Annotated in this window: 48 protein-coding genes (1 of these 48 only partly in view); 24 read left to right on the top strand and 24 right to left on the bottom strand. The window is 68.8% G+C overall.

All coding sequences use genetic code 11. The features are described from left to right. From ACHAA4_RS13100 to ACHAA4_RS13090, 3 genes are all read right to left on the bottom strand, one after another. On the bottom strand, positions 1 to 1,887 hold the 5' portion of the coding sequence (locus ACHAA4_RS13100) for a DUF4040 family protein (RefSeq protein WP_435774623.1). Its footprint begins 1,098 nt before the window's first position; only the first 1,887 of its 2,985 coding nucleotides appear in the window; the start codon lies at positions 1,885 to 1,887; its stop codon lies off the left edge, out of view. Between the two features lie 285 nt (positions 1,888 to 2,172). Continuing rightward, positions 2,173 to 3,054, bottom strand: coding sequence for a superoxide dismutase family protein (locus tag ACHAA4_RS13095; RefSeq protein WP_435774622.1), 882 nt, complete (start codon positions 3,052 to 3,054; stop codon positions 2,173 to 2,175). A 113-nt stretch (positions 3,055 to 3,167) separates the two neighbouring features. Next, on the bottom strand, positions 3,168 to 4,118 hold the full coding sequence (locus ACHAA4_RS13090) for a cation diffusion facilitator family transporter (RefSeq protein ID WP_435774621.1): 951 nt from the start codon (positions 4,116 to 4,118) through the stop codon (positions 3,168 to 3,170). 94 nt (positions 4,119 to 4,212) lie between these two features. On the opposite strand from ACHAA4_RS13090, the gene ACHAA4_RS13085 reads away from it, so the two are divergent. Next, positions 4,213 to 5,382: an amidohydrolase gene (locus ACHAA4_RS13085; RefSeq protein WP_435774620.1), complete on the top strand. Its 1,170-nt coding sequence runs from the start codon at positions 4,213 to 4,215 to the stop codon at positions 5,380 to 5,382. Positions 5,383 to 5,495: 113 nt separating this feature from the next. Next, positions 5,496 to 5,837 (top strand): acylphosphatase, encoded by a 342-nt coding sequence (locus ACHAA4_RS13080; RefSeq protein WP_435774619.1) that lies wholly within the window; start codon positions 5,496 to 5,498, stop codon positions 5,835 to 5,837. A 362-nt stretch (positions 5,838 to 6,199) separates the two neighbouring features. Here the strand turns inward: ACHAA4_RS13080 and ACHAA4_RS13075 are convergent, their stop codons facing one another. Beyond that, on the bottom strand, positions 6,200 to 8,329 hold the full coding sequence (locus ACHAA4_RS13075; RefSeq protein ID WP_435774618.1) for a S9 family peptidase: 2,130 nt from the start codon (positions 8,327 to 8,329) through the stop codon (positions 6,200 to 6,202). 92 nt (positions 8,330 to 8,421) lie between these two features. Between ACHAA4_RS13075 and ACHAA4_RS13070 the strand changes: the two genes are divergently transcribed. Beyond that, positions 8,422 to 9,030, top strand: a complete 609-nt coding sequence (locus tag ACHAA4_RS13070; RefSeq protein ID WP_435774693.1) for a DNA-3-methyladenine glycosylase I — start codon at positions 8,422 to 8,424, stop codon at positions 9,028 to 9,030. Between the two features lie 49 nt (positions 9,031 to 9,079). Here ACHAA4_RS13070 and ACHAA4_RS13065 read toward each other — a convergent pair whose 3' ends face one another. From ACHAA4_RS13065 to infC, 5 genes are all read right to left on the bottom strand, one after another. Further along, positions 9,080 to 9,385, bottom strand: a complete 306-nt coding sequence (locus tag ACHAA4_RS13065) for an RNHCP domain-containing protein (protein ID WP_435774617.1) — start codon at positions 9,383 to 9,385, stop codon at positions 9,080 to 9,082. Next, positions 9,382 to 10,356: a TrmH family RNA methyltransferase gene (locus ACHAA4_RS13060; protein ID WP_435774616.1), complete on the bottom strand. Its 975-nt coding sequence runs from the start codon at positions 10,354 to 10,356 to the stop codon at positions 9,382 to 9,384. Before ACHAA4_RS13060 ends, ACHAA4_RS13065 begins: the two co-directional genes overlap by 4 nt. 155 nt (positions 10,357 to 10,511) lie before the next feature. Further along, a complete protein-coding gene (gene rplT, locus ACHAA4_RS13055; protein WP_036474094.1) occupies positions 10,512 to 10,892 on the bottom strand; it encodes a 50S ribosomal protein L20 in 381 nt (126 codons plus the stop codon). A 49-nt stretch (positions 10,893 to 10,941) separates the two neighbouring features. Continuing rightward, the gene (rpmI, locus tag ACHAA4_RS13050; RefSeq protein ID WP_106123427.1) at positions 10,942 to 11,136 is read right to left on the bottom strand and encodes a 50S ribosomal protein L35; all 195 of its coding nucleotides are present in this window, start codon (positions 11,134 to 11,136) and stop codon (positions 10,942 to 10,944) included. A 258-nt stretch (positions 11,137 to 11,394) separates the two neighbouring features. Next, positions 11,395 to 12,174, bottom strand: a complete 780-nt coding sequence (gene infC, locus ACHAA4_RS13045; protein ID WP_435774615.1) for a translation initiation factor IF-3 — start codon at positions 12,172 to 12,174, stop codon at positions 11,395 to 11,397. 66 nt (positions 12,175 to 12,240) lie between these two features. On the opposite strand from infC, the gene ACHAA4_RS13040 reads away from it, so the two are divergent. The 7 genes from ACHAA4_RS13040 to ACHAA4_RS13010 all read left to right on the top strand — a co-directional run bounded on the left by ACHAA4_RS13040 (position 12,241) and on the right by ACHAA4_RS13010 (position 20,960). Then, positions 12,241 to 12,621, top strand: a complete 381-nt coding sequence (locus ACHAA4_RS13040; RefSeq protein ID WP_435774614.1) for a DUF1844 domain-containing protein — start codon at positions 12,241 to 12,243, stop codon at positions 12,619 to 12,621. A gap of 122 nt (positions 12,622 to 12,743) precedes the next feature. Further along, the gene (locus ACHAA4_RS13035; protein ID WP_435774613.1) at positions 12,744 to 14,102 is read left to right on the top strand and encodes a glycosyltransferase family protein; all 1,359 of its coding nucleotides are present in this window, start codon (positions 12,744 to 12,746) and stop codon (positions 14,100 to 14,102) included. Beyond that, a complete protein-coding gene (locus ACHAA4_RS13030) occupies positions 14,092 to 15,534 on the top strand; it encodes a glycosyltransferase (protein ID WP_435774612.1) in 1,443 nt (480 codons plus the stop codon). The genes ACHAA4_RS13035 and ACHAA4_RS13030 overlap by 11 nt, the downstream gene beginning before the upstream one ends. Next, positions 15,531 to 16,814, top strand: coding sequence for a glycosyltransferase family 4 protein (locus ACHAA4_RS13025; RefSeq protein ID WP_435774611.1), 1,284 nt, complete (start codon positions 15,531 to 15,533; stop codon positions 16,812 to 16,814). The genes ACHAA4_RS13030 and ACHAA4_RS13025 overlap by 4 nt, the downstream gene beginning before the upstream one ends. Next, positions 16,811 to 18,706: an ABC transporter ATP-binding protein gene (locus ACHAA4_RS13020; protein ID WP_435774610.1), complete on the top strand. Its 1,896-nt coding sequence runs from the start codon at positions 16,811 to 16,813 to the stop codon at positions 18,704 to 18,706. Before ACHAA4_RS13025 ends, ACHAA4_RS13020 begins: the two co-directional genes overlap by 4 nt. Continuing rightward, on the top strand, positions 18,703 to 19,896 hold the full coding sequence (locus tag ACHAA4_RS13015) for a phosphotransferase family protein (RefSeq protein ID WP_435774609.1): 1,194 nt from the start codon (positions 18,703 to 18,705) through the stop codon (positions 19,894 to 19,896). The genes ACHAA4_RS13020 and ACHAA4_RS13015 overlap by 4 nt, the downstream gene beginning before the upstream one ends. After that, complete coding sequence (locus ACHAA4_RS13010; RefSeq protein ID WP_435774608.1) at positions 19,893 to 20,960, top strand: phosphotransferase family protein; 1,068 nt, start codon at positions 19,893 to 19,895, stop codon at positions 20,958 to 20,960. The genes ACHAA4_RS13015 and ACHAA4_RS13010 overlap by 4 nt, the downstream gene beginning before the upstream one ends. Before the next feature lie 248 nt (positions 20,961 to 21,208). Here ACHAA4_RS13010 and ACHAA4_RS13005 read toward each other — a convergent pair whose 3' ends face one another. The 3 genes from ACHAA4_RS13005 to ACHAA4_RS12995 all read right to left on the bottom strand — a co-directional run bounded on the left by ACHAA4_RS13005 (position 21,209) and on the right by ACHAA4_RS12995 (position 23,993). Then, the gene (locus ACHAA4_RS13005) at positions 21,209 to 21,607 is read right to left on the bottom strand and encodes a hypothetical protein (RefSeq protein ID WP_435774607.1); all 399 of its coding nucleotides are present in this window, start codon (positions 21,605 to 21,607) and stop codon (positions 21,209 to 21,211) included. 77 nt (positions 21,608 to 21,684) lie between these two features. Beyond that, a complete protein-coding gene (locus ACHAA4_RS13000; RefSeq protein WP_435774606.1) occupies positions 21,685 to 22,344 on the bottom strand; it encodes a response regulator transcription factor in 660 nt (219 codons plus the stop codon). Further along, complete coding sequence (locus ACHAA4_RS12995; protein ID WP_435774605.1) at positions 22,341 to 23,993, bottom strand: sensor histidine kinase; 1,653 nt, start codon at positions 23,991 to 23,993, stop codon at positions 22,341 to 22,343. Before ACHAA4_RS12995 ends, ACHAA4_RS13000 begins: the two co-directional genes overlap by 4 nt. An 84-nt stretch (positions 23,994 to 24,077) precedes the next feature. On the opposite strand from ACHAA4_RS12995, the gene ACHAA4_RS12990 reads away from it, so the two are divergent. Then, positions 24,078 to 25,373 carry a phosphotransferase gene (locus ACHAA4_RS12990; RefSeq protein WP_435774604.1) on the top strand — a complete coding sequence of 432 codons (1,296 nt, stop codon included), beginning with the start codon at positions 24,078 to 24,080 and terminating at the stop codon, positions 25,371 to 25,373. A gap of 3 nt (positions 25,374 to 25,376) precedes the next feature. Here the strand turns inward: ACHAA4_RS12990 and ACHAA4_RS12985 are convergent, their stop codons facing one another. Next, positions 25,377 to 25,829, bottom strand: coding sequence for a hypothetical protein (locus ACHAA4_RS12985; protein ID WP_435774603.1), 453 nt, complete (start codon positions 25,827 to 25,829; stop codon positions 25,377 to 25,379). Between the two features lie 421 nt (positions 25,830 to 26,250). Here ACHAA4_RS12985 and ACHAA4_RS12980 point away from each other — a divergent pair, with 421 nt between their 5' ends. Next, a complete protein-coding gene (locus tag ACHAA4_RS12980) occupies positions 26,251 to 26,499 on the top strand; it encodes a WhiB family transcriptional regulator (RefSeq protein WP_036474112.1) in 249 nt (82 codons plus the stop codon). A 4-nt stretch (positions 26,500 to 26,503) separates the two neighbouring features. Here the strand turns inward: ACHAA4_RS12980 and ACHAA4_RS12975 are convergent, their stop codons facing one another. From ACHAA4_RS12975 to ACHAA4_RS12960, 4 genes are all read right to left on the bottom strand, one after another. Then, the gene (locus tag ACHAA4_RS12975) at positions 26,504 to 28,108 is read right to left on the bottom strand and encodes a sensor histidine kinase (protein WP_435774602.1); all 1,605 of its coding nucleotides are present in this window, start codon (positions 28,106 to 28,108) and stop codon (positions 26,504 to 26,506) included. 54 nt (positions 28,109 to 28,162) lie between these two features. Continuing rightward, a complete protein-coding gene (locus tag ACHAA4_RS12970) occupies positions 28,163 to 32,995 on the bottom strand; it encodes an NAD-glutamate dehydrogenase (RefSeq protein ID WP_435774601.1) in 4,833 nt (1,610 codons plus the stop codon). Between the two features lie 88 nt (positions 32,996 to 33,083). Continuing rightward, a complete protein-coding gene (locus ACHAA4_RS12965; RefSeq protein WP_435774600.1) occupies positions 33,084 to 34,538 on the bottom strand; it encodes a CpaE/TadZ family protein in 1,455 nt (484 codons plus the stop codon). Then, entirely contained in the window at positions 34,539 to 35,318 is a 780-nt protein-coding gene (locus ACHAA4_RS12960) for a hypothetical protein (protein ID WP_435774599.1), read from the bottom strand. A gap of 199 nt (positions 35,319 to 35,517) precedes the next feature. Between ACHAA4_RS12960 and ACHAA4_RS12955 the strand changes: the two genes are divergently transcribed. Continuing rightward, on the top strand, positions 35,518 to 35,772 hold the full coding sequence (locus ACHAA4_RS12955; RefSeq protein WP_435774598.1) for a helix-turn-helix domain-containing protein: 255 nt from the start codon (positions 35,518 to 35,520) through the stop codon (positions 35,770 to 35,772). 13 nt (positions 35,773 to 35,785) lie between these two features. On the opposite strand, the gene ACHAA4_RS12950 is transcribed toward ACHAA4_RS12955, so the two are convergent. Then, on the bottom strand, positions 35,786 to 36,352 hold the full coding sequence (locus tag ACHAA4_RS12950; protein ID WP_435774597.1) for a hypothetical protein: 567 nt from the start codon (positions 36,350 to 36,352) through the stop codon (positions 35,786 to 35,788). A 143-nt stretch (positions 36,353 to 36,495) separates the two neighbouring features. Here ACHAA4_RS12950 and ACHAA4_RS12945 point away from each other — a divergent pair, with 143 nt between their 5' ends. Next, positions 36,496 to 37,365, top strand: a complete 870-nt coding sequence (locus ACHAA4_RS12945) for a LysM peptidoglycan-binding domain-containing protein (RefSeq protein ID WP_435774596.1) — start codon at positions 36,496 to 36,498, stop codon at positions 37,363 to 37,365. 48 nt (positions 37,366 to 37,413) lie between these two features. Next, a complete protein-coding gene (locus ACHAA4_RS12940) occupies positions 37,414 to 38,124 on the top strand; it encodes an Rv3235 family protein (RefSeq protein ID WP_435774595.1) in 711 nt (236 codons plus the stop codon). Between the two features lie 2 nt (positions 38,125 to 38,126). On the opposite strand, the gene secA is transcribed toward ACHAA4_RS12940, so the two are convergent. The 6 genes from secA to mtrA form a co-directional block, all read right to left on the bottom strand. Beyond that, the gene (gene secA, locus ACHAA4_RS12935) at positions 38,127 to 40,739 is read right to left on the bottom strand and encodes a preprotein translocase subunit SecA (protein ID WP_435774594.1); all 2,613 of its coding nucleotides are present in this window, start codon (positions 40,737 to 40,739) and stop codon (positions 38,127 to 38,129) included. Positions 40,740 to 40,987: 248 nt separating this feature from the next. Next, the gene (gene hpf / locus ACHAA4_RS12930) at positions 40,988 to 41,677 is read right to left on the bottom strand and encodes a ribosome hibernation-promoting factor, HPF/YfiA family (protein ID WP_435774593.1); all 690 of its coding nucleotides are present in this window, start codon (positions 41,675 to 41,677) and stop codon (positions 40,988 to 40,990) included. 127 nt (positions 41,678 to 41,804) lie between these two features. Then, on the bottom strand, positions 41,805 to 42,710 hold the full coding sequence (locus tag ACHAA4_RS12925) for a ComF family protein (RefSeq protein WP_435774592.1): 906 nt from the start codon (positions 42,708 to 42,710) through the stop codon (positions 41,805 to 41,807). Positions 42,711 to 42,864: 154 nt separating this feature from the next. Further along, a complete protein-coding gene (locus ACHAA4_RS12920) occupies positions 42,865 to 44,595 on the bottom strand; it encodes an LpqB family beta-propeller domain-containing protein (protein WP_435774591.1) in 1,731 nt (576 codons plus the stop codon). Then, complete coding sequence (gene mtrB, locus ACHAA4_RS12915; protein WP_435774590.1) at positions 44,592 to 46,343, bottom strand: MtrAB system histidine kinase MtrB; 1,752 nt, start codon at positions 46,341 to 46,343, stop codon at positions 44,592 to 44,594. Before mtrB ends, ACHAA4_RS12920 begins: the two co-directional genes overlap by 4 nt. A gap of 77 nt (positions 46,344 to 46,420) precedes the next feature. Continuing rightward, positions 46,421 to 47,110 (bottom strand): MtrAB system response regulator MtrA, encoded by a 690-nt coding sequence (mtrA, locus tag ACHAA4_RS12910; protein WP_435774589.1) that lies wholly within the window; start codon positions 47,108 to 47,110, stop codon positions 46,421 to 46,423. A 148-nt stretch (positions 47,111 to 47,258) separates the two neighbouring features. On the opposite strand from mtrA, the gene ACHAA4_RS12905 reads away from it, so the two are divergent. From ACHAA4_RS12905 to ACHAA4_RS12865, 9 genes are all read left to right on the top strand, one after another. Beyond that, positions 47,259 to 48,455, top strand: a complete 1,197-nt coding sequence (locus ACHAA4_RS12905; RefSeq protein WP_435774588.1) for a DUF7847 domain-containing protein — start codon at positions 47,259 to 47,261, stop codon at positions 48,453 to 48,455. Further along, a complete protein-coding gene (locus tag ACHAA4_RS12900) occupies positions 48,436 to 49,131 on the top strand; it encodes a DUF4129 domain-containing protein (protein WP_435774587.1) in 696 nt (231 codons plus the stop codon). The genes ACHAA4_RS12905 and ACHAA4_RS12900 overlap by 20 nt, the downstream gene beginning before the upstream one ends. Further along, positions 49,128 to 50,387: a DUF4350 domain-containing protein gene (locus ACHAA4_RS12895; protein WP_435774586.1), complete on the top strand. Its 1,260-nt coding sequence runs from the start codon at positions 49,128 to 49,130 to the stop codon at positions 50,385 to 50,387. The genes ACHAA4_RS12900 and ACHAA4_RS12895 overlap by 4 nt, the downstream gene beginning before the upstream one ends. Next, complete coding sequence (locus ACHAA4_RS12890; protein ID WP_435774585.1) at positions 50,380 to 51,420, top strand: AAA family ATPase; 1,041 nt, start codon at positions 50,380 to 50,382, stop codon at positions 51,418 to 51,420. Before ACHAA4_RS12895 ends, ACHAA4_RS12890 begins: the two co-directional genes overlap by 8 nt. A gap of 10 nt (positions 51,421 to 51,430) precedes the next feature. After that, positions 51,431 to 52,801 (top strand): DUF58 domain-containing protein, encoded by a 1,371-nt coding sequence (locus ACHAA4_RS12885; RefSeq protein ID WP_435774584.1) that lies wholly within the window; start codon positions 51,431 to 51,433, stop codon positions 52,799 to 52,801. Between the two features lie 133 nt (positions 52,802 to 52,934). Beyond that, positions 52,935 to 54,089 (top strand): tRNA 2-thiouridine(34) synthase MnmA, encoded by a 1,155-nt coding sequence (mnmA, locus tag ACHAA4_RS12880; protein ID WP_435774583.1) that lies wholly within the window; start codon positions 52,935 to 52,937, stop codon positions 54,087 to 54,089. Positions 54,090 to 54,098: 9 nt separating this feature from the next. Next, on the top strand, positions 54,099 to 54,500 hold the full coding sequence (locus ACHAA4_RS12875; RefSeq protein ID WP_435774582.1) for a chorismate mutase: 402 nt from the start codon (positions 54,099 to 54,101) through the stop codon (positions 54,498 to 54,500). After that, positions 54,500 to 55,639: a uroporphyrinogen decarboxylase/cobalamine-independent methonine synthase family protein gene (locus ACHAA4_RS12870; protein ID WP_435774581.1), complete on the top strand. Its 1,140-nt coding sequence runs from the start codon at positions 54,500 to 54,502 to the stop codon at positions 55,637 to 55,639. The genes ACHAA4_RS12875 and ACHAA4_RS12870 overlap by 1 nt, the downstream gene beginning before the upstream one ends. 285 nt (positions 55,640 to 55,924) lie before the next feature. Further along, complete coding sequence (locus ACHAA4_RS12865) at positions 55,925 to 56,338, top strand: VOC family protein (RefSeq protein WP_435774580.1); 414 nt, start codon at positions 55,925 to 55,927, stop codon at positions 56,336 to 56,338. Positions 56,339 to 56,466 lie beyond the last annotated feature (128 nt).

Here is a 56,466-nt window from a genome sequence, read left to right as displayed (position 1 = left end):
CGCTCGGTTCTCGGCGATCACGGTGCCGGCGAGGAAACAGACCAGCAGCGCGATCAGCACCCAGTCGGTCATCCGGGTGTGGCCCGGATCGAACTCGCCGACCTCCGGCGCGACGACCATCCCGGCGATGAACACGCCGGCCAGCAGGATACCCGGGGCAGCCAGGTGCACTCCGTGCATGTCTGTGCGGGTGATGTCGCCGACCCGGCGGCCGAAGTTGATCGCGCCCAGGCGCATCGACTCGACGACTTGGACACCGGTGAAGGGCAGGATCGTGCGCGGAATCAGGCTGTCCAGCCGGGCGCGCATCACGACGGCGAGCAGCCCTCCGCCGACGATCACCGCTGAGAGCATCAGCTCGGTGTTCAAGCCGTGCCAGAGCGCGAACTCTGCCGCGTAGGTCCCGGTCTGGGCGGCCTCACCGGCCCGGGTGACCAGTCCGTCGAAGACGAACGGGATGAAGCCGAGCACCAGTCCCGCGGCGGCGGGCAGCAGCGCGGGAAGGTAGAAGCTGGCCGGGGCCTCATGCGGCGTGGCAGGGTCGATGGGCTCGTGGAACTCGTCCTTGGATCCGGCGCCGGTGTAGCTGGTGAACGCGCCGAGCACGATGCGCCCGCAGTAGGCGAAGGTGCCGATCGCGGCGAGCACGGCCATCAGCGTCAGCGTCCAGGTCAGTGCGGCGGGCATGTCTGCGGAGAGGAACCCGGCGAGCAGGTGTTCCTTGGAGACGAAGCCCAGCAGCGGCGGGACCCCGGCCATCGAGAGCGAGGAGACCAAGGTGATCACCAGCGAGACGCGCATGGTCTTGCTCAGCCCGTTGAGCCGGCGGATGTCTCGCGAGTGGGCTTCGTGCTCGATGATGCCGACCATCATGAACAGCGCGGATTTGAACAATGCGTGGGCGATGACGTGGATCGTGGCGGCCACCAGCGCGGTGGGGGTGCCGATGCCGATGACGGCGACCAGGAAGCCCAGCTGAGAGACCGTGGAGTAGGCCATGATCTCTTTGATGTCGTGGCGCTGCAGGGCGAAGAGCGCACCCATCAGGGCGGTGGTCAGACCACAGCTGATCAACAGCACCTGCCAGAGCGTGGACTCCTCGAAGACCGGGGAGAAGCGCAGCAGCAGGTAGATGCCTGCCTTGACCATGGCGGCGGCGTGCAGATAGGCGGAGACCGGAGCGGGGGCGACCATCGCATCGGGCAGCCACAGGTGGAAGGGGAACTGCGCGGACTTGGTGAACGCGGCGAAGGCGATGAGCACCGCGACCACGGAGGTGAAGGTGGTGTTGTCCTGCCAGGCGGTGTGTGTCAGCGCCTCGGACATCCGGGTGGTGCCGGTCTCCACGATGATCAGCAGCACCGCGGTGAGCAGGCCCAGCCCGCCGGCGGCGGTGATCAGCAGCGTGCGCTGGGCCGGGGCCGCAGCCTTGTCCCCGGAGCGGTTGATCAGGAAGAAGGAGCACAGCGTGGTGAACTCCCAGAACACGAAGAGCAGAATCAGGTCGTCGGCGATGACCATGCCGCTCATCGCGAAGACGAACATCAGCATCCACAGGTAATAGTCGCCAGTCTTCTTCTTGGCCGAGAAGTACCGCGCGGAGTAGGCCATGACCAGCGCGCCAATGAAGATGATCAGCAGCAGGAAGACCATCCCGAGCCCGTCCAGGCGCAGGCTGAGCCCGACGTCGATGGTCGGGATCCAGGGCAGGTGCTCCTCGAGCACTCCCCCGTCGAGCAGGGTGCTCAGCCACGGCAGCGTGGCCACGCCGATCCCGGTCAGCGCCACGGCGGCGAAGAAGCCGGTGTCGCGGCCGAGGGCACGATGGACCAGGACGCCTATCGGGACCAGGGCGAAGGTCAGCAGCAGGAGCACCATGAGCGTCATGGGCGGACCACCGCCGGTGCCCCGGAGCGCATGGAAGGTCTTTGCAGGTGCATGGTGCCTCCAGTCGGTGCGGGGTGAAACGGCGCGGTGAAGCTCATCGCCGACCAGTCTTCCCGGCACACCAGTGATCGACTATATCCATCGGGCTGATCTCTCAGCAATTGAGTCCTGATCATGGAGGGCGGACCATGCTCCGTTGTGATCCGTGCTACAGGGAGGGTGCATCACCACTGATCAACCTCCGCGCCGGGGCTCGACGCGGCGTCTGCCTCACCCCCGGGAGCGTCACTGCTCCTCGACGACGCCGCAGGCCACGCGGCTGCCGGAGTCTCCATTGGTCAGGGTCTCCGCGTCGGGGCCGAAGTAGCGCTCGGGGACGTTGCCATGGTTGTCCGCCTGGGCGTGGACGATGACGGAGCTGCCTTCGCCGCTGAGCAGGTCGTCTGGGACCAGCCGATCGCTGATCAGGCTCAGCCAGCCGGTACGGTCCTGGTTGACCAGCAGATTGGGCAGGTCGCCGGCATGGTCAGGGTGGGTGACGGCGTCGGGCTCTGTGGGTGGGGCCGCTTCGGAGAGGTCATCGAGGTTGGTCTCGGCCGCCTCCTCCTGGGGAGCCTCCTCCCCCTCCACGATGCCCATGTCTTCCTCGGTGGTCCCGACGAGGTGCCCGCCGGAGGACTCGAAGTCGCCGAAGACCCCGGCCTCAGAGCTGGACTGGGGTTCGCACACTCCGCGCTCGTGTATGGTGATGCCGCGGAAGCCCGCCTCCAGGTCGTGGACCTCAGCCTCGATGAGCACCCCGTTCTCCACCTCGGTGAAGCTCACGGTGCCGATGCCGTTGGAGGCCATATCGGTGATCTCCGCAGTCGCGAAGGGATTCTCGGAGCTGCTCGGTCCGGCCTGCGGATCCTGCTCGCCGTCCTCGTCGCCTTCGGTGTCTGAGTCGTCCCCAGTGTCTGAGTCGTCTGCGGTGTCCGCGCCGTCTGCCGTGTCCGCGCCGTCTCCCGTGTCCGAGTCGACCTGCGCCGCGTCGTCGTCGGTGCCGGCGGCGCCGTCCTGATCCCCGTCGCCGCAGCCCGCCAGCGAGAGCGCGGCGAGCAGCGCGATCCCGGTCAGCGGGAGGCCGCGGAACCTGCGCCCGGAGGTTCTGAGAGGTGGAGTGCTCATGAGCGCACAGCCTACCGGCCGCCCTGTCTGGTCACGACTTTCCGCTCGGATCGTGGAACTCCTCGCACCCGTGTCGTCCAGCTCCGCAGCCGCGGGGATTCGGGCCGTCGCACTCAGGCGTGGGTGTGGGTCTCTCCGGCGGCGATGCTGGGCGGCTCGAGCTGAAAGGTGGAGTGCTCCACTGCCACGTCGAAGTGCTCGGCCACGCAGGTCTTGAGCCGGCTGAGGGTCTCCGGGACGCAGCCTTCGCGGAAGCAGGCGTCGTCGAGCACCACGTGGGCCGAGATCACGGGCAGTCCGGTGGCGACGGTGGAGGCGTGCAGATCGTGGACGTCTTGGACATGGTCCTGGGTCAACATGTGTTCCCGGACCTTCTCCAGGTCCAGCCCGCGCGGGGCGAACTCCAGGAGCACCCGGGCGGTCTCGCGGAGCAGCAGCAGCGCGCGCGGGATGATCAGTGCCGCGATGGCCAGCGCGGCGACGGCGTCGGCCTGCTGCCAGCCGGTGGTCCAGATGACGACGGCGGCGATCATCACCGACAGTGACCCCAGCGCGTCGGCGCTGACCTCGAGGAACGCGGCTCGCATGTTCAGACTGGCCTTCCGGCCCGAGGCGAGGACCAGCAGCGAGATGACGTTGCCGGCCAGGCCGGCCGCGCCGAAGAGCAGCAGCTCCAGGTGCATGATGACCGGCGGGGCGCCGAGTCGGCTGATGCCTTCGACCGCGGCATAGATGCCCACGCCCAGCAGCAGCGTCGCCTGGAGCAGGCCGGCCAGGATCTCCACCCGGCGGAACCCCCAGGTGCGCTGGGCCGTGGCCGCGCGGTACATCAGGCCCGCAGCCACCAGCGCGACGCCCAGCCCGATGCTGTCGGTGAGTGAATGCACCGCATCGGTGAGCAGCGCGAGTGACCCGGTGACCCAGGCACCGACCGCCTGGGCCAGGACGATTCCCACGGTGATGGCGCAGGCGATGGCCAGCCGACGGCGGTGGGAGCGCGCCTGTGCGGGAGTCCCGGCGGGGTTCTCGGCGCCGGCGTGGGCGCCATGATCGTGGTGGTGCATCGTAGGACCATTCTCCCCAGTGCAGCTGGGATCTCCTAAGCTGCGAGCCGGACGCAGAAGCGTTCTCAGCAAGAGGGTGCGTTAGAGTCACCACATGGTTGCTCAAAGAAACTATGTCATCAGCAATGCCCATATCCTCCCCATCAGCGGCGAGCCGTTCGACGGCTCCCTGGTGATCACCGAGGGCAAGATCGCGGCCCTCGGGGCGGACATGGATCACCCCGCCGGGCACGAGGTCATCGATGCTGGCCGAGGCTGGGTGCTGCCCGGACTGATCGATGCCCACGTGCACCTGGGTGTCCACGAGGAGGGTGAGGGTTGGGCCGGGGCCGATGTCAACGAGACCACCGATCCGGTGACCGCGGCGGTGCGCGCGCTGGACGCGATCAACCCGGCGGAGATCGGCTTCGCCGACGCCCGGGCCGCCGGCATCACCACGGTCAACGTGAATCCCGGGTCGGCGAATCCCATCGGCGGACTCGCCGTGGCGCTGAAGACCCAGGGCCGGATCGTCGACGAGATGGTGCTGCGCTCCCCCTCGGGCCTGAAGTCGGCCCTGGGTGAGAACCCCAAGCGGGTCTATGGGGAGCGCAAGCAGACTCCGAACACCCGGCTGGGAGTGGCGATGACCATCCGCAAGGCCTTCACCGAGGCCAAGAACTGGCAGGCCAAGGATCCTGCAGACCGACCGGGCGATCTGGTCTCCGAGGCGCTGGCAATGGTGCTCGACCGCAAGATCCCGTGGAGGCAGCACTGCCACCGCGCCGATGACATCGCCACCGCGCTGCGCCTGGCCGACGAGTTCGGCTACGAGCTGGTCCTGGACCATGGCACCGAGGCCCATAAGCTCGCCGACGTCATCGCCGAACGCGGCGTCCCGGTGCTCTACGGGCCGATGAACGTCTCGCGCTCCAAGGTGGAGGTCCGCGACCGCAGCCCCAAGGCCCCTGGCATCCTTTCCCGCGCCGGAGTGAAGGTCTCGATCATCACCGATCACCCGGTGGTGCCCATCGAGTTCCTGATCCACCAGGCGGCCCTCGCGGTGCGCGAAGGCATGGACCCGGTGGAGGCGCTTCGCGCGATCACGATCAATCCGGCCGAGGTGCTCGGGGTGGCGGATCGCGTGGGGACCCTGGAGCCCGGCAAAGACGCCGATCTGGCGATCTGGTCCGGTGATCCCTTGGACACCAGGAACCGGGTCCAGCGCACCTGGATCGACGGGGAGCTGGTCTTCTCCCACGAGCCGGCCGACGCCGCAGCCTGATCCCGCCCGCATCTGCGCCGGGCGCGGAATCGGCGAGTCACCAGGCCCCGGTCCCCTCAACCCGAGGGGGCCGGGGCCTGGTGGCTGACCCGTGAGGATGTTTGACTGGGCGCATGACTGAGCCCCTCTCCTCGCCCGATTCCGACCAGCCCCTTGCTCCCTCGGGCTGCACGACCGGAACCCACGCGCAGATCACCGGTCGGGTGCAGGGGGTGGCGTATCGCGCGGCGGCGAAGGCCGAGGCCGACGACCTTGGACTCATCGGCTGGGTGAGGAACACCTCCGACGGCGCGGTGGAGCTGCTCGTCGGTGGGGACGGGCCCGCAGTGGATGCGCTGCTGCGCTGGGCCGGAAAGGGCCCCGAAGCCGCGGACGTGGCCGACGTCGAGCAGCGCGAAGCCACCGAACAGGATCTGGCCTCACTGCCCCAGGCGGGCTTCGAGATCCGCCGCTGATACTGGTCTGACGCGATACGACACCAGACATGTGGTCGGGAGGATCCGGTGGTCCAGGGTTCAGCTCAGGACGGCCCCCTGGATGCCGCAGAGCTGGGAGCCTTCAAGGTCAAGGGGTAACTGAGCATCGAGCACCTCATCAGCGCCGTCGGAGCCACCCCGGATGGCGACCACGAGAAGTCGCTGGTGATGCCGGGGGGGGGGGGGGCGGGCGTCCCCGACACCGACACCCTGACGGAGTTCGCCGACCGCTTCGGCATCGACGTGCTCGAGGGACCGGCCGTCAGCTGACCCGGCCGAAGCACACCTGAAAATCACGAAGCACGGCCCTGGTCATCGGACCGGGGCCGTGCTTCGTGCCGCTACCCTGCGGCGGGGACGGTGAGCCCCAGCTCGGCGGGCGGCACGGGCTCATCTCCGAGCAGGTGCTCGGCGAGGAAGCCAGAGACCACCTGGTACCAGATCTTCGCGTGCGCCGGGCTGAGCACCCAGTGGTTCTCGTCGGGGAAGTAGAGGAACCGGTGGGCGGTCTGCCCGTCCTCGTCTGCGGGCAGCCCGGACTTCGCGAGCAGCTCGTACCAGAGCCGCAGGCCCTCCCCGATCGGCACCCGGTAGTCCTTGTCCCCGTGGATGACCAGCATCGGCGTCACGATCTTCTCCACATGCAGGTGCGGCGAGTGCTCGGCCGCCATCTTCGCGTCGAGCTCGTTGCGCCAGTAGGAGGCCATGTCCGTGGTGGGGCCGAACTGGTCCAGCGCCCACAGCGATGCGTGGGTGACGATCGCGGAGAACCTGTCGGTCTGCCCGGCGATCCAGTTCGCCATGTACCCGCCGAAGGAGCCGCCCATCGCCGCGGTGCGGGTGGCGTCGATGTCCTCCCGCGCCTCGGTGACATCGGTGATCGCCATCAGGTCGGTGAAGGGGTGTCCGCCCCAGGAGTTCCAGCCGCGCTGGACGAAGTCCTGCCCATACCCGGTGGACAGCGCCGGATCCGGCAGCAGCACCGCATAGCCCTGCGCCACCATCAGCCACGGGTTCCAGCGCCAGGTCCAGGCGTTCCAGGAGTTCAACGGTCCACCGTGGATCCACAGCAACAGCGGTGCCGGCTGACCCGCGGAGGCTTTTGTGGGAAGCGCGAGCCAGGCGCGCACCGGCGCCCCGTCGGTCCCGGTCGCGGTGACCTCGGTCAGGCTGCCGGGCAGTTCCGGACGCACCTGCGGATTCTGCAGCCGGGTGGTCTCCCCGGTGGTCAGGTCGATGGAGACGACTTCTTCCGGGTGAGCGTAGCTCGAGCGCACCCCGTAGGCGGTGCCGCCGTCCGGGTGCACGACGACGGCGGAGTAGGTCGCGTCCTCGGTGGTCACCTGCTGCACCGCTCCGGTCGAGGCATCCACGCGGAAGACCGGACCACGTCCGTCCTGATCGGCCAGCGCAAGCAGGCCGGAGCCGTCGGGCAGCCAGGCCGCGGGGCTCAGCCACAGGTCAGCCTGCTCAGCGAGCCGGGTCAGCGCGCCGGTATGCAGCTCCAGCAGATGCAGCTGGGGCTGCGGGGCCCGCTGTGGAGTCGGCTGGGCGGAACGCACGACGGCGGCGGTCCGACCATCGGGGCTGATCACGCCCGCGCTGAAGGTAAAGCCGGGTTCGTCGGCAATGATCCGGTGTTCACCGGTCGCGACGTCGACGACTGCCAGGGCGGTGCGTTGACCGGCCCGCGCCTCGGGCACGGTGACGCCGATCAGCGCAACGCTGCCATCAGGGCTGAGCTGGACCTCATCGCCGAACCGCGCGCCGAGCCCCTCAGTGAGGTGACGCAGGATCGTCTGCTCAGAATCTCCCGAGACGGGCGCGCCGTCGTCGTCGGATGCCGATGACTCGGACTCAGACTCTGGCGACGCAGACTCCGCGCCCTCCGCGGCGGGCGCGTGCTCCAGGGCGAAAAGGCTCGGTCGTGCCGGGCCCAGATCGCGGTCCCAGAAGCGCACCGGGTACCCGGTGTGCAGGATCGCTTTGACGGAGGCCTCGTCGCGCTGGGTGTGCAGCTGCTTGTGCTCATCCTCGGTGCGGGCACCCGGGAGCAGCGGTGCACTGAGCAGGACCACCTCGGCCTGCTGGGCGCAGTGGGGCTGGCTCACGCCTCCAGGTCGGCGATGGATCAGCACTGATTCGCCGCCCTCGGCGGGAAGCTTGTAGAGCGCGGAGCCCTTCTTCTCGGCGCTCTCCCCCGAGCGGGCCGAGGTGAAATAGAGATCGCCTGAGGCGGAGAAGGCCGGAGCTGACTCGCCGTTGGCGCTGCGGGTGAGGCGCCGAGCGGAGCGGCTGCCGCTGGGGTCGACCTCCCAGAGCGCCCCGCTGTAGCCGTCCCCGGCCGCATTGACCGTGGAGACCGTGGTGACCAGCCGTGACCCGTCGGGACTGAGCGTCAGGCCGCTGAGGCGGGGATGGGCGACGTAATGGTCCAGATCAGAGAAGATGCGCGAACTGTACTGTGTCATGACCTTGTTCTACCAGCCTCCATCACTGCATGGTTGCATTGTGCAACTACCGGCGTGGTGGACAGCGATACCCTGGTCGGGTGACCTCTGAGATGACGACCGGGCCCGTGACCGGCGACGACGGCCTGCCCCGCACGCCCTGGGCGCTGGGCAGCGAGATGATGCGCCGCTACTACGACACCGAATGGGGCATGCCGATCCGCGACGAGCGCGGGCTCTTCGAGCGGCTCAGCCTCGAGGGCTTCCAGGCCGGGCTCTCATGGTCCACGATCCTGACCAAGCGGGAGAATTTTCGGGCGGCCTTCGCAGGATTCGATCCTGAGCTGGTCGCGGACTTCACCGCGGCCGATATCCAGAGGCTGCTCGAGGACGCCGGGATCATCCGTCATCGCGGCAAGATCAGCGCAACCATCGGCAACGCGCGGGCGACTCTGGCGCTGCGGGACCGAGGCGGCCTCTCGGCGCTGATCTGGTCGTTCAAGCCCGAGCAGACTCCTGCGCCGAAGACGATGGAACAGGTGCCCACCAGATCGGCAGAGTCCGAGGCGCTCGCGAAGCGGCTGAAGGCCGAGGGCTTCCGGTTCGTCGGGCCCACGACGGCCTTCGCGCTGATGGAGGCCATCGGGATGGTGGACACGCACCTTCTCGGCTCCCACCGCCGGGGGACGTCCGGGGTGTCCTTCACCAACCAGCCCGGCTGAGCCGAGCTCCGTTGGTGACCCACGCTTCTGGTGACCCGGGCCCGCGGACTCAGTGCGGGCGCTGGAGCTCGATGACGCGGTCCATATCGTCGTCCGGGGCGAGCCGGTTCCGGTCCACCTGCCCGCACCGCGTGCAGCGGTGCAGCAGCAGGAAGCCCTTCTTGCCGGTGTGGTCCACGCCCACCGGTTCCATCGCGGCCCCGCAGTCGGCGGCGCGATCTCCGGGGGTGATGTCGACGTGCCGAGAGTACAGGCAGCGTGGGCAGTGGTTCCGATAGCTGCCACCGAGCTGCCTGGGGATCGGCTGCCCGCAGTGGATGCAGTCGAAGCCGGTGTTCTCGGCCTCCCTGCTCATGCCGTGGGCGCGCTCGGTCCGGCGTCGGTCGCCGGAGCCTCGGAGGGGCGCGCGTGCTGAGCCATCGCGGTGGAGTACATGCACACCGTGGCGGCGGTGGCCACGTTCAAGGACTCGGCGGCCCCGAAGAGCGGGATCGCCACGCGCTGATCGGCGAGCTCACGCTCGGCGTGGGTCAGTCCGTGCGCCTCATGGCCGAACAGCCAGAGCGTGGGAGCCGCGGACGTGGCCAGCTCGGCGAGCTGGGTCTCGCCCCGTCCATCGGCGGCGAGCACCTGGAAGCCCTTGGCGCGGGCCGCCTCGGTCAGATCTGCGGGGTCGATGCCGGTGAAGATCGGCACGTGGAAATGTGAGCCGGCGGCGGACCGGACGACTTTGGGGCTCCACGGGTCGACGGTTCCGGCGGAGAGCACCACGGCACCGGCGCCCGCCGCATCTGCGGTGCGGATGATCGTGCCGGCGTTGCCGGGGTCCTGCAGCCGCAGCATCGCCGCGACCTGCCCGGTGCCTGCCGCGACCTTCTCGAGCTGTGCATCCAGCGCTTCGCGCGCGGTGCTGACCGACGGGATCCGGCAGACGGCGAGCATGCCCTGGGAGGTCTCGGCGTCGCCCATGGCGCGCAGCGCCTCCGGGGTGGCTTCGCGCAGGAATGGCCGCGCGTTCGAGGGCAGCTGGGTCTCAGGGTTGAAGAGCACCCCGCGCATCCGGTCCAGCAGCGCGAGCACATCGGGGTGACGCTCCAGCGCGGCGGGGTCGAAGAAGAGCGCGTCCAGCCCGGGGAAGGGCTGCGGGCCCAGCTCCTGCTCCCACTGGCGCAGCCAGATGGTGAGTGCTTCGCGGACCGGCTGGGGCCCCTCGGCCAGGAAGAGTCCCTGCTTCTGCCGCGCGGACCGGCCGGCCAGAGCCGCCACGCGACGGACGCGGTCAGACTTCGGGTTGTCGACGAGCTCGGGGTCGATCTGCTGGGACATGATTCTCTCTTCTCCTGCTGTGGGAACTGCTCATACTTCCGGAGGTGGTGCCGGGGGTGGTCAGGCCGTGAGGTGCCGCGGTCGCGACGTGGTGCTGGCATGCAGAAGGCGCCGCCCCCGGTGAGGAGACGGCGCCTTCGGCCACACGGATCGAGTCAGACTCGAGCGGCGTTGACGTCCTGCGGGAGCGCCTTGCGGGCGGTCTCGACCAGGACGCCGAATGAGTTGGCGTCGTAGACGGCCAGCTCGGCCAGCATGCGACGATCAACCTCGACGCCAGCGGCCTTCAGGCCCTGGATGAAGCGGTTGTAGGTCATGCCGTGCGAGCGGGAGGCAGCGTTGATGCGCTGGATCCACAGGCGACGGAAATCGCCCTTGCGCTTCTTGCGGTGCTGGTAGTTATAGACGTACGAGTGCAGCAGCTGCTCTTTTGCCTTGCGGTAAAGGCGTGAGCGCTGTCCGCGGTAGCCGGAGGCCCTGTCTAGGACCTTGCGGCGCTTCTTGTGGCCATTGACGGCCCTCTTCACACGTGCCACGTGATATCTCCTTGAGTCTTAAAGTCTTCGGTGATGAAAGTGCTGAGGCTCAGATGCCCAGCATCCGCTTGATGCGCTTCTCGTCAGCCTTGGTGACGAGCTGGTCACTGGCCAGGCGGCGCTTCAGGCGTGAAGACTTGTGCTCCAGGTAGTGGCGACGGTTGGCCTGCTGGCGCTTGAGCTTGCCAGAGCCGGTCAGCTTGAACCGCTTCTTGGCCCCGCTGTGGGTCTTCATCTTCGGCATGGTGCCGTTCTCCTTATGTCGTTCGGACCTGCAACGCCTGTGCTCTCCAGCGGCGAGCCGAAGCCCATCCAGCTGACGCGGCGGCGCAGAGGTGGGTCGTCTGAGCGTGGCCGAGGCTGCTTGCACAGCGACACGGGTCCACGCTTCGGACCCCTTTTGGGTGGTGGTGACAGCGCCTTGCGGAGCTGACACACAAACCAGCGCACCAGTCTACGTCATGAGAATGGTGCGCGGGTTCACCGGGAGGAAAGAAGGCCTCTAGAGGTTCTTCAGCTCATCCGGCAGATAATCGGCCATGGAGTTCGAGAGCGGCGTCGCGTCCTTCTTCTCCGTGGGCAGGCGCTCCGCGTTCTTCCGCGAGCGGCGCTCGTTCTTCACCTTGGGAGCCTCGGCCGCGGCATCAGCCTCGGCCGGCTCCTCCTTCTTGGCCTGGTTCTTCGCCGCCGCCTTGGCCTCAGCCTTGGTCTTGAGCGGGCCGACGACCATCACCATGTGGCGGCCGTCCTGGCGCGGGGAGGATTCCACGGCGCCGAGATCGGCGACGTCCTGAGAGAAGCGCTGCAGGAGGCGAACACCCATCTCGGGTCGCTGCTGCTCGCGACCGCGGAACTGGATCATGGCCTTGACCTTGTCACCGGCTTCCAGGAAGCGGCGGGCATGCCCGACCTTGGTGTTGTAGTCGTGGTCATCGATCTTGAGTCGGAAGCGGACCTCCTTGAGCACCGTGGTGCTCTGGTTCTTCCGCGACTCACGAGCCTTGACCGCTGCTTCGTACTTGTACTTGCCGAAATCCATCAGCTTGCAGACGGGAGGTTTGGCCTGGGGCGCGACCTCAACCAGATCCAGATCGGACTCCGTGGCGAGACGCAGAGCGTCTTCGATCCGCACGACGCCCACCTGCTCCCCCTGGGGGCCGACAAGGCGGACTTCTGGTACGCGGATGCGTTCGTTGATGCGTGGTTCGCTGATCTGTCTAGCTCCTGTTGTGAGGAATTCGGTGAATGGGGAGTCATCGGTCAGTCCGCGCTCTGTGCGCAACTGGGCGGATATCGCCGTGTTGAGCGCGTTTAGCGCGGCCGATGAGACTGTGACAAGCTTACCAGCATGCAGAGTGAGCAGAATAACCACGCCGAAAATTCCGATGTCGCCCAGGCCGTCAACCAGCGCTCCCGCGACATCTCCGAGGTCCCCGCGGTGGAGCTGATCAACACCGTGGCGGTGCACCTGATGAGTGCCGCCGCCGTGAAGACCGGTCTCGCCGATGACCCCAAGGCGGAGGAGCTCAAGGACCTCGACGAGGCCCGCAAGCTCATCACTGCACTTGCCGGTCTGATCACCGCAGCCGCGCCCGAGGTCGGCTCGACCCACGCTGCGCCGCTGCGTGACGGGCTGCGTTCGCTGCAGCTCGCCTTCCGCGAAGAGTCCACCGTCCCGGACGCTCCCGGCAAGGGTCCCGGCGAGAAGTGGACCGGCCCGGTCAACTGATCTCCTCCATGAGGCTCTGAGGCCTTTATGAGAACCAGATGAGAGCAGGATGAGAGAACTCGGAAGAGACTCTCATCCTGCTCTCATCACTGCTTCACCTGCGATGACCAATATGGTCTTCCATGAGCATCACCGCAGTCCTCTACTCGCACGACTCGGTCGGCCTGGGCCACGCCCGCCGCAACCGAGCTCTGGCCCACGCTCTCGCCGCAGACCTGCCGAGACTCACAGGCCAGCCGGTGCGCGGCCTGCTGATCGCCGGGCACCCCGATGCCACGGCCGACTCGTTGCCCGCGGGCTGGGACTGGCTGGTCCTCCCCGGATTCACCCGCACCGCTGAGGGCTACGCCTCCCGCAGCCTCGACGTGAGCAACGAGCGGCTCTCCTCGCTTCGCCGCTCCACCGCCGCTGCAGCTATCAAGGCGATGTCGCCAGATCTCTTCATCGCCGACCGTCACCCCTTCGGCGTCGATGGGGAGCTGCTGGACTCCCTCGAGTGGCTGCGCTCCCAGGGCACTCGTTGCGTGCTCGGCATGCGCGAGGTGCTGGACTCCCCCGCTGCAGCACAGGCCGAGTGGGAGAAGATCGGCGGGGCCTCGGCGGCAGCCCGGTTCTACCACGCGGTCTGGGTGTACGGGGACCCATCGGTCTACAACCCGATCAGCAGCGGCGAAATCCCTCAGCCGCTGGCTACCCGGACCCGGTTCACCGGCTACCTCAGCCGCGGACGCCCCACCGACGAGCTCTCCGACTCCAGCGTCCGCGCGCCGCAGCCCTATGTGCTCTCGATGGTCGGTGGAGGGTCCGACGGCGGCCGGCTGGCACTCGCCGCCGCGCAGGCTCGGGTGCCGGCCGGGCACCGGCACATCATCCTCACCGGACCCCAGATGCCCTCGACGGACCATGACAGCGTGGAGCTGGCCGTGGCGGCCTCTCCCGACGCAGCCCAGATCCAGGTCACCCGGCTGGCCCCGCATGTCCCCCAGCTGGTGCGTGAGGCGGCCGCCGTCGTCTCGATGGCGGGGTACAACTCCACCGCCGAGATCATGGCCACCCGCACCCCGGCGCTGCTGGTCCCACGCGCCGCCCGCCGGGCCGAGCAGCCACGTCGAGCGCACGCACTGGCCGCCGTGGGCGCCGTCGACACCCTGGCGCTGGAGGACCTCAACGCGGAGGCGCTGAGCCGGTGGCTCGCCGAAGCGGTGGTCCGGCGCTGTGATCGTGGCGCTGTGGACCTGGACGGTCTCACCAGGATCGGCGCACTGGCCGCCGCTGAGCTCGCCCTGGGTCCACCCTCGCGGAGACACTCGACTGCCCGGCCGGGTCTCGGGATGCTCCGTCCCCAACCGCGGCCTGCGACAGCTGCCGTGCCATCAGCCGCACCCTCTGGCCCGGCCCGCCCGGCACATGCAGCGGCTCCCACCACCACCCCCCTGTCTGCCCCAGCTGCCGAAGCGAGGTTCGATTTCCATGCCCGTTGAAAACACCGATGAGGGTCGTCTCGAGACCGTTCCCGGCCCGACAGGAGCTGTCGCCCGATCCGCGCGCGTCCCGGTGATCGGCTACGTGCTGAAGATGTATCCGCGCTTCTCGGAGACCTTCGTGGTCTCCGAGATCCTGGCCCGTGAGGCCGCCGGGGAGCAGATCGTGATCTTCTCACTGCGCCCGACCACGGATGCCCGCTTCCATCCGGAGCTGGCCCGGGTGAAGGCTCCGGTGATCCACGTCCCGCGCCACTCCTCCCCCACGCGCCTCTGGACGGAGCTGGGCCTCGCCGCCGAGTTCCCGACGCTGCTCGCGGGGATGCAGCGCTGCCTCCCGGATCTTCTCGAGGCTGCACACGACGACGCCGCACAGGCCATCACACTTGCCCGCGCCGCACGGGACGCCGGGGTCACGCATCTGCATGCGCACTTCGCCTCGATCGCGACCACCGTGGCGCGGCTGGCCGGGCGAATCAGCGGCCTGCCGTATTCGTTCACGGCGCATGCGAAGGACATCTTCCACGAAGACGTCGATGAGAACGAGCTCGAAGCGAAGCTCGCGGACGCCCATCACGTGGTCACGATCTCCGGCTACAACCTCGAGGATCTGCGCACTCGTTTCCCCGCCGCGACCACCCGGCTGCACCTGGTGCGCAACGGCCTGGAACTCTCCCGCTTCCCGTTCGCCCCGCGGCTCGACGGCGCACCGGCGTCCATCGGCGCACCCCCGGCCGCGGGCTCGCAGGGTCCCGCACGGCTGCTGGGCGTCGGACGCCTGGTGGAAAAGAAGGGATTCCACTTGCTCATCGCGGCAGTGGCCCGGCTGCGGGAGTCCGGCCTGGACGTGCAGGCCGACATCGCCGGGGACGGACCGCTCAGGGATCAGCTGCAGCGCCAGATCGACGACGCCGGCCTCAGCTCCCGTGTGCGACTGCTGGGACCCTGTACCCAGCAGGAGGTCGGCGAGCTGTTGGGCTCACACGATGTCTTCGTGGCCCCGTTCGTCGTTGGCGCCGACGGCAACGCCGATGGCCTGCCCACCGTGCTGCTCGAGGCCATGGCGCGCGGCATCCGCTGTGTGGCCGCCGAGGTGACCGCGGTGGGTGAGGTGGTGCGCACGGGTCAGACCGGATGGCTGGTGCCCTCCGGGGACGTCGAGGCTCTCACCGCCGCGGTGACCGAGGCAGTCTCCGACGACCCGGATCACCTGCACATGCTCGACGCGGCACGCACCATGATCGAGCGGAGCTTCGACTCCGCAGGCCAGGCCGGACGACTGCATGCCCTGGTCGCAGACCCCGAGTCCCCGGCCTCGCAGGACCTCCTCCCGGCAGGACAGGCCCGCTCTGTCGCACCCCCGCACGAGCCGGCCCCGATCCAGCCCGTCGCAGCCCAGAACCAGCCCACCGCAGTGCAGGAGTCAGTATGAGAATCGGATATCTGCTCCCCGATCCCGGCATCGGGATCTTCGGGTCCAAGGGGGCAAGCGTGCATGCCCAGGAGATGATCCGCGCCTTCCGCGCCCTGGGGCACGAGGTGACGGTGTTCTGCACCAAACGCGGGGACAGGCATGGTGACCCCAGCACCGTCTCGGTGCCTGCGGACCTCACTGACCTGCCGGTGTTCGTGCTCCCGGTCTCCGGAGTCAAGGGCGCCGCCGCGCGGGAGGCCGCCGTCGTCGGCGTCGCCGTCAGGATGGCCGAGCTGGCCGTGGAGGGCGATTTCGATCTGCTCTACGAGCGGTATTCGCTGTTCTCCACCGCCGGCGCGGACGCCCGGCGACGCGGCGGTGCCCCGCTGGTGCTCGAGGTCAATGCCCCGCTGCTGAGCGAACAGAAGGTGCACCGCAGCCTCCATGACGAGTCCGCCGCGGAGCGCGCCACCCGCGAGAGCTTTGCCCAGGCCGACCTGCTCTCCTGTGTGTCTGCGCCGGTGGCCGGATGGGCGCGACAGGTGCTCGCCGACGATGCCGGCACCGATGACCGGACCCCACGGGTGCGGGTGACCCCCAACGGTGTGGATCCCGCGCGGTTCACCTCTCCGCGTCCGGACCGGCAGCACCCGAGTGGCGCTGCGCCGTCGCAGCCCGCAGTGACCATCGGCTTCCTCGGCACCCTGAAGCCCTGGCACGGCACGGATCTGCTGCTACGGGCCTTCGCCCTGATCCTCGGGGAGGAGCCAGAACCGAGGCTGCGGATCATCGGCGGGGGGCCTGAGCGTCTGCGGCTGGAGTCCCTGTCCGCCGAGCTGGGCATCGGCGAGCGCGTGGAGTTCACCGGCCCGGTGTCACCGGCGCAGGTGCCGCAGCTGCTGGCAGACCTCGACATCGCAACCGCCCCCTACCCGGCTCCCAGCAATGAGGCCGAACACTACTTCTCTCCACTGAAGGTCTATGAATACCTCGCCGCAGGGCTCCCCGTGATCGCGTCGGCGCTCGGCGAGCTGCCGCAGCTGCTCGACGGCAGAGGTGAGGCGGTCGGCACACCCGAGGACGGCGATCCAGCCGCGGCCATGTCTGCCGGAATCACAGTGCCGCCCGGTGACCCCGAGGCTCTGGCGGAAGCGATGAGGGACCTGATCGGTGATTCCTCGCGGCGGGCGGAGATGGGCGCCGCCGGGCGCAGGCTCGTCGAGCGCGAGCACAGCTGGGTCATGCGCGCGCAGAGCGTGCTTGCGCAGGTCCCGACCCAGAAGGTGGCACAGCGATGAGTCGACGAGCCGAGGCCAAGTCCTCACGCACGCTGCACCGACAAGGGCTTCGACGCACCCTGCGCATGGTGCTGCCCCACCTGGGTGAGCACAAGCTGCTGATCATCCTTGGGCTGGTGGCCCTGTTGGGCGACGTCGCGTTCCGCGTGCTCGAGCCCTGGCCGGTGAAATTCGCAGTCGACGCGGTCACCGAGGCGCTCGGCGCCCAGATCAACGAGACCATCGACTCCAGCCACAACGTCGAGGGCATGCTCGTCTTCTGGGCCTTCGCGCTGGCGCTGATCGTCGGAGGACGCGCCTTCTGCAGCTATGCCTCCACCATCGCCTTCGCAAAGACCGGGGTGAAGGTGGCCACCAGGCTGCGGACCAGGGTCTTCGACCACATCCAGGCGCTCTCGCTGCGCTATCACTCCACCGCCTCGATCGGAGACACCTCTCAGCGCCTGGTCGGGGATATGGGTCGGCTCCAGGAGGTCGCCGTCACCGCCGGCCTCCCGATGGTCGGCAACCTGTTGACGCTGATCACGCTGCTGATCGTGGTGTTGATCCTCAACCCGCTGCTCGCGATCATCGTGCTGCTCACCGGGGCCGGGTATCTGCTGTTCAGTCGGGTCCTGAGCCCCAAGATCACCTCCGCCTCCCGCTCCACCCGCAAGGGCGAAGGTCGACTTGTCGGAGATGCCGCTGAGGCGCTCGGTGCGATCCGGGTTGTGCAGTCCTATGGCCTGGAGGAGACCGTAGCCACGGGATTCGCCGCAGGAAACGCCAAGGCGCTCACGGCCGGGATCAAGGCCCGCAGGCTCGCCGCCCAGCTGGAGCGCTCCACCGATCTGCTGGTGGGGATCTCCACCGCCGTCGTCCTGGGCCTCGGCGGGTGGCAGGTCCTCCAGGGATCCATGACCCCGGGAGACATGGTGCTTTTCTTGATGTACCTGAAGATCGCGATGAAGCCGCTGCGCGATATGGCAAAGTACACCGGCCGGATCGCGCGCGCCACCGCCTCCGGGGAACGCATCGCCGACCTGCTGGATGAAGAGATCGAGATCCAGGACCCGGCTCGACCCTTCCCCCTGGGACGCGCCACCGGCGAACTGACCTTCTGGAATCTCAGTGCCAGGGACCACCGCGGCACTCCGCTGTTCGAGAAGCTGAATCTGACCATCCCCGCCGGGCAGCGTGTGGGACTGTTGGGTCCCTCCGGCGCTGGCAAGTCCACCTTGGCCGGGTATCTGCTGCGACTCGCGGACCCGGACTCGGGTTCGGTGCTGGTGGACGGGTACTCAGCACGCAACGTCACCCGGGCAGACCTGCGGAACAACATCGCGGTCCTGCTCCAGGAGTCGGTGCTGTTCAGCACCTCGGTCCGGGAGAACATCCGGTATGGCCGGCAGGACGCCTCCGACATCGAGGTCGAGGAGGCGGCCCGGCGGGCCGGTGCACACGACTTCATCATGTCGCTGCCCGAGGGTTACGAGACCGAGCTGGGCAACCGCGGCGACACGCTATCGGGCGGTCAGCGCCAACGTGTGGCGATCGCCCGCGCCCTGGTCCGCGATGCTCCCATCGTCCTGCTGGATGAGCCGACCACGGGCCTGGATCCCGCCTCCCGCGGAGTCGTGGAGACCTCGATCCGCGAACTGACCCGCGGTCGCACCACTGTGGCGATCACCCACGACCTCAGCATGATCCAGGGCCTGGATCGGGTCCTGTGGCTCGAGGACGGACGCATCCATGAGGATGGCACTCCCACCCAGTTGCTCGCTGATCCTGGCTCGCAGCTGGCCCAGTGGGCGGCGAGCCAGCGTGGGGCCGCGGATTCCGGGGCTGGAAAACCCCCTGCCGCAGAGACAGAACCCGTGGCGGCAGACCGGATCGAGAAGGTGAGTCGATGAGCCAGCCGCACCCAGAATGGACCGACGCCGACGAATTGGCGGCCCAGTCCGTGGAGCTGCCCGGGGCGCGCACCCTGCTGGACTCCTCGGAGCTCTCCACCCTGCTGGGTCAACAGGTCGGGATCTCTCGGGTACGGATCAAACCCGGGCATTCGGTGGTGGCCGCGTTCACCACCGCCGACGGCGAACACGGTTGGGCGATGCTGACCCGAGATGAGGACAAGCTCACCAAGGCTCGACACCGCGCTGCGGACAGCGCCGTCGAGGGTGAGATCCCCTTCCTCCAGCACGCTGAAGACCAGCTCTTCCTCTTCAGCGGAAGCATCTGGGCGGATCCGGTTCTGGCCAAGGATCTCCGCGAGGCTCGCCTGGCGATCGACCGGAGAGCCGGAACGGACCAGTCCTGGGAGATCCTGCGGCACAATCCGCGCCGGCGAGTGGTGGCTGCAGTGCCCCCCATGGCGGGGGGCCACGGTGCGAAGATCGTCCGTATCGCCTCCCGGAGCACCACCCGCATCAGTCTGGAGACGGCACAGCGGTGGCGGGACCTGGGGCTGCCACTCGTGCGCAGCCGTCCGCTCGGGGACCGCGGCACTGCCGTGGGTGCGCCGCTCTGGGGGTGGGCAGATCTGAGCAGCCACCCGCACGGCCCCGCGGCAGCGACCGCCGGAGCAGCACTGGGCACGCTGCACCAGATCACCCTGGGCGCAGACCGGAATCCTCTCCCGGTCCGAGCAGGATCAGGCGCCGCGGCGATCGCGTTGGTCGCGCCGTGGCTCGGGCACCGTGCACGTCGCCTCGCCCAGCGGATCGACGAACGGTTCTCGCCACTGGGCCCCGGTGTCACCGCGGAGGTCCACGGGGACCTGTCCCCCGACCAGGTGGTCCTCGCGACACCGGGCAGCCACAAGATCCGGCTCATCGATTTCGATCGGGCGGGCACCGGCGACCCGATGCGTGATCTGGGCAGCTGGGCTGCCGCCTGTCGACGGCTGAAGCTGGATTCTCTGATCGACGACTTTCAGACCGGCTACATGAGCCGAAGCACCGCGGACCTGGCGCGGGCGTCGATCTGGGAGGCCTATGCCCAGCTGAGCACCGCTCCGGACGCCTTCCGGCTCCGCAAACCAGGCTGGCCCGAACTCATGCAGCGAACCCTGACCCTCGGTGAGGAGGCACTCGACCGATGACGACCCTGCATCTGCCACCAGAGGCCCTTGCTCACTCGGGCCGCACGCTTCGGGTCACCCGCGCATGGCCGGTGCCCGATGAATCCCGGCTGGCGATCGAGTGTGAGGACGCCGGTCAGCGGCGCGCGGGATTCTGGTACCAGGACGGGGCCCAGCTGCAGCCCGCCGGCACAGACCCCCGACTTCCAGCCCTGGAGCGTCTCGCCGGGTCAGGCACTGTGGTCTCGCACCGGCCCGGAAAGCGCGCCGTGGTCCGTCGTGGAGCTGAGTTCATCAAGGTGGTGCGCCGTGGCCGGGCCTCGGGGATTCTCGAGGGGGTCAGTCGAGCTGCAGCATTCGCGAACTCCTTCCGCACCCCGGAGGTGCTGGCACGGGACGATTCCTCGGTGACCTTCGCTGAACTTCACGGCGTGAGCCTGCACGACCCCGCACTGCTGTCTTCGCCCCACTGGGACCTCGCCTGGACCGAGGTGCTCAACGCCTGGACCCAGGCGGCACTCACCGCGGACTCCGGCTCCGATGGTTCAGATCAGCAGTGCCGAGCACTCGAAGCTGACCCATCGATGCCACGACACACTGCCGAAGCGGAGGCGCAGGTGCTGCGCCGCTGGGCGCGCCTGATCGCGCCCTATCTCGACCCGACCGAACCGCTCGGGACCCTGGTGGACGAGGTGGGGGCCCTCCTGCGGCAGCTGCCCGACGCGCCCCTGCGGCCCGCCCATCGGGACCTCCACGACAAACAGCTGCTGTGGAACCCACAGTCAGGCCCCGGCCTGCTCGACGTTGACACCGCCTGCCTCGCGGATCCCGCGCTGGATCTGGGCAATCTGCGGGCGCATGGCAGACTCCGTCGGCTGCAGGGACTATGGGGGTCACAGGAGGCCCGCACCGTGATCCACACGGTGGATGCGGCCGCTGATCGGCTTGGCGTGCCGGCCCGGACTCTCGCGGTCTACGAACGAGCAGCAGTGCTGCGGCTGGGCTGTGTCTACGCGGTGCGACCGGGATATCGCCACGTGGCGGCGCTGCTGCGAGCGCAGGCCGCCAGCTCCGAAGAAGGATGAGAATCTTCTCATCCTGGTCTCACCGGGGGCTCACCCGCAGGGCCGAGGATGGAGTCAGGATCTAGAATCGGGGATCCTGGAATCAGTGATCCCAGACCCAGTGATCCTAGACTCACTGATCACAGCACAGAAGCGGAAGGACGCGGAGACATGTCCAGGCAGTCAGGATGGATCATCACGGGTGCGCTGAGCATCGTCGCGCTGGGCGGCACGGTGGCCGTCGCGGAACTGGCGGGTCCTGACCAGGTTCAAGACCTGGGTCCGGCCATGGAAGTGGCCTCACCCAGCGAGACCCCACCCACCAGCACACCGTCTCCCTCACCTTCTCCGAGCGCCACGAAAGCCTCGAGCGACGACAGTGCCAGTCCAAGCCCAAGCGCGAGTGCCAGCGCGACCCCCACGGCATCACCGTCCCAGGCCGCCGCCCCGCCGGCACCAAGCGCTCCATCTCCCGAGGAGTACATCCCACCGGCACCAAGCGCTCCATCTCCCGAGGAGTACATCCCGCCGGCGACCCCAGCTCCCACCACGGTCGCCCCGGCACCGCCGCAGCAGTACCAGCAGGCATCTCTGGCGTCCCCGGAGTCCTGGTCGACTCCCGTCTCGGCCCAGAGCTGGTCCGCCCCGTCCGCGGCGAGCTGAGCCACAGCGCGCCGAGCCCTAGGATCTGGGCGAGACCCCGCCGACCGGGTTCACACTCCGCGGGTCGTGCTCGAGCCGGGGATCAGAGCTCGAGCCGGTACCCGACGCCGCGCACGGTGCGGATCGCCTCGGCACCGATCTTTGCCCGGAGATACCTGACGTAGACGTCGACCAGGTTCGACCCCGGGTCAAAGCTGTAGCCCCAGACGCGCTCCAGGAGCTGCTCCCGGGAGAGCACCTGGCCGGGGTGCCGCATGAACGTCTCGATCAGGGCGAACTCCCGCGAGGAAAGATCGTGCTGCCTCTGCCCCACCTCGACCCGGCGCGCATGCAGGTCCAAGGTGAGACCGCCGGCGCTCAGCGTCGTCGGCTCCTCCGCTGACCCACCGCGCAGTCGCAGCCGGATCCGGGCGAGCAGCTCGTCGATGCTGAACGGTTTCGACATGTAGTCATCGGCACCGGATTCGAGTCCCGCGACCGTGTCGGCCGGGGTGCTGCGCGCGGTCAGGATGATCACCGGCGCGCCGAAGCCCTGGCCGCGCAGGCGTCCCAGCAGGCTCAGCCCATCCTCATCGGGGAGCCCGAGATCCAGGACTGCAAGGTCCACCGTGTTGTTCATCGCGTACTCGAAGCCCTCCGACGCCGTGGCGCCGCGCAGCACGGCATAGCCGGCCGCGCGCAGGCCCTTCTCCACGAAGGACGCGATCCGGTCTTCGTCCTCGATGAGCAGAATCCGGGTCATCCGTGGCTCCTTGTGTCGATCGGGTGGGGCAGCGGCGCGGTGGCGTCGTCGTCGGGGGCATGGTCGGGACTCTGGTCCGGAGGCTCGAGGGCGACGGCGGTGTGGTCGAGCGGGATGACCACCGTGAAGCGCGCCCCGACGCCCGGCGCCGATTCCAGGTCCACCCGCCCGCCGTGGGCCTGCGCGATCGCTGCCACGATCGGGAGCCCTAGCCCGGAGCCGGGCTTGGAGGTATCGGTGCGTCCGAAGCGCAGGAAGATCCGTTCCTGGTCCGCCGCGGCGATCCCCTGGCCCTGATCGCGGACGAAGATGCGCACCTCCTCGGCGGTGAGCTCCGACCCCAGGGCAATGACCGAGCCTGGGGCGGAGAACTTCACCGCGTTCGCCGCCAGCTGCAGCCAGGCCTGGGTGAGCCGCTCCCGATCCACCCGGGCCGTGCCCTCGGCGCGGGATTCTACGATCCAGCGATGTCGACCCAGGGCTAGCGCCTTGTCATAGACCTCATCGGTGAGGGTGCCGATGTCGGTGGGGCCGCACTGGACGAAGTCCGGACGTCCGGCCTGGGCCAGCGTGGTGAGGTCGTCGATCACGCGGTTCATCCGGGTGAGCTCGTCAAGGGTCAGCGCGCGGGTGGAGGTGACGTCGTCACGGTCGCCCACGTCGAGCACCTCGAGATGTCCGCGCACGATGGTCAGCGGGGTGCGCAGCTCGTGGCTGACGTCGTGGATGAGCTGATCCTGCGCCTGGAACGAGTCCTCGAGCCGGTCGAGCATCTCGTTGACAGCTTTGGTCATCTCGGCCAGGTCGTCCTTGCCGGTCACCGGGATCCGCTCGGAGAGGTCCTCACGACCGATATGCCGGGCCGAGGAGGCGAGCACCGCAACCGGGTGCAGCAGACGCCCTGCAACCACCCCGCCGACGGTGGCCACCACGCCGAGAGACAGCAGCGCCACGGCGATGTAGATCAGGAACCCCTCGGAGAAGACCCGTTTCTCGGCCGTGATGTCATAGGCCATCACCAGCGCACCGACCTGAGGATCCCCCGGTGTCGCGGCGGCGTCATCAGCCTGGGAGTCCTCAGCTGCGGCGTCCGGGGCATCCTCCCCGACGCTGCCCTGCACCGGCACGATGGCCGCCCGGTAGCTGGTGACCTCCGTGTCGATGGTCACGACCGTGGCCCGCTCGCCGAGCGCATGGGGCTCCAGGGCGCGCAGCAGCTGCTGATCCTCTTCCAGCTGCACCGGGGTGACCGGAGAGGTGTAGGCCACCTGCCCGTCGACCAATCCGACGATCCCTTCATTGCGCGTCGGGATGATCCGCTCCATGGCGGTGCGCACCAGCTCGGCCGGCGAGCTGAACGGCTCACCGGTTCCAGGATCCACGCCGACCTCATGCAGGACCCGGAACTGTTCCGCGTCGGCCGCGAGCTCGGCGTCGATCCGTCCCTCGACCTGAGCCTGCTGGATGGCGAAGGCTGTGTAGCCCGCGACCGCGAGCGCCAGCGCGGCGAGCCCGACGACGGCGATCAGGATCCGCGCACGCACGTTCAGTCCACGAGGTCGCCAGCCGCGGGGCGACCGCCGCCGAGAGGCCGTGGCATCGACGGCGGGGCGCGCCGCTGCGTCGTCGGGCTGACGTGAATGGTTCATGAGCTTCAGTTTCTCACTGAGAACCTGCCCAGGAGGCGCTCCTGCGATGAGAGTTCTTTCATCTGTATGCGAGAGGATGACGGCATGGATGTGGATCAGACGCGTGGGGATCTGCTCAGCGCACTGCGCGGACCCGAGGCCGGGTCCCTGCTGCGGCAGTCCCTGGACGCCTCCGGTGTGTCGCTGCGCCACTGGGAGCTCGAGCAGATCTACGCCCGGCCAGGCGCCGAGATTTCGGCACGGTACCGCGTACAGTGCGTCGCACCCGGGGCGCCGGCCCTGGCGACCGGGTCAACTGAACTCGAGGAGCTGACTGAGCTGACCATGGTGGCCAGCACCGTCGGGCTGACGCCGCAGCAGCGCGAGAGCATGGGTGCGGTCCGAGCGGACTCCTCGCTAGGCACGGTGCACCTGTGGGTATATCCGGTGGACCCGGAGCTGCCGGGACTGCTCGTGGTGGAGCGCGCCGCCGACTCCCCGGCACGACCAGCGCTTCCGGGCACCACCGAGCTGGAGTCGCGGCTGAGCCGACTTCTCGGGCAGCCGTGCCGGGTGAAGAGCCTGCAGATGCTGGTGCTGCGACCGCTCCGGCGGGCCGTCTACCGGGCGACGCTCTCCTCAGCCCTCGGGCAGCGGGTCCTCTATCTGAAGGTGGTCCGACCCGCCAGGGCAGCGCAGCTGTTGCAGCGCCACCGCTGTTCCCCGCTGATCCCGGCCACCGCCGACGCCGGGGACGGCATCCTGGTGCTGGACCAGGCTCCTGGCCTGGCACTGACCCACCACCTCCACCGCGCCACCGCCCCGGCCGACGTCGGACCCCTCGACCCGTCGGTGCTGCCGGCGGCGCTGCAGACCCTGGGCCCTGAGGCACAGCGGATGCCGCCGCGGGTGCCCCCGGCCCAGCGACTCGACGGTCTCGCCGAGTCCGCGATCGCAGCCGGGGCTGACCCGCTGCGGGTGCAGCGACTCCGCGATCGCATCAGTCTGGGCCTGCATGAGGCACCGGGCCCGCTGGTGCCCACACATGGGGACTTCCACCCGGCAAACCTGTTCCTGGACCCGACGGCGCAGCAGCCGACGGGCCTGATCGACGCGGACACGGTGGGACCGGGATTCCGGGTCGATGACCTCGCCACGATGCTCGGGCACCTGCTGGCGCTGCCGAGCTTCGACGCCGCGGGATACGCCGCGGTCCCCGAGTTCACGCGACGCTTCCACACCCACTGCCTCGAGGAGGCCGAGCCGAGGGATCTCGGCGCGCGCACCGCGGCGGTGCTGCTGTCCCTGCTGCCGGGGGCACAGAGCGCCGACCAGCGCGAGCATCACCTCCGCTGCGCCGAGACGCTGGCGCAGCGGCTCAGTCCAGCTGATCTGGACTGACGATCAGTCCCGGGGGTCTGCCTCGCTGAGCCAGACCTGGGTGGGGCGGATGAAGAGCAGCACCAGCGAGACGGCGGCAGGGAGCATGAAGGCCAGGCCGAGGGGCACCGCGCCGCCGGAGAGGAAGCTGAAGGACAGCACCACGATCAGCAGCTGGAGCACCATGGCTGGGGTGCGGGCGCCCTGGGCACCGAGGAAGATCCGGAAGCCGAGCAGCACCAGGACCAGCCCGAAGAGCACGTAGAGCACCACCAGAGCGATCTGGCCAGCGGTGTCGAGGACCTGGGGCGGAGAGGTCACCGCCCCGGCAATCGTGCTGAAGACCACCGCGAGCCCCTGGACGAAGTGGACCAGGAAGAGCACCCACACTCCCAGCGGTCGGGGCCGCGCCTGGACGAAGCGCCGCGGCGGACGCGGGGCGTTGAAATCCGGCTGCACGGAGTCATCTGAGGCCATATCACCATTGAACCACTGACCGGCCCGTCTTCCGGGCCGCCGCCCTCCCCGGGACGCCCCGGCTGCCACCCCTGTCTGACAAGGGCCTTTTCCTCAACCTGAGAATTCTGTGACAAAGTACACACTGTTTCGCAGTCATTTCAGTGGTGCGAACTCTTGTTTGCCAGGCGTTAACATGCCAGCCTTGATTGCGTACTTATTCGGGATGGCAGAACACCTCACCCGAGGTCTGGAGATGTACAGCCATCCAGGCACTGCGGATCATTCGGACCGTGGAACATTCTGTCGCCTGGAAGCGGATGTGACTCCCTAGAGACCCCCGCACGAGCACCTCACCATGAGGCTCGGTCGAGGAATCGCCGCTGAATGCCCAATGACCCGAACATCGGCGCCCACGAGGCGCCCTAGGAGTAGTGATCCCATGGATTGGCGCAGCCGAGCAGCCTGCCTGGACAAGGACCCCGAGCTTTTCTTCCCCGTCGGCAACACCGGACCAGCCCTGCTTCAGATCGAAGAGGCCAAGAGCGTCTGCCGTCGGTGTCCCGTGATGGACACCTGCCTGCAGTGGGCGCTGGAGACCGGACAGGACTCAGGAGTCTGGGGCGGCATGAGCGAGGACGAGCGCCGGGCGCTCAAGCGCCGGGCAGCGCGCGCCCGCCGCGCCTCCTGAGATCTCACCCCCCACTCTTCAACGACGCGGCGAGGATCGGCGCACGGAGCTTCACCCGTGTACCCGTCCTCGCCGTTTCTGTGCCCGCCGCAGCCTCGGTGCCCGCGGCAGCCTCGAGCGCCGAGGGGATCCCCGCGCTCTCCCATTCGATCGAGCCTGAGAGCTCCCCGCGCACCAGGGTGCGCACGATCCGCAGCCCCAGCCCAGGTTCCCATTCCTGCTCGGGCAGCCCCACGCCGTCGTCGGTGAGCTCAAGCTCCAGACGCTGACGTCCCGCAGCGTCGGCATGGCGCTGCACGCTCATGGTCACGTGCAGCTCGCGGTGCGCCGGATCCGGGCCGAAGCCGTGCTCCACCGCGTTGGCGACGATCTCGGTGATCACCAGCGCCAGCGGGGTGACCATGTCCGGAGGGAGCTGGCCGAAGCTGCCGTGCAGCGCGGTGATCACCTGCCGATCGGACTGGGCCATCTCGGCGGCGAGGTACAGCTGACGACGCATCATGTCGTCGACGTCGACCGTCTCCTCCAAGCCCTTGGAGAGCGAATCGTGGACCATCGCGATGGTCTCCACCCGTCGCATCGCCCGACCCAGTCCCTCCCGGCCCTCCTGGGAGTCCATCCGCCGCGACTGCATCCGCAGGAGCGCCGAGACGGTCTGCAGGTTGTTCTTCACCCGATGGTGGATCTCCTTGATCGTGGCGTCCTTGCTCATCAGCTGCTTGTCCCGGCGGCGCAGCTCGGTGACGTCGCGGCAGAGCACCAGCGCGGCGAAGCGCTCCCCGCCGCGCTCCTTGTGGGAGGCGCCGTAGAGCGGGATCGAGCGCAGCGTCACCGCGGCGCCGTGTGCCTCCAGCTCGGCGCGCATTGCGCGGCGACCGGTGAGCATCATCGGCTGGGATTCATCGACCACCACCCCGGTGGCGCGCTGCAACTCGGAACCGATCCCGGCCAGGGAGCGTCCCTCCAGGGTGTCGGAGACGCCCAGGCGCAGCAGCGCCGAGACCGCATTGGGCGAGGCGAAGGTGATCCGGCCCTCGGCGTCGAGGCGCAGCAGCCCGTCACCCACCCGGGGGGCGCCGCCGTAGCCGGTGAACTCCTGGCTCGCGTCGGGCCAGCGACCCTCCGCCGCCATGACCAGCAGGTCCTCGGCGCAGCGCCGGTAGGTCAGCTCCAGCCGGGAGGGGCTGCGCATCGCGGCCACCGCGAAGTGCAGCGTGATCACTCCGACGGTCCGGCCGCGGTGGATCAGCGGGATGGCCTGGACTCGCATCCGCGCCGGGGAGGGCTGGCCCTGGTCCGAGGAGTTGGTCTCCACCTGGGAGGTCCAGGCGCGTTCCACCATCGGCTTCAGGTCCGCGCGGATCCGGTCCCCGACCACGTCTCGGTGGATCAGGGTCTGCGTGGTCGAGGGCCGGGCCTGGGCCAGCGCGATGAAGGACCGGTCCGCGGAGGAGAGGAACCCCTCTTCGGTGTGCGGGAACCACAGCACCACATCGGAGAACGCCAGATCCGAGAGCAGCTGCCAGTCCCCCACCAGGGCATGCAGCCACTCCACGTCGTCCTGGGAGAGGTGGCGGTGTCCGACGAGCGGATCCTGGAAGACAGCCATATCAGGACTCCTCGGTGCACACGGTGAGGGGATTCTTACAACGACGATGACGGCTCACGAGTCGACCAGGCCCCGCAGGTGCCGAAGCAGCACGGTCAGCGAGGCGATGTTGTCATCAGCCAGCGCGTCCACCTCCGCGACCAGCTTCTCAGCCCGGGCCAGCTTGGCCCCGTTGTCCTGCTTCCACTCCTGAAGCCGCTCCTCCGGGGCGGACCCCGAGGAGGTTGCGCGCAGCACGGCGGAGGTGATGCCGGCCATTGCGCCGTAGAGCTCGTCGCGCTGGGCTCCGCGGGCCAGGGCCTGCCACTTGTCCTCGCGCGGGAGGTTGGTGATCCGGTTCAGCAGCGCATCGGCGCTGAACTCGGCATAGACCGCGTAGTAGACCCCGGCGACCTCGCGGGAGTCCAGCTCGAGATCTCGGGCCAAGGTGGCGATGTCCAGCAGCGTGAAGGCCTCGAAGAGCTGCGAGACCCAGGTCGCCAGCTGCTCCGGCATGCCCGCCTCCAACGCCTCGGCGTGGAGCCGCTCGACCCGCTCGCGGTCATCCCCGCGCAGGTAGCTGGTGAGCTCGCCATAGAGCGGGGTGATGTGACCCGCGAAGGTCTCCACGTCTTCGCGGACCGAGGTGCCGCGGCTGACGTGGTTGATGAACCAGCGCACGGCGCGGTCCAGCAGTCGGCGCATGTCCCGGTAGGTGTTCGCCCAGGCACCTCGGTCGAAGCTGACCGGCAGCTCGCGCATGGCCGCGTCGAAGTCCTCGAGCGCGAAGAGCTCGCGCACGGCCACGAAGGACCGGACCACCTGCTCCTCGGCGGCGAAGGTCTCCTCGATGGCACGGAAGACGAAGGCGGCGCCACCCACGTTGATCACGTCGTTGGCCACCACATTGGCGATGATCTCGCGGTGCAGCGGGTGTCGGGAGAGCTGGTCGGAGAACCGCTCACGCAGCGGGGCCGGGAAGTACTGCTGGAGGGTGACCTCGAACCAGTCGTCGTCGGGCACCGAGTTCTCCACCAGTGCTGCCTTGAGCTGGATCTTTGCGTAGGCGGCCAGCACCGAGAGCTCCGGGGAGGTGAGGATCCGCTGGCTGTTCGCGGCGCGCTCGGCGAAGACCTCGTCACTGGGCAGCACCTCGAGCTCGCGGTCCAGGCCCACGGTCTCCTCGAGCCAGCTGATCAGCCGCTGGAAGCTCGGGGACCACTCCCCCACGCGGTGCCGGTCGGTCATCAGCAGCATGTTCTGGTCCCGGTTGGTCTCCAGGACCAGCGCGGCCACGTCCTCGGTCATCGAGCTCAGCAGCTCGCTGCGCTCCTCCGTCTCGAGATGCCCCGATTCCACCAGCTGGTCGATGAGGATCTTGATGTTGACCTCGTGGTCGGAGCAGTCGACTCCGGCGGAGTTGTCGATCGCATCGGTGTTCAGCAGCACCCCGTTCTGGGCCGCCTCGATCCGGCCGGCCTGGGTGAGCCCCAGGTTGCCGCCCTCCCCGACCACGCGGGCGCGCAGCTCTCCGCCGTCGACCCGGATCGCGTTGTTCGCGCGATCCCCGACCTGGTCGTGGGTCTCGGTGGAGGCCTTCACATAGGTGCCGATCCCGCCGTTGTAGAACAGATCCACCGGCGCCTTGAGCAGCGCGTTGATCAGCTCCGGGGGCGTGAGCCGCTGCTGGGACTCGGGCAGGTCGAAGCGACGGCGCATCGGCTCGGTGATCTCGATGGTCTTGGCGGTGCGGGAGAAGACCCCGCCGCCCTCAGAGATCAGCTCCAGGTTGTATTCGCCCCAGCCGGAGCGCTGGGCGGTGAAGAGCCGCTGCCGCTCGGCGAAGCTGGCGGCGGGGTCGGGGTCCGGGTCGATGAAGATGTGCAGGTGGTTGAACGCCGCGACCAGCCCGATGTGCTCGGAGAGCAGCATCCCGTTGCCGAACACGTCCCCGCCCATATCCCCGATGCCCATGACCGTGAAGTCCTCGCGCTGGGTGTCCAGGCCCAGCTCGGAGAAGTGGGACTTCACCGATTCCCAGGCGCCGCGGGCGGTGATGCCCATGGCCTTGTGGTCATAGCCCACCGAGCCGCCCGAGGCGAAGGCGTCCCCGAGCCAGTGCCCGTACTCCTTGCTGATCGCGTTCGCGGTGTCGGAGAAGGTCGCGGTGCCCTTGTCAGCGGCGACGACCAGGTAGGCGTCGTCGCCGTCGTGCCGGACGACCCGGTCGGGGTGGGTGATGACGATCTGCCCATCGCGTTCACTCTGGTTGTCGGTGATGTCGAGCAGGGCGCGGATGAAGATCTTGTACGCGTCCTGACCTGCCTCGACCCAGGCGCCGCGGTCCGCGGTCGGGTCCGGGAGCTGCTTGGGGAAGAAGCCGCCCTTCGCGCCGGAGGGCACGATCACCGCATTCTTGGCCATCTGCGCCTTCACCAGGCCCAGCACCTCGGTGCGGAAGTCCTCGCGCCGATCGGACCAGCGCAGCCCGCCGCGAGCGACCTTCGCGAAGCGCAGGTGCACGCCCTCGACCTGCGGGGAGTAGACCCAGATCTCGTGGGCCGGGCGCGGCGCCGGGGCGGCGTCGATGGTCGCCGGGGTCAGCTTCAGCGAGAGCCAGTCCCGACCCTGATAGAGGTTGGTGCGCTGGGTGGAGTCGATGAGGTTCAGCAGGGCGCTGAGCACCCGGTCGGCGTCCAGCGTGCGCACCTGCTCCAGCGCCTCGAGGACTCGCTCGCGGGCCGTCGCGCTCTGTTCCTCACGGTCTCCTTCGAGGTCAGGGTCGAACCGTGCCTCGAAGTAGTCCACCAGCGCCAGCGCCATCTCGGGGTTGCTCAGCAGCGAGTCCGCCACGAAGCTGTAGGAGTTGGTGCTGCCGAGCTGACGGTAGTACTTCGCGTAGGCGCGCAGCACCGTGACGCTGCGGATGCTCAGGCCCAGCCGCAGCACCAGCTGCGAGAAGATGTCTGACTCCGCGCGACCGATCAGGACCTGCTGGTAGGCCTCCTGGAGCAGCCCGATGGTCGCGTCCGCGTCCACCGACTCGGGGTAGAACAGTCCCAGGTCATAGAGGTGGAACGTGGCTCCATCGGGGCAGTGCAGCGTGTAGGACCGCTCGTCGAGGACCTCCAGCCCGAAGTCGTCGATCACCGGCAGCGTATCGGTGAGCGTCTTGGGCTCGGTGAGGTAGAGCTTCAGCCGCATGTCCGCCACCCCGTCCTCCCCGGAACGGTAGAAGCTCATCCGCGGCACGGCCTGGCCCTTCGCGGCAGTCGCCTCCAGTGCTTCGAACTGGGCGGCGTCGGCGAGCGCGTCCTGAACCTCGTAGAGCACCCGGTAGTCCTCCGGGAACGCCTCGGCCCAGCGGGCCGCGACGGCGCGGGCATGGGAGGAGGAGTAGCGTTCCCGCGCCTCCGCGGCGATCCCCTCGGACCAGGAGCGCACAGCCCGGGTCAGCCGCTGCTCCAGCTCCTGCTGGGTGCCGGATGGCTCAGCGGCGTCGTCGGCGAGGCGAAGCCGGAAGAACACCCGGGCCAGCACCGAGTCGGTGAGCCGGACGTTGAAGTCGATGGACTCGGCGTCGATGTAGCCCAGCAGCTCCTGCTCGATCCGCCGACGCACCGCGGTGTTGTAGCGGTCCCTGGGCAGGTAGACCAGAGCGGTCATGAACCGGCCGTAGTGGTCTCGGCGCAGGAAGAGCTTGACCCGGCGCCGCTCCTGGAGTTGCATGATCTGCCAGGTGGCCTGCTCGACCTCGTCGATCTCCATCTGCAGCAGCTCATTGCGCGGATAGGTCTCGAGGATCTGCATCAGGTCGTTGCCTGAATGCGAGTCCGCCGCGAAGCCGGAACGGCGCAGCAGCTGCTCGGCGCGGGAGCGCAGCAGCGGGATGTTCACGATCGATTCGCTGTAGGCGCGCTCGCTGAAGAGTCCGATGAATCGGCGCTCGCCCTTGACGGTGCCGTCGTCGTGGAAGGTCTTGACCGCCACGTAGTCCATGTAGGTGCGGCGACGCACGGTGGAGCGCGAGTTGGCCTTGGTGACGACCAGGGCGCGGCGCTGCCCGGCTCGCTGCCGACCGGCGGCGGAGAGCTCGGTGGAACGCCGGGTGATCGGTCTGCCGTTCTTGTCGGCGAGGATCCCGAGCCCGGTCCCGGTGAGCGGGTCCAGGTGCACGGAGCCGTCCGGGTAGTCGGCGAGCTGATACTCGCGGTAGCCCAGGAACAGGAAGTTCCCCGAGCCCATCCACTGCAGCAGGTCGGCTGACTCCTCGGACTCCGGGAGGTCGGTCGCCTCGCGCAGCGCGTGTCCTGCGGCCTTGACCTGGGCGATCATCCGCTCCTGGTCCCGGTGGCTGACCTTCACATCGTGCAGGATCTTGTGCAGCCCGCCGATGAGTGTCTCCACCTCCTCCTCAGAGATCACCCGGTCGAGCTCGATGGTGATCCAGGATTCGATCTTGACCAGGTGCTGCTCGTCGAAGATCGCGGTGAGGTTCGGCAGGGTCTGGGTGTCGCCGGAGGAGACTCCGCGGTGTTCCGCGGGCAGGGACTTCACCGTGACCAGCGCACCGGTGTCGGTGCTGCGGCTGCTCAGCAGGATCGGGTGCACCACCAGGGAGATGCCGTGGTCGTGGCGGGTCACCTCCGCGGTGACCGAGTCCACCAGGTAGGGCATGTCGTCGGTGACGACCTGGACCAGGCTCTGACCCCCGACGTCGACCACCTGGACCACCGGGGAGGAGTCGGTCCGGGTCTCGGCGAGGCGCAGGTGCTCCTGCACTCGCTTCTGCTGGCGGTCGGCGCTGACCTGCTGGCGATCCTCACTGGCGATATGGGCGTAATAGGCATCGGTCAATGTCTCAAGATCGGCGTCATTGCTGGTCCAAAGAATTGTCTCGGCGGGCATGTGAACTCTCGCTCTTTCTGCTGATATGGAGTACGCGCGGTCCGGGACCCCATGAGGGCCGGACCACGCGTTGCCTGTGCCGCTCAGCCTACCGCCTGCCCCGAGCGCGCAGGCCGCGACGGCGCACCTGGAGATCGACGCCGGCAAGCCGTGCGATGCTGCGGCGGAGCGCGGAATCGGGGGCTGCCTCGGCCAGGACCTGACCATGGAGCAGCGAGGCATCGCAGCCGGCTGGGTCCCAGGGCAGGAACGCCTGGATCCGAGCGGCGGGGCCGAGCCGGAGCCAGGTCTGGCTCAGCTGATCCCGGGGCGAGCGGCCGATCACCTCGCTGCGTACCTTGTTGATGACCACCTCCAGCTGCGCGAGCGAGCCGCCCTCGACGGCGAGCTCCAGGGCCTCCACGGCCTTGACCAGACGCGGGAAGCTCACCGGATCGGCCGCTCCGACGGCGAGGAGCCGGTCGGCCAGCCGCAGGCAGGTCAGGGTCGCGGCGTTGCGCTGGGGCGCAGTGGTGTCGAAGCTGAGCTCCTCGTCCTCCTCGACCGGGGCGGCGACGTCGATGATCACATGCGCGTAGTGGCTGCGAACCAGCTCCAGCACGGCGCTGAGGCTGCGCTCGCGCAGCTCCGGCCAGCGCTGGGCGCGCGGCAGTCCGGAGAGCAGGCTCAGTTCGGCGCCGCTGATCTGCACCGACGCGGTGGCAGACTCCAGCGCGGCGGTGTCCAGCCGGCCCAGGTCGGCCGCGCGGCAGACCCGCGCCAGCCCGGCGGTCTCCTCCATCAGCCCCAGCTGCGCCACGAGTGAGGCGGCGATGGTGTCCGCGTCGATCAGCAGCACCGAGGCGCCCTGGAGGGCGAGCTCTGCAGCGAGGTTGACCGCCACCGTGCTGCGGCCGGGACTGCCCGGGGCACCCCAGACCGCGGTGATGCCGCCGGGAGCGCCGGGGAGGCCGCGGGGCGGAGCGTCCTCCGGCTCGGGCGGGTCACCCTGGGTGGTTGAGTTCTCCCGGGCGGTTGAGTCTTCCGGCTCGAGTGCGCCGTGAGTCTTGGGGTCTCGGGGCCCAGACCTGCCGCTGCCGGTGTGCGGCCCTCGGTGGTTCGTGTCCCCGTTCCTGCTGTGCTGCACCTGCACCTGCGGCACGGAGGAGAGGAATCCGTTGGTCGGACACGGGCTGGAGCCGGGGAGGTCTGCGCCGCCCACCGGCTCGCCGCCCATCAGGGCCTGCGCCAGCGCCGTCGGACTCACCTCGTCGGTGAAGCTGAGCACCCCGAGCCGCTGTAGACGGCTCCGCTCCTCCGCGACGTGGGAGATCACGACGACGTGTCGCCCGCCTGCCTGAAGCTCACTGAGCACCGTGGAGGTGAGCTGCTGGGTCTCGCCGATGATCAGCGCGGCGTCGGCCCGTCCGGTGCGGCAGACGGCGATCAGCTCAGGAAGGTCGGTGCAGCGGCGTTCAATCGTGACGGGACCCTGGAGACCTTCCACGGCGGCGATATGGTCGACGCCGAGCCGACCCATGGTGACCACGGCCCATCTGCTCATCTATGCCTCGTCCTCGGGTGCAGACTCGTCTCCAGGGCCTGGGTCCCCTTCCGATTCTGGGTCTTCTTCCGGGTCTGGGCCAGGCTCCGCCGGGGCACCGACCGGCACCACCGAGAGAGTCGCGGCCGAGCTGGTGGCACCGAGCAGTCCGGGAAGCTCCTCCGGATCCACCAGGAGTTCCACCGTGACGCGTTCCTGGGCTCCGAAGGTGGTGCTGGGCTCGGTGATCACCGAGACCTGGGCGCCGTCGGCGATCTGCTCCACCTGGACCTCTTCCTGCGCCCCCAGCGTTCCGGCGTCAGCGGCCCAGACATCGACGAGCCGTCCGGGCTCCACACCTCTGGCGAGCGTGTGCTCGACCGTGATGGTCATCGCCTGCCGCCCCTGCGGGTCTTCCTCCGCCAGGGCGCGGCGCGGGATCAGCTCGCCTTCATCCACCATGGCGATGAACTCGGTGCCGTCGGGCAGCGCGTCGGCCACCAGGAGATAGGCCTCGGAGAGCTCGTCGATCTGAACCTCGACCACGCGCAGATCTTCGGTGGAGAACCGGTCCCCCACAGTCAGCAGGCGGTCCGCGGCATAGACCTCGGTGGTGCGATTCTGTGTGGTCATCAGGGCGATCACACCGGAGACCGAGAGCACCACGATGAGCACGCCCGCGAGCAGCCGCGGGTCTCTCCAGCTTGGTCGGCGCAGGCGCTGGGCGGCGGACGTGGAGCTGGGGGCCGGCTGCGGACGGGGTCGTGAGTCGGCGCTCGGCGGGGAATGGGGCTCAGGCATGGCGTCTCCCTGGCTGACGGCCCGCCAGCGCGGGCGCACAGGGCTCAGCGTAGATACCCGCTCCTCAGATGACAACGGGTGCAGCAGAATCTGTGCAGAACCTTTCAGATTCCGCGGCGTGAAGAACTCTGATTCCACCGACGCTGCGTGGGAGAATAGCGGAAACGACACCAAACGACACCCTGGATCACGGAGGCCCATGATGCGACGGTTCTTGACCCTTCCCGATGTGGCGGAGGCGTTGAACATCTCTATGTCGCAGACTCGGGCGCTGATCAAGACCGGCGATCTGGAGGGCATCCAGATCGGGGGTCGCGGTCAGTGGCGGGTCGAGGAGGCCAAGCTCGACGAATACATCGAGCGCCAGTACGCAGCTCAGCGTGAGTCCCGCGCCGGCACCGCCGGAGGGACTGGGACCTCGATCGACGATCCGGCTCACACGACCCAGACCTGAGCGTGGTGAGAGCCTAGTCGAGGTCGGACCCCTCGCTGCGGAACCAGGACACCGCGTGCAGCGGGACGACGCGCAGGGCTCGCGCTCCCCCGTGCCGGGGCAGCAGGCCCTCTGCTGAGAGCGGCAGGATCTCGACGAAGTCCCGGCCTGCCGCCGCGATGAGGCCCGCGGCCAGGAGACCCTGAGCACCAAAGACGCTGACCGGAGCGCGGTCCCTGGCCAGACGCCGCAGCGGCGCCGTGATGCCGAGCCGCCTGCGGACCGCGCTCGGTTCGCTGCGCACCGCCGCGCGAGCCATGCCGTCGACCGCGAAGATGCTGGAGAGCGGCACCAGGACGCTGTGCTGCCGGATCGTCCCGGCCAGCCAGTCCGCCCCGACGGTGCCGACTCGCACATCGAGCCGCTGTCCGCCCGAGACCTGCAGACCCAGCTGCCGATCCTGATGCCCCCGCAGCCGATCAGCAAACTCCATCCGCGAGGCCTCGAGCCTCGAGGCGTCCGCCAGCGCGGCGGCGAACTCGGCGGTCTGCGCTGCCTCCAGCTGAGTCTCGAGGTCCGCAAACAATGCATCCCAGCGCATATCGGTCCCATCTCCTGACCTGCGGTCTGGTCCCGAGGCTACAGGATCCTCCCCAGCCCTATCGATGATCCATCGTGACTGTGTACACTCTAAAAACACTAAACACGATCAAACATCATCTAAAAGTGACCAGGATGGGCATCATGGGTATTCGCCGCGCAGCTTGGACCCCGACACGCGAGGGAGGAGTCCCTGCACCAGGACTGCAGGACCTGCTGCTGAGCGCCGCATTCATCGCGAGCGGACCCGCTTTGTGGTGCTTCGCCACCCTGATCCTCAGCGATCGACCTGAGATCTCGACTCTGCTCGGCCAGATCCAGCACCAGCACCAGCCGGGCATCAAGGCGGCCGAGACGCTGCTGGGCCTGCTCGCCGCCGCGGCGGGGATACTCATCAGCGCCGGCGCGATCATCGCAGTGCTGGCGCTGCTCGCCCAGCAGATCGCCCATCGGTGCGACGCCTGGACCCTGGAGCGGGCGCTGATGCGATGGAGTCCGGGCTTCCTGCGCCGCACCGTGGCACTGACACTGGGCACCGGGCTCGCACTGACCGCGGTGGGCGCCGACTCATGGCCCCGTCCGCCGGAGACCTCCGCCTCGCAGACCCCCGCTTCGCAGACCAGCGGCGCGACGGACTCCGTCCTGTTCGACGCAGCCGAACCCGAGGCCACCGAGCCGGACACCGCAGAACGAGACACGGCAGAGCCGGACACCCCAGAGCCGTCACCGGAGACGGCTCGGCCACCTTCCGGGCTGTTCACCCCCGAGGACCCGACGCTGAACACCGACCGGCTCCAGGGGGTGCCCCAACGCCGCGGGTCCGAGCCGGAACAGGTCGTGGTCCGCCTGGGGGATTCACTATGGGAGATCGCTGCGGAGCACCTGGGCTCAGACGCGACGGATTGGGAGATCGCCGCGAGCTGGCCCCAGTGGTACGCGGCGAATCGGGACAGGATCGGCGACGACCCCGGGATCATCCATCCGGGAACGATCCTGAACGCCCCGTCTCCGTGACACCCGAACGGCATCACTCAGATACACGCGAACCACCCGGGAGAAGACATGTCAGTCAGTCCAGCAGATCGTCAGCCCACATCATCTCCGGAGGCGCGGACGCAGGCGAGCAATGCGGTCCGAGAGCCGTCGCGGGAGGATCCGCTGGATTCCCTGCGCGCGTTCCTGGAGGCTGATCCCCAGCTTCGGGGCCGCACCAGGATCGTTCCCGCCCCGGGCTCGCCATGGCCGACCCAGGATCCCTCTTCGACGGCGAGCTATCGGCTCCGGCGCGAGGATGAGGTCCCGGCGCTGATGCGTCGGCTGCGGGGAGAGCGAGAACCTGCGGGCAACCGTCGACCACCGGGCGAGCCGCCCACAGTGCTTGCCAGCTATCGGGAGGAGCGCCGGCAGATCTGCGCCATCTCGCGCATCGTCTGCCAGGTCACCACGGAGGTGCTGCAGGGCGTGCGTCCGGCCGGTCAGCTCCAGCGGTGGCTCGATCTCGATGTGCAGCAGAAGATGGCAGAACGCGCCGCCCTGCTCGCAGAGAGCCGACGCTCCGGAACCCGAGGTTCAACCCGGTCCAGACCAGGCACCTCGGACACGATCCCGCGCCCGCAGCCGCTGAACTTCGGGCATCTGCGCGCTGAGCGCGTCGCGCGAGGTGCGTGGGAGGTCTCCGTGGTGTTCGGCGACGGCAGACGCGTCAGGGCATGCGCCCTGCGCCTTGAGGCCCACCGGCGGCGCTGGCGCGTGGTGGCGATGGAGCTGGGCTGAACTCAGCCCTGGGTCGCGGTGGTGTCCTGGAGACCGGGAACGCGCAGCCGCTTTCCGGCGGTGAACATTCGACCATCCTTGATCCCGGGAAGGTTCGGGGTCGCGGTCACGGGTGCCTTCGCGGTGACCTCGGCGCTGAAGAGCAGGCGCACCGAGTCCTCGCGGACGCTGTCGGCCATGGTCTGGAAGAGCAGGAAGCCTTCACGCTGGTACTCCACCAGCGGATCACGCTGAGCCATCGAGCGCAGCCCGATGCCTGACTTCAGGTAATCCATCTCGTAGAGGTGCTCCTGCCACTTTTCATCGATCACGGTGAGCAGGACCCGGCGCTCGAGCTGCCGGATCGTGTCCTCCCCGACCTCCTCGGCCTTGTTCTCGTAGGCGACCTTGGCGTCAGAGATGAGCTCGCGCTTGAGCATCTTGGTATTGAGCTGATCGATCCCCCCTGCCTCTTCGACCAGGTCCTCGATGCTCAGCGACACCGGGTAGAGCGACTTGAGCTCTTCCCAGAGCGCCTCAAGGTCCCAGTCCTCGGAGGAGGAGGCGGTGGTCTTCTCCTCGATCATCAGGCTCACCGCGTCTTCGATGAAGTGCTGGACCTTCTCGTGGACGTCGTCGCCCTCGAGGATCCGGCGGCGGTCGGAGTAGATGGCCTGACGCTGTCGGTTCATGACGTCGTCGTACTTGAGCACGTTCTTGCGGGTCTCGGTGTTCTGACCCTCGCGCTGCTGCTGGGCGTTGGCGATCGCGGAGGACACGAATTTGTGTTCCACCGGGATCTCGTCGCCCATGGCCTTGGAGTTCATGATGCGCGCGGCGGCCGCCTGGTTGAACAGCCGCATCAGGTCATCGGTCAACGAGATGTAGAACCGCGACTCGCCGGGGTCGCCCTGACGTCCGGAGCGTCCGCGCAGCTGATTGTCGATGCGACGGGACTGGTGGCGCTCGGTGCCGAGCACGTAGAGCCCACCCAGTTCGCGGACCGTGTCTCCGTCGGCCTTGGTCTCGGCCTTGGCACGGTCGAAGACCTCATCCCATTTGGCCTCGTAGGCCTCGGCGTCCTTCTCAGGATCCAGGCCGAGCTTCTCCATCTCGCGGACCGCGTTGAACTCGGCGTTGCCGCCGAGCATGATGTCGGTGCCTCGGCCTGCCATGTTGGTGGCCACGGTGACCGATCCCTTGCGGCCGGCCTGGGCGACGATGGTGGCCTCGTGCTCGTGGTTCTTCGCGTTGAGCACCTCGTGGCGGATGCCGGCCTGAGCCAGCTTCTTGGAGAGGTACTCGGACTTCTCCACAGACTCGCTGCCGACCAGGATCGGCTGGCCCTTCTCGTGGCGCTCGATGATGTCCTTCATCACCGCATCGAACTTCACGACCTCGTTCTTGTAGACCAGGTCGTTGTGGTCCATGCGCTGGCGGGGACGGTTCGACGGGATCGGGACGACGCCGAGCTTGTAGGTCGACATGAACTCGCCAGCCTCGGTCTCTGCCGTGCCGGTCATGCCGGAGATCTTGTCGTAGCTGCGGAAGTAGTTCTGCAGCGTCACGGTGGCCCGAGTCTGGTTCTCAGGCTTGACCCGGACCTGCTCCTTGGCCTCGATGGCCTGGTGCAGACCTTCGTTGTAGCGTCGGCCCTTCAGGATGCGCCCGGTGTGCTCATCGACGATGTGCACCTCGCCCTGGGAGACCACGTAGTCGGTGTCCCGACGGTAGAGCTCCTTGGCCCGGATGGCGTTGTTGAGGTACTGGATCAGCGTGGTGTTCTGGGTCTCGTAGAGGTTCTCGATGCCGAGGTAGTCTTCGACCTTGTCGATCCCGGACTCCAGCACGCCGACGGTGCGCTTCTTCTCGTCGACCTCGTAGTCCTCGTCGATGTGCAGCTTCTTCACCAGGGTGGAGAAGTCGTTGTACCAGCGGGAGATGTCACCGGAGGCGGCCCCCGAGATGATCAGCGGGGTCCGGGCCTCGTCGATGAGGATCGAGTCGATCTCATCGATGATGGCGTAGTGGTGCTCACGCTGGACGAGGTCGTCCAGGGACTGCGCCATGTTGTCGCGCAGGAAGTCGAAGCCGAACTCGTTGTTCGTGCCGTAGGTGATGTCCGCGGCGTAGGCCTCGCGGCGCGCGGCCGGCTTGAGGTCGTTGGTGATGGTCCCGACGTTGAGGCCGAGGAAGCGGTAGACGCGTCCCATGAGGTCCGCCTGGTACTTCGCCAGGTAGTCGTTCACCGTGACCACGTGGACGCCCTTGCCGGTGAGCGCGTTCAGATACGCCGGGGCGGTCGCGACCAGGGTCTTGCCCTCACCGGTGCCCATCTCGGCGATGTCGCCCAGGTGCAGGGCGGCTCCACCCATCAGCTGCACGTCATAGTGACGCTGACCCAGCGTGCGGTCCGCTGCCTCCCGCACCGTGGCGAAGGCCTCGGGCAGCAGCGAGTTCAGCGACTCGCCGTCGCGCAGGCGCTCCCGGAAGCGTTCGGTCTCGGCGCGCAGCTCTGCGTCGCTGAGTTCCTTGAACTCGTCCTCCAGGAGGTTCACCGCATCCGCATAGGAGCGCAGAGTCCTGAGGACTTTCTTATCCCCGGTCTTGAGGATTCGTTCAAGCAGTGTGGGCACAGCCAGTTCTCCATCAGTGTCTACTGGTTCCGCGGAGACTCACGATAGGCATGAGTCACCATCCGTCATTCTACGCGCTCACCCCAGGAGCCCCCGAACCGGGCCACCAGTTCAACTCCCGCACAGCGTTGAGGGGCGGATTCTGCGAGCATCTGCGCCCGCCGGGACACGGAGTGCCCGGAGAATCCGCCCCTCGACGTGGGGGTCACCCCTCTGCTGAGGGGTCTTGGGTGGGTGTGGGGCGGAGGTCAGGAGGCCTGGTAGGCCAGTTCCTCGACCACCGGTTCGTGCTCATCACTGCCGTTCTGGTCCAGCGAGATCACGCCGTAGGTCCAGCCGCGGCGGCGGTAGACCGCTGAGGGCTGTCCTGTTGCGGCATCCACGAAGAGGTAGAAGTCGTGGCCGACGAGTTCCATCGCATCCACGGCTGCGTCCACGCTCACGGGCTTGGCCGAAAAGACCTTGCGCCGGATCTTGATGCTTGACTCCGCCTCGTCCTCGGTGGGCGGCACATCATCAGCCGCCTCGGCATCGAGGACCTGTTCGTAGAGCGGACGGTCAGTCCGGGCTGGGGGAACGCTCGCCATTGCGGCGGCGACGTCAGCGGCCCCGTTGTGAGAGGCGTGGGCCCGGGACTTCTTCTTGTCCAGGGTGCGCCGCAGCCGCTCGGTGAGCTTGTTCAGTGCGATCTCGAAGGCCGCGAACTTGTCCCCGGCCTGCGCTTCGGAACGAATGACCTTGCCACGGCCGATGACGGTCAGCTCGACGGTCATGCTGGTGTCGGCTCGGCGGTGGGAGTTTTCGCTGGAGACCTTGATCTCCAGGCGATGCCCCTTGTCGGTGAGCTGCTCGATCTTCTCGAGCTTTCCTTCGACGTGCTCCTTGAAAGCGGAGGGGATCGCGATATTTCGGCCAGTGAAGTTGACCTGCAGAGTCATTCTGTCCTCCTCGTATCCGATATCAGACACAGCGGGGACGGGAACGATGTCCCCCTCGCCGCTGCGATGGGACTGTAAGAAGTACCCATACCTCAGACTAGTTCGCCCGAGCGACCCACGTCACCATTTACGCCTCGGGCGAAGCTCTCACCAGCGGAAATTCTGATTCAGCCCCAGGTCCAGGGGCTGCGGCAAAGACTGCCGCACCGCGGATCGAAGCCCCTGCGGCGTCGAGCACCCGGTAGAGCTCGGCCAGCGTGGACCCGCTGGTGAGCACGTCATCGACCAGCAGCACCTCGGCGCCGGGGAGCATCTGATGACCCCGAGGGGTCAGCTCGAGGCTTCCCACCGTCCGACGGCGTCTGGCACGAGCGCCCCGGGTCTTCTGGCGTCCTTGCGCCGGGTTCAGGGAACGCAGCGACGCGGCTCGCGTCTGGCGCAGCAGCCCCGGCGCGGGCAGCAGCCGCGGCTCGTCGTGGTCCGGCGGCGAGCCGCTGGCGAGGGCGTGGCTCAACAGCTTCTGCACCGGATCGAATCCACGGGTCAGCTGGGAACGCAGCGACGACGGCGGGCTCACCAGCAGCCAGGGCCGCGAGCCGGTGGACGCGGGATCAGACCCCTCGACGGCGCGCGCGGCGGCCAGGCGCAGCGCCCGGGCAAGCCCTGGACCCAGAGCGGCACCCAGCCCGATGGCCCCATGATCCTTGAACGCCAGCACCGCCCGGGCCAGCAGCCCCTCGTAGCGCCCAGCCGCGCTGACCCGCAGCACGGTGATCGTCTCGCAGGTCATCAGCAGCGGCAGGGCCAGAGCCTGTTGCTCGGCGGCGAACGGGGCGCGGGTCAGCAGATGCAGATCCTCGGCGCAGAGCTCACACAGCACCTCGTCCTGTTCCGCGCAGCCGATGCACCAGACGGGGGTGATGATCCCGGCCGCCGAACGCAGCGCCGCTCGGGTCACGACCCCGGCAGGCCCGAACCAGAGCTGGTCCGCGGCCCGGGCGAGCCCAACGGGGTGCCGGCGCATCGGATCCATGCTCCGATCATGGCTCAGCCCCCGCACCGCGGGCTCGGCGCCGCGGCCGCTTGGGAGAGGCAGCACGCGGGGGCGGAACCACCGGCCCCTGGGGAGAACCTGACCCGGCGCGACGGCGGAGTCACCGGTTCCTCGGGAGAAGGAGCCCGGCGCCTCAGCCCCGGAACGCGAGGTCGCGCACCTCGATCTCCTCAAGGGCCACCCAGGCGTCCCCGTTGCTCGAGAGGTTCCGGAAGGGTACGTCCACGGTCTCGGCGAAGATCTTCTGCTGCCCCTCGCCCACCGAGATGTTCAGCAGCCCCAACAACGGGCTGTCCACCCGGTTCGCACCGGTCAGGGTGACCCGCTCCGGGGTCATGGTCTCCTCGTCCGAGCTCGCCCACACGTAGAGCGCGTCGGGACCCTGCCAGCGCACCTCTTCGAGCTCCACACTGGTCTCCAGTCGCATCGGCTGTCCGAGTCCGCGCGGGATGCCGGACGAGTCGCGGATGACGCCGGCCACGTACAGGTCCCGCTCGCCGTCGTCGTCGAGGATCAGCGCGGCGCGGGCCCCGTCCTGGGCGATGCGCAGCGAGGAGATGGTGCGGTCCGCGAGCCAGTCGGCGCTGACCTCGGCGCTGGAGGGCTCCAGCGATTCGTCATAGGCAAGGGCGTGGACGGTGGCGTCGTCCCCCTCCGAGGAGGCAGTCCAGGTCCAGCCGTAGTTGTCCATCGAGGGACGGGTGAGGTTGTCGGCCTCCAGCACCAGGTCTGGGGCTCGGTCGGGGCGCAGATGGTAGAGCTGGTCGCCGTCGCCGTTGAGGAACGCGAAGACGTCCTCGGAGGACGATCCTGGGATCGCCGGGGACTGCGGTTCGAGGTCGGAGATGTCGGGCAGACTTGCGATGGACAGTGTGACCTGGTCGTTCTGCCGGACCAGGGTGCCGTCCTCGATGCCGATCTGGGTGGAGTCGACCTCCGGAGAGACCTCGATGTCGAGCCGGTCTTCGTCCTCCAGCTCCGACTGCAACGGGATGTCCAGATCACGCTGGGCGACGGTGATCTCCACCTCGTTGATCCGGGTGAGTGAGGTCAGGGCGAGATCAAGCTGCTGCTGCATCAGGGCTCGTTCCGCCGGTTCGGCGTCCTCGACGCCTTCCGGGGAGAGGTCCACGGCGGCGGTGTTGTTGTCGACAGGCACCGAGGCGCGCTCCAGCTCCACCTCATCGCCGAAGGCCGAGACCACCGCCGGTTCGAGATAGGGCGCCGGTCCGGCGAGCAGCGCGCTGACGATCTCCGAGGAGATCCCCGGACGGTTCAGGAACCAGCGCTGATCGGGCACCGCGTACTGCAGCTGCGGGTCGAAGAAGTAGAGCGTGTGCGCCTGGAAGACTTGTTGGAAGCTCCCGTCGAGCAGCATCGTTCCGTCGGGAGCATCGGTGATCCGCCACTCTCCCCCGATCTCCTCCAGGGTGAAGTCCATGACCTCAGTGGAGTCCTCGGGCAGCCGGGTCAGAATTCCGGCGCCGTCCACCACGGAGTCCACCTGGAACGGGGCGCTCCAGGTGTTGTCTCCGGAGGCGAGCACCTGCGGCTCGGAAGAGTAGACCACGGTCCGGGCATCGGGCCGCCAGTCCCGGGCCGCCGCGGGAGACATGAACTGCCGCGCGATGGCGTAGTCGTCCTGGGCGCCGGCTCCCGCGCGGATGAATCCGTCGATGATCTGCTCGGCGGTGGCACCGGTCTGCGGAGGCTGCGCATAGGAGGAGTACGCGAACTCCTCGGCCGAGTCCGGGGCAGAGGTGCCCACCGGCCCATCGGTGGGCAGCAGCGGTGAACAGGCGCCGAGCGTGAACACCAGCGCGAGCAGCGCTGTGATCAGGATGAGGGTTCGGCGGCGGATCATGACTCACCCTTCTTCGGCAGGTACAGCGCCTGTTCGTTGATCCGGTCATGCTCCGGCTCGTCTTCGGTGAGGTCCTGGATGTTCTCGACGCGGTACCGGTCTGTCGCCCGGTATACCGGCGGCAGTGCCATCGGCGAGGCTCGATAGGGCACCGACTGCCGGCGCGGCAGCACCAGCCGGAAGCAGGAGCCCTGTCCTTTCTGCCCCCAGGCGTCGAGTGCGCCCTGGTGAAGCCGGGTGTCCTCGGTGGCGATGGAGAGGCCCAGTCCGGAGCCTCCGGTGGTCCGCGCCCGGGCCGGATCTGCTCGCCAGAAGCGATCGAAGACGTGGGCCACCTCGGAGGGGCTCATTCCGATGCCGTGGTCGCGCACCGCGATGCCGATCGCGGTGGGGCTGGAGGAGACGATCACATCGACCGGACGGGCTTCGGCGTGTTCGATCGCGTTGTTGATCAGGTTGCGCAGGATCCGGCTGATCCGGCGGGCGTCGACCTCGGCGATGAAGGTCTCCCCCTGGACCACCATCCCCAGCGGGGTGTTCGAGCTCTCCGCCAGCGGCTTGGAGCTGATCAGGACCTCACGGGTGAGGGCCAGGAGATCGACCTCGGCGGTGGCCAGCTCTGCGGCCCCGGCGTCGAACCGGGACATCTCCAACAGGTCCGAGAGCAGCGCCTGGAACCGCTCAACCTGGTGGTGTAGCAGCTCGGTGGAGCGCCGGTTGATCGGATCGAAGTCATCGCGGGATTCATGGAGCACCTCCGCGGCCATCCGCACGGTGGTCAGCGGGGTGCGCAGCTCGTGGGAGACGTCGGAGACGAAGCGCTGCTGCATCTTCGAGAGGTTGGCCAGCTGGGTGATCTGCTCCTGCAGATTCGAGGCCATCCGGTTGAACGACAGGCCGAGTCGAGCGATCTCGTCTTCGCCGCGCACCGCGAGACGCTGGTCCAGCTGTCCGTCGGCGATCCGTTCCGAGACCTCGGCGGCCTGGGAGACCGGGCGCACGACCGAGCGGGCGACCCAGGCGGCGATAGCCATGTTGATCAGCAGGATCGCGATGCCGGCGACGAGCATGGTGCGGAAGACGAAGGCCACGTTCTCCTGGACCGGGGAGAAGTCGTAGACGAAGTAGAGCGCGTAGGAGTTGCCCTGGATGTCGACCTGGGTGCCGAACGCCACGCCAGGCGCGTCGTCGTCGAGCTGGACCGCCTGCCAGTACTGGCCGGTGCCACCGGCCACGGCCGCGTTCAGCTCATCGGAGATGTCTCGCGGGGTCACACCCTCAGAGGCGATGGGGTCCACGTAGAGGTTCTCGCCACCTTCCAGCGGCAGCAGGACAAAGTCGCGCTGGATCTGCGCGGTGGAGTCCTGCACATCGTCAAGGATCGACTGGATGTCCTGCTGCGCCTCGGCCCGACTGCTGGTGCTCAGCGTCGCGAAGCTGCCCCGGATGGTGTCCAGGCCGTCGGCGGCCTCCAGCTCGGCCTGATCGAAGCGCTCCTGGAAGAGCCCGGAGGTGACCTGCTGAACCAGGAAGGCCGCGACGGCCATGGTGCTGATCATGGTGAGCAGACCGGTGAAGAAGACCGCACGGATCAGCAGCGAGCGCGCCCAGAGACGAGGCAGCCCGCTGACCTTCCGGGCGCTGCCGGCGAAGGTCCGCTTGGCGCCGGAGGCCGGCGACTGCTGGCCCTCGGCCTTCGCGGCCGCCTCGCTCTCCTCCAGGGGCCCCTGGGCGCGCTCCCGGATCACCGGGATGCTGCCCGTGGAGGTCGCCGAGGAGCGCGAGGCGGTCCGATCTGCGGTGTTCTCAGCTTCGCCAGGAATGACTACCCCTGACCTCCGGCTTTGTAGCCGACGCCGCGCACGGTCTGCACGATCTCGGGGTTCTCCGGATCCTTCTCGATCTTGGAACGGAGCCGCTGCACGTGAACGTTGACCAGTCGCGTGTCGGCCTGGTGCCGGTAGCCCCAGACCTCTTGGAGCAGCATCTCGCGGTTCCAGACCTGCCAGGGCTTCTTCGCCAGCGCGGTGAGCAGGTCGAACTCCAGTGGGGTCAGCGAGATCCGGTGTTCGCCGCGGCGAACCTCGTGGCCGGCGACGTCGATGCTCAGGTCTCCGATGGTGAGGTTCTCCCCGTCGGGACGCGCATTGTGGTCGGCCGGGCGCAGACGTGCGCGCACCCGGGCCACCAGCTCGGCGGGCTTGAAGGGCTTCGGCACATAGTCATCGGCTCCGGCCTCGAGGCCGCGCACCACATCGGCGGTGTCTGACTTGGCGGTCAGCATGATCACCGGAGTGTCGGCCTCTTCGCGGATCTCGCGGCAGACCTCGATGCCGTCCTTGCCGGGCAGCATCAGGTCGAGCAGGACCACGTCGGGCTTGGAGCTGTGGAAGGTCTCCAGGGCATCTTCGCCGTTGAAGCAGAAGGTGGGCTCGAATCCCTCATTGCGCAGCACAATACCGATCATCTCTGCGAGCGCTTCGTCGTCGTCGACGACCAGGATTCTGGCTTTCATCTGCTCTCCATCCGTAGAGGTCCTGCGCCGCAGAGCTTCTCGCGGGCACAGGTTTGGGCCCAGTTCCATGCGGCACCTCACTCAGGATATATGAGAGCGGTAGGCTGGGCGCAGAGGGCACTCGCGCAGACGCGCTTGAGGAGGGGCGATGATCCGTACAGCGGAGACACACCGTGGTGCTCGGCCATGGCCGAGCGCCGGTTCAGCGCCGTCTGGCGTGCCGGATCAGCAACTGACCCCGGGGGCGGTCTTCCCGCTGCGCCGGATGGTCGCCGATGAGCTCTTCAGCGCCGCGGTGGCGGTCATCCGCCGTTCGCCCAGAGCCGTGCTCGGCGTCCCGTTCCTCGCCGGCCTGGTGAACTTCGGACTCACCCTGCTGATGATGCTGGTGCTGCCCTCGTCCTCCTATATGCGCATGCTCACCGACCCGGGCGCCTTCGACGATCCGGACCTCGCGCTGGGCGTGGCCACCGACGCGGCGTTCCTGTGGGTGACCTTCGCGAGCTCGGCGGTGACCTCCCTGGTGATCGCGGTCGCCACCGCGTATATGGTGCTGCCCACGCTGCGCGCCGCCTACGGCCTGCACACCGGGATGGCCCAGACGATCCGGCTCCGGCTGCGCCGGCTCGGACCGACCGTGCTGAACCTGCTGGTGCTGGGACTGATCCTCGCCGTGGTGGCGCTGCCGGTGTTCTTCGTCGCGGTGCTGCTGGTGGTGATCACCCTGTTCCTGGGCGCGATCGTGGTCCTCCCCGCGCTCTTCCTCGCCCTGTGCTGGGTCACCGCGGCGGTGATGTACGCGCCGTTGACGGTGGTGGTCGAGCGCATGGGCCCCCTCGCGGCCATCGCCAGGTCCTGGAGGCTCAACCGGGGACGCTGGTGGCGCAACATCGGGCTGGTCGCGCTGCTCTACGTGATCCTCGGGCTGGCCTTCGCGATCGCGTCGGTGCCGCTGATGCTCACCGTGGCCGTCTCGGAGCTGCTGGAGTCCGGCCTGACCTCCGGCGGCGAGTGGGCCGGCTTCGCGGTGTTCGCCCTCACCGAGCTCTACGGCACCGTGCTCGCCACCCTGTTCATCGGGGTCGTGGGCACGGTGATCTCCCTGATGTACCTCAACGCCAGGATTCGGCAGGAGGCCCTCGACGTGACGCTGCTCGCGGCGGCGGACCCGGTGCGAACCTCGGCGACGGTCGCAGACGGCATCCCCGGACAGCCGGGGCTGTCAGCCGCGGCGGGATCGGCTCGGCCGGAGCGCACACCGACGGACCACCTCGTGCCGGGGTCTGTCGAGCACCTCCACGAACACTTCTCGGAGGTGGACGCCGGTGCAGCCCGAACCCGATGAGGCGCGAAGACTCCTCGAGCAGGAGCTCGCCGATCCGCGCTATCAGCGCGATGCCACCGGTCCGCTGCGCGAGGCCGCGGAACGGTTCTTCGGCTGGCTCGAACAGCTGAGCCTGAACCTGGGACCGGTGGACCTGCCCCTGGGCCCGGTGCTGCTGCTGATCCTGCTGCTCGCAGCGGTGATCCTGTGCATCGTGCTGGTGCGGCCCCGGCTGCAGCGCGGCTCCGACTCGGAGGACCTGCTCACCAGCCCGGCCGGCATCACCGCTGACCAGCTGCGCCGGCGCGCCGAGTCCCACGCCCAGGCCGGACGCTTCGACGCGGCCTGCCGGGAGCTCTTCCGTGCCGTGATCCGCGGCGCCGAGGAGCACCGGGAGCTCGCCGAACAGGCTGGACGCACCGCCACCGAGGCCGGAGCAGCACTGGCCCGGGCCCACCCCGCCCAGGCGCGGGCCGCGATGCACGCGGCCGAGCTGTTCAACTACTCCCGCTACGGCGGCGGGTCGCTGCAGCGCGCCGACTACGACACCCTGCTCACCCTGGACGCACGACTGCAGTCGACCCAGCCCGAGGCTGCCCAGCCCGAGACTTCGGACCCCGAGGGCGAGCAGCGGCGGCAGGACGCCGGGATCCAGCAGAGCTCCGGCAGCGAGCAGAATCAGGGGGCGCGCAGGTGACCACGACGGCGACGCTCGGCTCCACGCTGCGCAGCGGCTTCCAGCGGTGGCAGTTCTGGCTGCTCCTGCTGATCCTGGGGATCCTCTCCGTCGCGCTGCTCCAGGCGCTCAGCGATGAGGACCTGGAGCGGTTCGGGCTGGAGAACACCTCACTGGACGGGTATGCGGCGGTGGCCGAGGTGCTTCAGGACGACGAGGTCGAGATCCACCAGGCGCCCTCGGCGGAGATCGCCCGGGAGCTGCTGAGTGAGCACCCCCAGGCCCCGCTGGTGGTCGTCTCCACCGGGGACGTCCCCGATGACGCCTTCACCGAGCGGCTCCGTGACCTCGGGGACCGGCCGGTGCTGCTGCTCAGCGAGGGACCCGAGCTGCTCAGCGCGCTGCACCCGGAAGGTCCGGAGCTCTATGCCGGGGCCCACCCCGGCGGCGGATCCGGCTCTGCGCTCGAGGCCGGCGCCCAGTGCCCGGTCGACGCCGCCGTGAACGCCTCCACGGTGCAGGCCCCCGGCGCGCTGTTCTACAGCGATGAGCCGGGCTGTTTCACCGGATTCTCTGATGACGCCGGGGACGCGCAGATGCTCATCGAGACCGACGCCGGAGTGTTCTTCGGCGGACCCGCGGCGTTCACCAATCAGAACATCAGCGACGCCGGGCACGCGGCGCTGGCGCTGTGGCTCTTCGGCGCCGAGGACGATCTCATCTGGTACACCCCGATGGGCCTCGACACCCTGGAGGACCAGCAGTGGGCCTCTCCGATGGACCTTCTCCCCGGCTGGGTCATCCCGCTGGCCTGGTGGCTGCTGCTCTGTGCGCTGGTGATGATGCTGGTGCTCGGGCGACGTCCCGGTCCGGTGGTGGGCGAGCCGCTTCCGGTTCAGGTCCCCGCTGCCGAGACCGCCGAGGGGCGCGGCCGGATGTATCAGAGCGCCAACGCGGTGGCCGCCTCCGCTCAGACCCTGCGCAGCGCGCACCTGCTCCGGCTCGCCCGGCTGCTCCGCCTGGGCGCCGCCCCGCGGGAGGCCAGCATCATCGACGCCGCCGCCCGGCAGGTGCGCCGCGACCCGGCCCAGCTGGCCGAGCTGCTCGCCCGGCGGCCACGCAGCAACTCAGACCTGGTCTCCTACGCCCAGGCGCTGGCGCAGCTCGAAGAGGAGGTCCAGCGTGCAACGCTGAACCATCACCCCAGCGGCCGCCACGCGAACCCCGACCCCACACACCTGAACCACCAGCAAGGGAAGAACACCAGCAATGACTGAACCGCATATCGCCGCCGCCCAGAACCATCACGCGGCACCCCCGGCCTCGCACCAGCTCGCAGACCAGCTTCCGGATCAGGCGGCCCACCAGCTGCGCGACAAGTTCCATCAGGTCCGCGGCGAGGTGGCCAAGGCAGTGGTCGGTCAGGACGCCGCGGTGACGAGCGTGCTCATCGGGCTGCTGGTGCGCGGACACGTGCTCCTCGAAGGTGTGCCCGGAGTGGCCAAGACGCTGCTGGTCCGGGCCATCTCCGCCTCGCTGAGCCTGGACACCTCGCGGGTCCAGTTCACCCCGGACCTGATGCCCGGCGACGTCACCGGCTCGCTGGTCTATGACTCCAAGACCGGAGACTTCAGCTTCCGCGAGGGCCCGGTCTTCACCAATCTGCTGCTTGCCGATGAGATCAACCGCACCCCGCCGAAGACGCAGGCCTCGCTGCTCGAGGCCATGGAGGAGCGGCAGGTCTCGGTGGACGGGATCAGCCGCGCGCTGCCCGACCCCTTCCTGGTCGCCGCGACCCAGAACCCGGTGGAGTATGAGGGCACCTACCCGCTGCCAGAGGCGCAGCTGGACCGCTTCCTGCTCAAGGTCCACCTGGATCTGCCCCAGCGCGGCGAGGAGATCGAGGTCATCCGGCGCCACGCCGCCGGGTTCAACCCCTCCGACCTCGCCGGCGCCGGCGTGCGCGCCGTGGCCGGGGCGCAGGACGTCCTCGCCGCCCGCGAGCAGGTTCGCGAGGTCGCGATCGCCGGTGAGGTCCTCGCCTATATCGTGGACCTCGCCCGCGCGACCCGAGAGACCCCGAGCTTCCAGCTGGGCGTCTCCCCGCGCGGCGCCACCGCCCTGATGAACGCCTCTCGCGCCTGGGCCTGGCTCTCCGGCCGCGACTTCATCACCCCCGACGACGTCAAGGCGCTCGCCCCGGCCTGCCTGCGCCACCGCGTCTCGCTGCGGCCGGAGGCGGCGATGGACGGGGTCAGCATCGACGACGTGCTGCAGTCCATCCTGGCCACCGTCCCGGTCCCTCGCTGAGCGGCGCCCGATGGTCCTGACCCGACGGTTCCTCTACCTGGCGCTGGGACTCAGCGCCGTCGTCGTCGTGTTCCCGGCCCAGGCGACCCTGCTGGTCTGCGCGCTGCTGCTGGTGCTGATCGCCGGGACCGACGTGGTCCTCGCCGGCTCGCCGCGCAGCGTCCGGGTCGACCGTGTGCCCACCGCCCCGGTGCGGCTGGGCCAGGCGACGACGGCGAGCACCACCATCACGCACACCGGGTCGCGCCGACTGCGCGGGCAGGTCAAGGACGGCTGGCAGCCCTCTGCCGGAGCGCGCCGGCAGGTCAGTCCGCTGGAGCTGGGCCCCGGCCGTCCGGCTGGCGGCGGGCCGGCCGGCGGCGGACTCTCGGGCGGCAGGCCAATCGCCCGGACCGAGACGGTCCAGATCGACACGCCGCTGCGGCCCACCCGTCGCGGCGACCTGCACAGCGAGCATCTCAGCGTGCGCTCGATCGGCCCGCTGGGACTGGCCGGTCGGCAGGTGACCCACCGGGTGCGGCATGCTCAGCGGGTGCTGCCGCCGTTCCATTCGCGCCGGCACCTGCCCTCGAAGCTGCAACGGCTGCGCGAGCTCGACGGCGCGACCGCGGTTCAGATCCGCGGGGCCGGGCACGAGTTCGACTCGCTGCGCGACTATGTGCGCGGCGACGATGTGCGCTCCATCGACTGGCGCGCCACCGCACGGCGACAGTCCTCTCAGGGACAGCACCTGGTGGTGCGCACCTGGCGTCCCGAGCGCGACCGCCGGGTGATCCTCGCGCTGGACTCCTCCCGCACCTCGGCGGTGCGGATCGAGGATGAGCCGCGGCTGGACTCCGGGATGGAGGCCGCGCTGCTGCTCGGCGCGCTGGCCGCCGGCGCCGGAGACCGAGTGGACTACTTCTCCTTCGATCGCGGGCTCAGCTCGCAGGCACGTTCCGGAATGCGCGGGAATCTGCTGCACCAGATGGCCGAGGCGATGTCCGGGGTTCAGCCGCGCCTGGTCGAGGCGGACTTCTCTCAGCTGCCCGGCCAGATCCGGGCGATCAGCTCCCAGCGCAGCCTGCTGGTGGTGCTGACCTCGCTGGACTCCGGCTCCCTGGAGGAGGGCCTGCTGCCGGTGCTGCCCGCGCTGACCGAGCGCCACCTGGTGGTGCTCGCCGCAGTGCGTGATCCGGAGCTGGATCGGCGGGCGCGCGCCCGCGAGACCGCCGGGGAGGTCTACCGGGCCGCAGCGGCCGAGCGGGCGCTGATCGAGAAGGAGGCGCTGCGCCGCCAGCTGGCCTCGCTCGGGGTCGAGGTCGTCGAGGCCACCCCGCACCAGCTCCCCCCGCAGCTCGCGGACACCTATATCCGACTCAAAGCCTCCGGGCGGCTCTAGCGGCGGCTCCAGGGCCCGGCGCTGACCGGCGGGAATGCATCCACCCCCAGGATTGCTGGATACTGGGCAGAAGAACCAGCTTCGGCGCACCCGCGTGAAGCAGACCAGCAACTGAGGAACCGGGAAGAGATTCATGAAGGTATTGGCAGCCATGTCCGGCGGGGTGGACTCCGCCGTGGCCGCAGCCCGCGCCGTTGACGCCGGCCACGACGTCGTCGGAGTCCATCTGGCGCTGAGTCGGATGCCCGGCACGCTGCGCACCGGATCCCGCGGCTGCTGCACGATCGAGGACTCCTCCGACGCCTGGCGCGCCTGTGAGAAGCTCGGCATCCCGTTCTACGTCTGGGACTTCTCCGAACGCTTCAAGGCTGATGTGGTGGACGACTTCATCAGCGAATACGCCGCCGGCCGGACGCCCAACCCCTGCATGCGCTGCAACGAGAAGATCAAGTTCGAGGCGCTGCTGGACAAGGCGATGGCGCTGGGCTTCGACGCCGTGGCCACCGGCCACTACGCCAAGGTCTTCCGCGACGCCGAGGGGGTCCCCGAGCTACACCGCGCCGCCACCTGGACCAAGGACCAGTCCTATGTGCTGGGGGTGCTCACCACCGAGCAGCTCGAGCACTGCATCTTCCCGCTGGGCGAGACCCCCTCGAAGGACCTGGTCCGGGCTGAGGCCGAGGAGCGCGGACTCTCGGTGGCGAAGAAGCCTGACTCCCACGACATCTGTTTCATCCCCGACGGGGACACCCGCGGCTGGCTCGCCGAGCAGATCGAGCTGCGCAACGGCCCGATCCTCGACGCCCAGGGTGAGCAGATCGGCGAGCATGAGGGCTCTGAGGCCTACACCGTGGGTCAGCGCCGCGGACTCAAGCTCGGCCACCCCGCGCCCGACGGCAAGCCACGCTTCGTGCTGGAGATCCGGCCGAAGGACAACACCGTCGTCGCCGGGCCGCGCGAGCTGCTCGAGATCGACCGGCTCACCGGTATCCGGCTCTCCTGGGCCGGAAGCCCGGTGCCTGAAGCCGCCACCGGCGAGTGGTTCTCGCTCGACCTGCAGATCCGCGCCCACGCCGACCCGGTTCCCGCCCGCGCCCGGGTCGAGGCCGAGCACCCCGAGACCGAGGACGGCGCACCCCGGCTGATGGTGGAGCTCGACGAGGCGCTCCAGGGCGTCGCCCCCGGGCAGACCGCCGTGATGTACCAGGGCACCCGGGTGCTGGGCCAGGCCACGATAGACACTGCGCGGTCGAAGAACTACCAGCCGGTGGCCTCAGCCGCCCAGTAGGCTGGGTGCATGAGCACTGATCCCCGCGCCGGTGAGGCCGCCGCCCAGGTAGAACCCGAGATCCTCGATGAGCTGCTGTCCATGCGGGCCAGCATCGACAACATCGACGCGACCCTGGTCTACCTGCTGGCCGAGCGGTTCAAGGCCACCCAGCGCGTCGGGGTGCTCAAGGCCAAGCATCAGCTCCCCGCGGCCGATCCGGCTCGGGAGAAGAACCAGATCTCCCGGCTCAAGCGGCTCGCGAACGAGGCCCAGCTGGACCCGGAGTTCGCCGAGAAGTTCCTGAACTTCATCATCGAAGAGGTCATCCGGCACCACGAGGCCATCTCTGCCTCCTCCGGCGCGACCGGCGAACCCGGACCGTCCCCTTCCGTCTCCTCCTCCTCCTCCGACGATTCGAACGCCCGCTGATGCTCCTTCGCTCTGCCGCCCCCGGCGTGATGCCCGGGACGAACCTTCTGCGCAGCGCCGAGCTCCAGGCCGCCGAGCTGCCCGCGCCGCATCTGCCCGGACTGCCCGAGCTCCCCGGACGCGGACTGCACTCGCAGCTGCTCGCCCGCAGCCTCGCCCAGCTCTCCGAGCTCTCCGCCGAACTGACCTCTTACGGCTGGCGGATCACCCAGCGCCCCGGCGCCGATGATCAGCGCGCCCGCGGCTGGCTCCGCTCCGATGTGGACACCCTCGCCGACGTCCGCGGGCAGCGTCGCGAGTCGGGCCTGGACGCCGGCGACGACGACGGGCTCGGCGCGCCCCTGGTGCTCGAACTGCTGGGGCCGATCAGCCTCATGGCGGGCCTTGCGCTGCATTCCGGAGAAAAGGTGCTCACCGATCACGGGGCACGCCGCGACCTGGCCGCCTCCCTCGCCACCGGGGTCGCCGAGCACCTGAGCCACGTGCGGAGGGCCTGCGCGCCGTCGTCGTTGACGGTGATCCTCAGCGAACCCGACTACACCCGCGCCCGCGGTGGCCTGATCCCCACCGTCAGCGGCTACCGAACCATCCGCGCCCTGGATCGCGAAGAGGCCCGCGGCCACCTGGGCCTGATGATCGAGACCCTCGAACGAACCGGCGCGGAGGAGATCCTGTTGGACCTCGGCGGCGGCGTGGAGTCCGAACACGTGCAGGACTTCCGGGCGGCGCAGGGCCCCAAGGCGAGCGGCTTCGCGGTGGACCTGACCACGATGCAGGCACCCGAGTGGGAGCGCACCGCCGAACTGGTCGAATCCGGAGCGATCATGCTCACCTCCACGCTGACCTCCGCCGAGACCGCTGCCGCCGCGCGCCCTGCTTCCCGGGACGCAGCCCGCCGCGGCGAGACCCAGCTCCCCCAGGTCAGCGACATGTCTAGACGTCTTCGCGGCCCCTGGGACCGGATCGGGATGCCGCTGAACAGCCTGGAGAGCTTCATCCTGGTCGGCTCCGCGGACCGCCACCAGCCGGAACCGGCCCGCTCACAGTTCGCCGCGCTGACCGAACCTGCCGCGATGCGCGTGCTCACCCGGGTGCGCGACACCGCGGAGGCGCTGCGCGACCAGATCCGCGAAGCCTGAGCGGGCGTCGCTCCGGTTCCGCGCCGGTTGCACGCCCCTCTCGCACGCCTATCCCTACCGCGCCTATCTACCTTCGGCACCCCTCCCCGCCGCACCTATTTACCCTCGGCGCCTCTCCCCTTCCATCGATTGGGCACTTTGCGGTGGAATGAACCCCTGGGCGGACCGCCATTGCGCCGCAAACTGCCCAATGGATGCGCTCAGCACCAGACCGGCAGCGCTCCGCACCCGAACGGGCGGTCTCTGCACCCGGATCATCGAGTTCAGCACCCGAAAGAGGCTCCGATGGAACAACGACTCTCCCTGATCACCCTCGCGGTGGCCGATCTGCGCGCGACCCGGCGCTTCTATCTTGACGGGCTCGGCTGGGCGCCCAGCGTGGAGGCCCCGGGGGTGCTGATGCTGCGCGCCGGGGAGCATCTGCTGCTCTCGCTCTGGGATCGTGGCGAGTTCGAGGCCGAGGTGGGACCGATCATGACCGGCCCGGGGGTCGCACCGCTGACCCTGGCGCATAATGTGGCCACGGACCAGCAGGTCGATGAAGTGCTCAATCAAGCGCGCGACGCCGGCGCGACCGCCGTCCACCCGGCCGAGCGGCGGGAATGGGGCGGCTACAGCGGATACTTCGCCGATCCCGACGGGTTCCGCTGGGAGATCGCCTGCGCACCAGGTGAGGTCAACGAGATCGTCCTGCCCTGAGCCGAACTTTCAGCGCCCACCGACCGACCACGCACCCCCACCCACCGCGTGGGCACTTTGCGGTGCAATGCCGGTCCTCTGGCGGGGCCATTCCACCGCAAAGTGCCCACGCGGGGGGTGGGGGTGCG

Origin of the sequence: Nesterenkonia maliinae (assembly GCF_051262655.1) — a bacterium.
Lineage (GTDB): Bacteria > Actinomycetota > Actinomycetes > Actinomycetales > Micrococcaceae > Nesterenkonia.
Note: the sequence above shows the minus strand (reverse complement) of the source record. Positions and strands in the feature narration are given on the sequence as shown.

What these genes read in the sequence shown, in the direction of transcription:
- ACHAA4_RS13095 (WP_435774622.1), bottom strand. Translation starts at nt 3,054, where the DNA reads ATGAGCACTCCACCTCTCAGAACCTCCGGGCGCAGGTTCCGCGGCCTC.
- ACHAA4_RS13070 (WP_435774693.1), top strand. Translation starts at nt 8,422, where the DNA reads ATGACGACCGGGCCCGTGACCGGCGACGACGGCCTGCCCCGCACGCCC.
- ACHAA4_RS12940 (WP_435774595.1), top strand. Translation starts at nt 37,414, where the DNA reads ATGTCAGTCAGTCCAGCAGATCGTCAGCCCACATCATCTCCGGAGGCG.
- ACHAA4_RS13085 (WP_435774620.1), top strand. Translation starts at nt 4,213, where the DNA reads ATGGTTGCTCAAAGAAACTATGTCATCAGCAATGCCCATATCCTCCCC.
- ACHAA4_RS12985 (WP_435774603.1), bottom strand. Translation starts at nt 25,829, where the DNA reads ATGGCCTCAGATGACTCCGTGCAGCCGGATTTCAACGCCCCGCGTCCG.
- ACHAA4_RS12925 (WP_435774592.1), bottom strand. Translation starts at nt 42,710, where the DNA reads ATGGATCCGATGCGCCGGCACCCCGTTGGGCTCGCCCGGGCCGCGGAC.
- ACHAA4_RS13020 (WP_435774610.1), top strand. Translation starts at nt 16,811, where the DNA reads ATGAGTCGACGAGCCGAGGCCAAGTCCTCACGCACGCTGCACCGACAA.
- ACHAA4_RS12875 (WP_435774582.1), top strand. Translation starts at nt 54,099, where the DNA reads ATGAGCACTGATCCCCGCGCCGGTGAGGCCGCCGCCCAGGTAGAACCC.
- ACHAA4_RS13015 (WP_435774609.1), top strand. Translation starts at nt 18,703, where the DNA reads ATGAGCCAGCCGCACCCAGAATGGACCGACGCCGACGAATTGGCGGCC.
- ACHAA4_RS12920 (WP_435774591.1), bottom strand. Translation starts at nt 44,595, where the DNA reads ATGATCCGCCGCCGAACCCTCATCCTGATCACAGCGCTGCTCGCGCTG.
- ACHAA4_RS12890 (WP_435774585.1), top strand. Translation starts at nt 50,380, where the DNA reads ATGACTGAACCGCATATCGCCGCCGCCCAGAACCATCACGCGGCACCC.
- ACHAA4_RS12980 (WP_036474112.1), top strand. Translation starts at nt 26,251, where the DNA reads ATGGATTGGCGCAGCCGAGCAGCCTGCCTGGACAAGGACCCCGAGCTT.
- ACHAA4_RS13035 (WP_435774613.1), top strand. Translation starts at nt 12,744, where the DNA reads ATGAGCATCACCGCAGTCCTCTACTCGCACGACTCGGTCGGCCTGGGC.
- ACHAA4_RS13040 (WP_435774614.1), top strand. Translation starts at nt 12,241, where the DNA reads ATGCAGAGTGAGCAGAATAACCACGCCGAAAATTCCGATGTCGCCCAG.
- ACHAA4_RS12870 (WP_435774581.1), top strand. Translation starts at nt 54,500, where the DNA reads ATGCTCCTTCGCTCTGCCGCCCCCGGCGTGATGCCCGGGACGAACCTT.
- ACHAA4_RS12905 (WP_435774588.1), top strand. Translation starts at nt 47,259, where the DNA reads ATGATCCGTACAGCGGAGACACACCGTGGTGCTCGGCCATGGCCGAGC.
- ACHAA4_RS12990 (WP_435774604.1), top strand. Translation starts at nt 24,078, where the DNA reads ATGGATGTGGATCAGACGCGTGGGGATCTGCTCAGCGCACTGCGCGGA.
- ACHAA4_RS12960 (WP_435774599.1), bottom strand. Translation starts at nt 35,318, where the DNA reads ATGCCTGAGCCCCATTCCCCGCCGAGCGCCGACTCACGACCCCGTCCG.
- hpf (WP_435774593.1), bottom strand. Translation starts at nt 41,677, where the DNA reads ATGACTCTGCAGGTCAACTTCACTGGCCGAAATATCGCGATCCCCTCC.
- ACHAA4_RS13090 (WP_435774621.1), bottom strand. Translation starts at nt 4,118, where the DNA reads ATGCACCACCACGATCATGGCGCCCACGCCGGCGCCGAGAACCCCGCC.
- ACHAA4_RS12955 (WP_435774598.1), top strand. Translation starts at nt 35,518, where the DNA reads ATGATGCGACGGTTCTTGACCCTTCCCGATGTGGCGGAGGCGTTGAAC.
- ACHAA4_RS13030 (WP_435774612.1), top strand. Translation starts at nt 14,092, where the DNA reads ATGCCCGTTGAAAACACCGATGAGGGTCGTCTCGAGACCGTTCCCGGC.
- mtrA (WP_435774589.1), bottom strand. Translation starts at nt 47,110, where the DNA reads ATGAAAGCCAGAATCCTGGTCGTCGACGACGACGAAGCGCTCGCAGAG.
- ACHAA4_RS13075 (WP_435774618.1), bottom strand. Translation starts at nt 8,329, where the DNA reads ATGACACAGTACAGTTCGCGCATCTTCTCTGATCTGGACCATTACGTC.
- rpmI (WP_106123427.1), bottom strand. Translation starts at nt 11,136, where the DNA reads ATGCCGAAGATGAAGACCCACAGCGGGGCCAAGAAGCGGTTCAAGCTG.
- ACHAA4_RS13010 (WP_435774608.1), top strand. Translation starts at nt 19,893, where the DNA reads ATGACGACCCTGCATCTGCCACCAGAGGCCCTTGCTCACTCGGGCCGC.
- ACHAA4_RS12885 (WP_435774584.1), top strand. Translation starts at nt 51,431, where the DNA reads ATGGTCCTGACCCGACGGTTCCTCTACCTGGCGCTGGGACTCAGCGCC.
- ACHAA4_RS13025 (WP_435774611.1), top strand. Translation starts at nt 15,531, where the DNA reads ATGAGAATCGGATATCTGCTCCCCGATCCCGGCATCGGGATCTTCGGG.
- ACHAA4_RS12965 (WP_435774600.1), bottom strand. Translation starts at nt 34,538, where the DNA reads ATGAGCAGATGGGCCGTGGTCACCATGGGTCGGCTCGGCGTCGACCAT.
- ACHAA4_RS12950 (WP_435774597.1), bottom strand. Translation starts at nt 36,352, where the DNA reads ATGCGCTGGGATGCATTGTTTGCGGACCTCGAGACTCAGCTGGAGGCA.
- ACHAA4_RS13060 (WP_435774616.1), bottom strand. Translation starts at nt 10,356, where the DNA reads ATGTCCCAGCAGATCGACCCCGAGCTCGTCGACAACCCGAAGTCTGAC.
- ACHAA4_RS13065 (WP_435774617.1), bottom strand. Translation starts at nt 9,385, where the DNA reads ATGAGCAGGGAGGCCGAGAACACCGGCTTCGACTGCATCCACTGCGGG.
- ACHAA4_RS12995 (WP_435774605.1), bottom strand. Translation starts at nt 23,993, where the DNA reads ATGAACCATTCACGTCAGCCCGACGACGCAGCGGCGCGCCCCGCCGTC.
- ACHAA4_RS13000 (WP_435774606.1), bottom strand. Translation starts at nt 22,344, where the DNA reads ATGACCCGGATTCTGCTCATCGAGGACGAAGACCGGATCGCGTCCTTC.
- ACHAA4_RS12945 (WP_435774596.1), top strand. Translation starts at nt 36,496, where the DNA reads ATGGGTATTCGCCGCGCAGCTTGGACCCCGACACGCGAGGGAGGAGTC.
- ACHAA4_RS12865 (WP_435774580.1), top strand. Translation starts at nt 55,925, where the DNA reads ATGGAACAACGACTCTCCCTGATCACCCTCGCGGTGGCCGATCTGCGC.
- ACHAA4_RS13080 (WP_435774619.1), top strand. Translation starts at nt 5,496, where the DNA reads ATGACTGAGCCCCTCTCCTCGCCCGATTCCGACCAGCCCCTTGCTCCC.
- ACHAA4_RS12975 (WP_435774602.1), bottom strand. Translation starts at nt 28,108, where the DNA reads ATGGCTGTCTTCCAGGATCCGCTCGTCGGACACCGCCACCTCTCCCAG.
- ACHAA4_RS12970 (WP_435774601.1), bottom strand. Translation starts at nt 32,995, where the DNA reads ATGCCCGCCGAGACAATTCTTTGGACCAGCAATGACGCCGATCTTGAG.
- mnmA (WP_435774583.1), top strand. Translation starts at nt 52,935, where the DNA reads ATGAAGGTATTGGCAGCCATGTCCGGCGGGGTGGACTCCGCCGTGGCC.